Source organism: Achromobacter deleyi (genome assembly GCF_902859705.1).
GTDB lineage: Bacteria > Pseudomonadota > Gammaproteobacteria > Burkholderiales > Burkholderiaceae_B > Achromobacter > Achromobacter deleyi.
This window is the reverse complement of sequence record NZ_CADIJO010000001.1, coordinates 1-56,454: the sequence shown is the minus strand read 5'-3', so window position 1 is coordinate 56,454 and position 56,454 is coordinate 1. Positions and strand designations below refer to the sequence as shown.

The following is a 56,454-nucleotide window of genomic DNA, read 5'->3' as shown; positions in this document are numbered from 1 at the left end:
ATCTGGCTGCCCTTCACGCCGGTGGCCGGCTCGATTTCGTAGCGCGTGATCACCGGGCCGGCCTGCGCCGCCACCACCGTGACGGACACGCCGAAGTCGGCCAGCTTCTTTTCGATCAGGCGCGAGGTGAATTCGATGGTCTCGGCCGACACCGTTTCCTGGTTGGCCAGCGGCGGGTCGAGCAGGCTGATCGCCGGCAGATCGCCTTCGCCGCCCGAGGGCGCGAAGAACAGCGACTGCTGCTTTTCCTTTTCGACGCGTTCGGACTTGGGCACCACGGTGATGGCCGGTTCGATCCGCACCGGCTGCTCGTGGACCAGCTTTTCCTGCTTGGCCACGACCTGCTCGGTACGCACGGCCTTGGCCACTTCGCCGACCTTGCGATCTTCGCGGGCGGCGTAGGAATTGCGCACGCGGCGCACCATGCCTTCCATCCAGGAACCCACGCGCTCGGCCACGGTCAGCCACGAGAACGAGAAGAACAGGCTCAGGCCGATCGCCAGCATGACCAGAAAGGCCAGGGTGCTGCCGGTAAAGCCGATACTGCGGCTGGTCAGTTCGGCCAGGGTGTGGCCGATGACGCCGCCGGCGCCGCTGGCGTTTTCCGAAGCGCCCGGCAAGTGGGTACCGCGGCTGGCCAGGCGCAGGGCTTCCATGCCCAGCGAACCGAACAACAAGAGGAAAAAGCCGATGCCCTCTTCCCAGTGGACGCGCGGCAACACTTCCGGTTGTTTACTATTGGTAACACGAAGGTGGCTGGCCAGGCGGCGGTAGCCCGCCCGCACCCGGTGCAACAGCAGGATGACCCACCACCAGGCGGAAAAACCGAAAAGATAGAGCAGGATGTCCGCCAGGTAGGCGCCCAGCGTTCCACCCTTGTTGTGAATGGCGCCGGCGGGGACGGAATGCGACCAGCCAGGGTCGGCGGCGCTCCAGGTGGCCAGCACCAGCGTGAGCCAGGCCGCCAGGGCGGCGAAGAGAATCCAGCGGGCCTCGCGCAGCAGCGCGGAGATACGCGTCTGCAGGGGCGATGGCCCGTTACGGGTGTTGCGCGAAGCGCGCGGAGAAGCAGTCGAGATACGCGGCATGCGGCTCATTATAATTGGGCGTTAACCTAAAGATACCCGCCCATGTCCACGCCTACGCACGCTAAAGTTTTGATACTCGGTTCCGGCCCTGCCGGTTACACGGCGGCCGTCTATGCGGCACGCGCCAACCTGAGCCCTGTTCTTGTTACAGGTCTGGCCCAAGGCGGCCAGCTCATGACCACCACGGACGTCGACAATTGGCCGGCCGACGCCGATGGCGTGCAGGGCCCCGACCTGATGCAGCGCTTCCAGAAGCACGCCGAACGCTTCAACACCGAAATGCTGTTCGACCATATCGCCAAGGTCGACCTGTCCAAGCGCCCGTTCACCCTCACGGGCGACACCGGCAAGATCTACACCTGCGACGCCCTCATCATCGCCACCGGCGCCTCGGCCAAGTACCTGGGCCTGCCCTCGGAAGAGGCCTTCATGGGCCGCGGCGTGTCCGGCTGCGCAACTTGCGACGGCTTCTTCTACCGCAACCAGGACGTGGTCGTGGTCGGCGGCGGCAATACCGCCGTCGAAGAAGCCCTGTACCTGTCCAACATCTGCCGCAAGGTCACCCTGATCCACCGCCGCGACAAGTTCCGCGCCGAACCGATCCTGGTCGACAAGCTGATGAGCAAGGTCGAAAACGGCAACATGGAACTGAAAGTGTTCCACACGCTGGAAGAAGTGCTGGGCGACGACAGCGGCGTGACCGGCGTGCGAGTGCGACACGTCGATACCGGCGCCACCGAAGACCTGAAGGTCACCGGCGCGTTCATCGCCATCGGCCACCAGCCGAACACCGAGATCTTCCAGGGCCAGCTGGAAATGAAAGACGGCTACATCGTCACCAAGAGCGGCCTGTCCGGCATGGCCACCATGACCTCCGTCCCGGGCGTGTTTGCCGCCGGCGACGTGCAGGACCACGTCTACCGCCAGGCCATCACCAGCGCCGGCACGGGCTGCATGGCCGCCCTGGACGCACAACGGTGGTTGGAGAATGCGGGGCAGTAAGGTCGGCCAGGCCGACCTGAAACGCCTGAAGAAAGATCTTCAGGCCGAGCAAGAGCGCGCCGCCCTCGCCCAGCGGGTGGCGGCGCTGAAAAAGCCCGCGGCCGCCGCGTCGCCGGATGCCGATCCGGCCGACGACCTGGCCGCGTTTCGCCGCACCATGCAGTCGGTCAAGCCGATCAAGCATGCGCCTCGCGTCGAGCACAAGCCCGCGCCTGAACCCGCCCCGGCCCTGCGCCGCGCCAACGCCCTGGGCGAGACGCCGCACCGGGCCGATGCCGGCGTTTCCGACGGCGGCGAGATCACGCATCTGCTGTCAGAAGGTGGCACGGCATTCGTGCGCAGCGACGCCGCCCCCGACACCGCACGCAACCTGCGCCGCGGCCAGTGGCGTGCCGGCGCCGAACTTGATCTGCATGGCCTGCGGGTCGAACAGGCCCGCCATGCCCTGCTGTCGTTCCTGGACGAATGTCAGGAACACGGCATCCGCTGCGTGCGCGTCGTGCATGGCAAGGGCTATGGCTCGGAAGGGCTGGAACCCGTGCTGAAAGACAAGGCGCGCACCTGGCTGGTGCAAAAGAACGAGGTGCTGGCATTTTCCGAAGCCCCCGAACGCGAAGGCGGCGCCGGCGCCCTGCTGGTGCTGCTGCGCCAATCCGAAGGACCGCGCAAATGAAGTGGCTCTACCTGGGCATCGCCATCGTCGCCGAGATCTTCGCCACCAGCGCGCTGAAAAGCTCCGACGGCTTTTCGCGCCTGGCTCCGTCGATCATCACGGTGTTCGGCTACATGATCTCGTTCTATTTCCTGTCGCTGACGCTGCGCGAGGTGCCGGTCGGCATCGCCTACGCCATCTGGTCGGGCGTGGGCATCGTGCTGATCTCCATCGTCGGCGCGCTGTTCTTCAAGCAGCACCTGGACACCCCCGCATTGATCGGCATCGGCCTGATCATCGCTGGCGTGGTGGTCATGAACGTCTTCTCCAAATCCGTCTCGCATTGACCGCCGGCGCCTACCGGCCAGCCTGGCGCGGCTGGCTGGCCGCGTGGACCTGGCTGTGCCTGGGTTTGCTGCTGGCGGGCAATGCGCAGGCACAGGGTTTTGACCGCGCCGCCGAATTGCAGCGCTACCGCGCCTGGATGCAGCACTTCACCCAGGATCTGGACACGCTGGCCGCCACGCGCGCCGCACTGACCGGCCCCCAGCTCGACGCACTGTTCGCCCGCAGCGTGGTCCCGGGATCGCGCGCCTCCGCCTTCATCCGCCAGGCCTTCACCCGCCCGGCGGGGGATCACGCCTACCTGCCCGTCCACGGCGCGCAAAACGTCGTAGTGGCCGTCTTGAACAGCGCGATCCCTGCCGGCGAAGGCGGCCTCTACCCGGAAACAGAACCTGACCTGCAGGGCCAGGACCTGACCGTCTGGTATCTGCACGTGGATGTGGGCAACATGACCAACACCTATCTGGAATCGTCCGGGAACTTCACGCCGTACCGCCTGCCGCCCGCCGGCAAGCTCGAGCGCAACGCCTTTCCTTTCGTGCTGATGGACACCCGCGGCGACACCCTGCGCCTGGGCGGCGTCAGCCGCGAACTGGCGGGCCTGATGGCCTATCTGCAACATGCCGCCGCGTACTGAGTCCCGGCACCGGCCGCTGGCGCTGGCCGCGCTCTTGCTGCTGCCTGCGCTGATTGCCGTGCAAGCCGCCCCCCTGTGCCGCCCATTGGCGCAGGCAGACCGCGAAACCGTCATTGCCGATATCGCGCTGGACGACACCCATACGCTGCTGGGCCTGGACGGCTCGCGCATCAAGACCTGGCGGCCGATGGTGGAAGTGGCCACGGGCCTGCACGCCACGGCGTTGCCGTGGGCCGAACGCGTCGATTGGTCCGTCTACCGCGCTCCCGCTGGCGCGCGTATCGGCAGGACGGTATTGCGCTTTGAACGCAGCGCCGACGGCGTCCGGCACCTGTGCGCCCTCTCCACCTATTCCGCCAACATCGTCGCGCAGGCGCTGGCCGCGCCGGACGACGCGCTGCCCCCGCCCGACACCGAAACCCGGTTCCGCTACGACGACGCGGGCCGGCTGAGCAGCTACGACGTGCAGGCGCGCCCCTGGAATGGCGCGAAGGTGCCGCCGGCGCGCCATTGCCTGCGCTACGACCCGCAAGGCTGGCTGGCCGAGACCTCCACCGGCGCGTGCGACGGCCAGCCGCGGCCGCAGGCCCGTTACGTACATGACGCGGCCGGACGCTTGCTGCGCGTCATTTTCTATCTTGAAAGCAACGCCGCCGGCCAGGACCAGGCCCGTGAAGTCGTGGTCTACGATCAGCAAGGCCAACCCGCGCAGCGTTATCGCCGCCAGGTCATCCCTCTGGCTGACGAATCCACCGTGCTGGGGCCGCCGCATCGCGCCCTCGCCACATCCAACGCCATCCTGGTGCTGGACGGGCCGGCATGGCGCTCCCCTGCCCTGGAGTCGTATCACTACGACTGGGCGATCGTGCAGTCCCAAGACGGCGAAGCCGGCGCGCTGTACCAGGCCAAACGGAACCCGGCTGCGGTGCTGGCCAACGGCAATAGCGGCAACGGCGGTGTTTTCAACATGAGCGCCGCCCAGCGCCAGCGCATCTGGGAAACCGCGCGCCAGCATCCCGGCCATGTTCACTGGTTATGGGCGCCCGGCCAGATATCCACCCTGGTCACAGCAATGACCGCGCAAGCGTGGGCCGCCTGCGCCAACCCTTTGGACCGCCGCGCCGACGCCTGCGCGCCCCGCTAGCTGTTTTCGATCTGCGGCTTGGGCGCGCCCGGATTGCGCAGGTAATCCACCAGCGCCAGCGTGGCACGATCCGGCGGCGGCGTCAGCAGCGACACCACGATGATGGTCAGGAACGCCACCGGCGCGCCGAACACGCCCGCCGCGATCGGCTGGATGCCCCACCACAGATCCACCGGCTGCGTGCGCGAAATGCCCAGCACCCACTCGCGCAGCCACGGGTGCGTGTGCGTCATGTAGGCGAACGTCACCGCCAGCCCGGCCGCCATGCCCAGCGTGGCGCCCCATTTGTTGGCGCGGCGCCAGAACACGCCCATCACCAGCGCCGGAAAGAACGACGAGGCGGCGAACGAGAAAGCCGCCGACACCATGAACAGGATGTCCGCCGGCTTGCGCGCCGCCACCCAGGCCGCGCCAAAGGCCACCACCAGCAAGAGAATCTTGGACACCATCACCCGGCGCGCGGCCGACATGCGCGGGGACACCATCCGGTACCACATGTCGTGCGACAGGGAATTGGACAGCGTCAGCAACAGGCCATCGGCGGTGGACAGCGCAGCGGCCAGGCCGCCGGCCGCCACCAGCGCCGAGATCACATAGGGCAGCCCGCCGATCTCGGGCATGGCCAGCACCACCACGTCCGCGCCGATGCTGATTTCGCTGAGCTGCACCACACCGTCGCGGTTGATGTCGGTCACGTCCAGCAGGTTGCTGTCGACCGCGCTCCAGGCATGGACCCAGTTGGGCAGGCTGAGGAAATTGGAGCCCACCACCTGCGTGTAGACCTCGTACTTGACCAGCAGCGCCAGGGCCGGCGCCATGAAGTACAGCAGCAGGATGAACAGCAGCGACCAGCACACCGATTTGCGCGCCTCGACCACCGAGGACGTGGTGTATGACCGCATCAGGATGTGCGGCATGCCCGCCGTGCCCAGCATCAGACACAGCACCAGCGCCAGGAAGTTGATGCGCATGTTGCGCCGCTCTTCGGGATCCTTGGACGGGAATGGCTCGGCGTGCGGTGTCAATGGCGCGGCGCGCGCCTCGAAGGTCGCCTTGGCCTGGGACCAGGCGATCCGCGCTTCGTCGACATTGGGCGGAAACGCGGCCAGTTCCCGTTCGACCGAACGGATCTCGACCATGGGCGCATCGCCCGCGTTCAGTTGCGCCAGGCGGCTGCGCAGCTTGTCTTTTTCCAGCGTCCAGGATTCGGGCAGGTCGCGCACCCGCTGCGCCATCTCGTCGGCACGTTCCTGCCATAGCCGGCGCACTTCGATCTCGGCCGGATCGTTCTGCAGGTAGACCTCTTTTTCCGTCACCTGCTGCAGCACCGCGCCGGCCGACAGCTGGGGAATCGGCATGTCGGTGTGCTTGATGGACAGCCACACCACCGGCACCAGGTAGGCGATGACCAGGATGATGTACTGCCCCACCTGCGTCCACGTGACGGCGCGCATGCCGCCCAGGAACGAACAGACCAGCATGCCGCCCAGCGCCACGAAGATGCCCAGTTCGAACGAAATGCCCGTCATGCGGGTGGTGATGATGCCCACGCCGTAGATCTGCGCGACCAGGTAGGTGAACGAACAGAGAATGGCGCAGGCCACGCCCGCCAGCCGCGGCAGGTTGCCGCCATAGCGCGCGCCCATGAAATCGGGAATGGTGTATTGGCCGAAGCGCCGCAGGTAGGGCGCCAGCAGCATCGCCACCAGCACGTAGCCGCCGGTCCAGCCCATGATGTAGGCAAGGCCGCCGTAGCCTGTCAGGTAGAGCGTACCCGCCACGCCGATGAACGAGGCCACCGACATCCAGTCGGCCGCGGTTGCCATGCCGTTGTAGATGGCCGGCACCCGCCGCCCCGCCACGTAGTATTCGACCTGGTCCGACGTGCGGCAGACGATGCCGATGCCCGCATACAGGCTGACCGTGACCAAGAGGAATACATAGCCGATCCAGTTGCGCGGCAGCCCCAGGATCTCGGCCAGCGCCATCAGCAGGATCATCAGCGCAAAGCCCGCCGTGTACAGCACGTAGATGCGGCGCAGCCGGATATTGAGTTCCTGTGGGGTATCTCCGCCGAAAGGCATCAGCGGTTCCCCTTGGCCTCTTCAGCGCGGCGATCCTCGCGGTTCATGATCCGGGCGTACACCGCGATGATGACCAGGTAGGCCAGCGGCGCCCCGTAGGCCGCCATCCAGAACGAGAACGGCCAGCCGATGAAGTCGAACGACAGGCGACGAGCGAAATACGACGGGATGAAGGTCAGCGCGGCCCAGACGAGCAGCAACAGCACGATCAGCCAGACGTTGCGGCGCCAATAGCGGGTGGGGACGGGCGTAGGGGAGGAAACGCGGGATTCGGGCATAGCTCTAGCGTAAGCAAGACCTGGCGAATATCGCGAAACGCGGCGCTAGAAAAACCCTGGGCGGATGAAATGCGGGATTTTTATGCGACAACGGCCGGCACTGCCTGGTGCCAGCCGTTGTGCGTTTTGCTTTTTTTGAGTACTGCTACTTTTTTATGTACCGGTGCCGCCGGTAATTGCCCATGCAGGGCTTTGTCTCCTCACCTGCATGGGAAGAGATTCTGCACCAGATGCGGGAATGCCACACTAGGGGAATGCCCTAATTCGGCGCATTCATTTACATATTACCTGCACCACATCAGTGCATTTTTGGCGTCACGTTCCAAATGTTGGGATTTTTTGGCCGAAAACTCGGGTTTTCCGATCCCTGGGCGCCTCCCGGAAACGCCCGATCTTGAGCATGCCTCAAAAAAGAGGCTGCCCCGTGCCCACATCCGGGCCTCCCGCAGGGCGTCGTGGCCGTGTTTCCACCCCGCCATTGTGCCGCGCCGTCTTTACGTTCCGTTTACACCCCCCCACCAAAGCTATACCCCGTTTTTACCCCCTGCTCCGTAACCTGCCGGTGTCCTGATTGGTCACACCGGCCGCGCGGTCCGCATCCCCCTTGCCGCGCCGGGCCGTCGTTCGAAGGGAGCCTGGCTCCCGGGAGGAAAAACGTGGATGCCATCTATATCGCCGTCTTCGCCGTCATGGCCGGGCTGACCTACGCCCTGGTCGCTTTCTGCGACGTCTTGTCTTCGGGAGAGCAACCATGACCTGGCTCTATTGGCTGAGCGGCGTCACGGCCGCGCTGCTGTTCGTGTACCTGCTGGTTGCCCTGTTCAAACCGGAGAAGTTCTGATGACTGCCGAATTCGTCGGACTGCTGGTCGTGTACCTGGTAGTCCTGCTCGCGATCTCGCCCTTCCTGGGGCGCTATATCCGCATCGCCATGGAAAACGGGCAATCCCGGCTGACCGCCTGGGGCCGCCCGCTGGAACGCGGTATCTACCGGCTTGCGGGCATCGACCCGAAGGCCGAAATGGGCTGGAAGCGCTACGCGCTGGCCGTTCTGGCCTTCAACGTGCTGGGCGTGGTGGTGGTGTATGCCCTGCAGCGCGTCCAGGGCATGCTGCCGCTGAACCCGGCCGGCCTGGGCGCCGTGTCGCCCGATTCCTCGCTGAACACCGCCATCAGCTTCGTGGCCAACACCAACTGGCAAGGCTACGGCGGCGAATCGACGATGAGCTACCTGACGCAGATGCTGGCGCTGACGGTGCAGAACTTCGTCTCGGCCGCCACCGGCATCGCCGTGCTGTTCGCGCTGATCCGCGGACTGGCCCGTCATTGCTCGGCCACGCTGGGCAACTTCTGGGCCGACATGGTCCGCTGCACGCTGTATGTGCTGCTGCCCCTGTCGCTGGTGCTGGCGCTGGCGCTGGTCAGCCAGGGCGTGATCCAGAACTTCAGCCCCTACCAGGAAGTACAAACGGTCGAAGCCCTGCATTACGACCAGCCGCGCGTGGACGCCCAGGGGCAACCGGTGCTGGACGCCAAGGGCCAGCCGGTCACCGATCCGGCCGTGACCCAGACGCAGACGCTGGCCATGGGCCCGGTGGCCTCGCAGGAAGCCATCAAGCTGCTGGGCACCAACGGCGGCGGCTTCTTCAACGCCAATTCCGCCCATCCGTTCGAGAACTCGACCGCGCTGTCGAATTTCCTGGAAATGCTGGCGATCCTGGCGATACCCGCGGCGCTGTGCTTCACCTTCGGTGAAATGGTCGGCAACCGGCGCCAGGGCATCGCCATCCTGGCGGCGATGACCGTGCTGTTCGCGGTGTTTGCACTGACCACGGCCTATTTCGAGCAACAGGCCAACCCCATGGCCGCCCAGGCCGGGGCCGACAGCGCCATGACCGCGTTTTCGCCCGGCGGCAACATGGAAGGCAAGGAAACCCGCTTCGGCATCGCCGCCACGTCGTTGTTCGCCACCATCACCACGGCGGCCTCATGCGGTGCGGTCAACGGCATGCATGATTCCCTGACGGCCATGGGCGGCCTGTCGCCGATGCTGCTGATGCAGCTGGGCGAAGTGATCTTCGGCGGAGTCGGATCGGGACTGTATGGCATGTTGGCCTTCGCCATTCTCGGCGTCTTCATCGCCGGGCTGATGATCGGCCGCACGCCGGAATACCTGGGCAAGAAGATCGAAGCCTACGACATGAAGATGGTGTCGATCGTGATTCTGGCCACGCCGCTGCTGGTGCTGGGCGGCACGGCGCTGGCGGTCTCGGTGACCGCGGGCCAGGCGGGGGTGCTCAATCCGGGCATCCACGGCTTCTCGGAAATCCTGTACGCCCTGTCATCGGCCGCCAACAACAACGGCAGTGCCTTCGCCGGCCTGTCCGCCAACACGCCCTTCTACAACGTGCTGCTCGGCATCGCGATGTGGTTCGGCCGCTTCGCCATCATCGTCGCCATCCTGGCGATGGCCGGCTCGCTGGGGGCCAAACGCCGCCTGCCCGCCGGTCCCGGCAGCATGCCCACCACCGGCCCGCTCTTCGTGGTGCTGCTGATCGGCGCGGTGCTGCTGGTGGGCGCCCTGACATATGTGCCCGCGCTGGCCCTGGGCCCGGTCGCGGAACACCTGCAACCCTGAATGCAACAGGCTAGGAAAGAAAATGGCCAAGATTGAAATGCCAACCCAAGGCGCCGGCGGCGGCGCCGCCCGCGCGCCTTCGGCCGCTGTGCAAGAACGCAAGTTCGGCATGTGGTCGGGCGCGCTGGTCGGCCCCGCCCTGCTGGACAGCCTGCGCAAGCTCTCGCCGGCTGCGCAATTGAAGAACCCCGTCATGTTCGTGGTGTACGTGGGCAGCATCCTGACCACGATCCTGTGGGTCATGGCGCTGCGCGGCCAGGCCGAGGCCCCCGCGGGATTCATTCTCGCGATCTCGGTGTGGCTGTGGTTCACCGTGCTGTTCGCCAACTTCGCCGAGGCGCTGGCCGAAGGCCGCGGCAAGCAGCAGGCCGCCACGCTGCGCGGCCTGCGCACCACCATCAACGCACGGCTGCTCAAGGGCTTTCGTGACGAAGACGCCAGCCGCGCCCTGCCGGACCTGTGGCGCAACCAGGCGGTCAGCCAGCCATCCGGCCTGCTGCGCCGCAATGACGTGGTGCTGGTCGAGGCCGGCGAAACCATCCCCGGCGATGGCCAGGTGATTGCGGGCGTGGCGTCGGTGGACGAAAGCGCCATCACCGGCGAATCGGCCCCGGTCATCCGCGAATCGGGTGGCGACTTCTCGTCGGTCACGGGTGGCACCCGCGTGCTGTCCGACTGGATCTTCGTGCGCATCGCCGCCGATCCGGGTGAAAGCTTCCTGGACCGCATGATCGCCATGGTCGAAGGCGCCAAGCGCCAGAAGACGCCCAACGAGCTGGCCCTGACCATTCTGCTGGTGGGCCTGACAGTGGTGTTCCTGTTGGTGGTCGCGACCTTGATGCCGTTTTCGATCTACTCGGTATCGGCTGCGGGCGGCGGCAGCGCCGTCACGGTGACGGTGCTGGTGGCCCTGCTCGTGTGCCTGATCCCCACCACCATCGGCGGCCTGCTGTCGGCCATCGGCGTGGCGGGCATGAGCCGCATGATGGGCGCCAACGTCATCGCCACCTCGGGCCGCGCGGTCGAAGCCGCGGGCGACGTCGACGTGCTGCTGCTGGACAAGACCGGCACCATCACCTTCGGCAACCGCCAGGCGTCCACCTTCCTGCCCGCGCCCGGCGTCTCGCCGCGTGAACTGGCCGATGCCGCCCGACTGGCCTCGCTGGCCGACGAAACGCCCGAAGGCCGCAGCATCGTGTCGTTGGCGGACAAGTCCATCCACGCCCCCGCCAACCGTGCGGCGGACGCCGAGTACGTGCCCTTCACCGCGCAATCGCGCATGAGCGGCGTGAACCTGAAAGACCGCATGATCCGCAAGGGTGCCGTTGACGCCGTGCAGGCCTGGCTGGCCGCGCAGGACGCCGTGGTGCCCGAACAGGTGCTGCGCCTGGCCGAAGACGTGGCGCGCCGCGGCAGCACGCCGCTGATGGTCAGCGACGGCAACCGCGCGCTGGGCGTGGTCGAGCTCAAGGACATCGTCAAGCCGGACATCCAGTCGCGCTTCGCCGAACTGCGCCGCATGGGCATCAAGACCGTGATGATCACCGGCGACAACAAGCTCACCGCCGCGTCCATCGCGGCCGAAGCGGGCGTCGACGACTTCCTGGCCGAAGCCACGCCGGAGGCCAAGCTCAAGCTGATTCGCGCCTACCAGAGCGAAGGCCGCCTGGTGGCGATGACCGGCGACGGCACCAACGACGCGCCGGCGCTGGCCCAGGCCGACGTGGCGGTGGCGATGAACTCGGGCACGCAGGCCGCCAAGGAAGCCGGCAACATGGTGGACCTGGATTCCAATCCCACCAAGCTGATCGAGATCGTCGAGATCGGCAAGCAGATGCTGATGACGCGCGGCGCGCTGACCACCTTCAGCGTCGCCAACGACGTGGCGAAGTACTTCGCCATCATTCCGGCCGCCTTCGCCACCGTGTATCCGCAGTTGAACGTGCTGAACATCATGGGCCTGGCCACGCCGGCCTCGGCCATCCTGTCGGCTGTGATCTTCAACGCGCTCATCATCATCGTGCTGATCCCGCTCGCCTTGAAAGGCGTGCGCTACCGCCCGCTGGGCGCCTCCATCCTGCTGCGCCGCAACCTGCTGATCTACGGACTGGGCGGCCTCCTGGTGCCCTTTGTCGGCATCAAGCTGGTCGACATGGTGCTGGCCGCCCTGGGCTGGGTCTGACCCACGCCCGCCACTGGAAAGGAAACCATCATGAAACAAGCCATATCTCTGCCGCGCCAAGGCGGCATCCTGCGCCCCGCGCTGGTCGTCTTCGCCGCCCTGTCCCTGGTGACGGGCCTGGCCTACCCCTTCCTCACCACCGGCATCGCCGCCGCCGTGTTCCCGCACGAGGCGTCCGGCTCGCTGATCCGCCAGGGCGACAAGGTGGTCGGATCGGAATGGATCGGCCAGTCGTTCAGCGCGCCCCAGTACTTCTGGGGCCGGCCGTCGGCCACCTCGCCCATGCCGTACAACGGCGCCAATTCGGGCGGCTCGAACCTGGGCCCGCGCAACCCCGCGCTGGCCGAGGCCATCCAGGCCCGCATCGCCGCGCTGAAGGCCGCCGATCCCGACAATCCCACGCCGGTGCCGGTGGACCTGATCACGGCTTCGGGCAGCGGCCTGGACCCGCATATCAGCCCGGCAGCCGCGGCCTACCAAGCCGCCCGCGTGGCGCGCGCCCGCAACCTGCCGCGCGACCAGGTCGACGCCCTGATCCAGGCCAACACCACCAAGCCCTGGCTGGGCGTGCTGGGCGACCCCGTGGTCAACGTGCTCATGCTGAACCTGGCGCTGGACAAGCTGGCGCCGGTCAAATGAAGCGCGGGCGTATAGTATTGCCAGCCGTTCCCACCCTTCACTTGCGCGTCCATGGCTGACAATGCTGGCGAGCGTCCCGATCCGGACGCGCTCCTGAAAACCCTAGACGACGCCGCGCGCCAGGCGGTGCGCGGCAAGTTGCGGGTCTACTTCGGGTCCTCGGCTGGCGTGGGCAAGACCTACGCCATGCTGGTCGCGGCACGCGCCCACGCCGCGCAAGGCGCCCGGGTGCTGGCCGGCATCGTCGAAACACACGGCCGGCGCGAAACCGCCGCCCTGCTCGACGGCCTGGCGGTCCTGCCCCTCAAAGACGTTTCATACCGCGGCCACTCGCTCAAGGAATTCGACCTGGACGGCGCGCTGGCTGCGCACCCCGACCTGGTGCTGGTCGACGAATTGGCGCACTCCAACGCGCCCGGTTCGCGCCATGCCAAGCGCTGGCAGGACATCCAGGAACTGCTGGCCGCCGGCATCGACGTCTGGACCACGCTGAACGTACAGCACCTGGACAGCCTGAACGAGGCCGTCGGCAGCATCACCGGCGTGCGGGTCTGGGAAACCGTGCCCGATGAAGTCTTCGACGCGGCCGACGAAGTCATCCTGGTGGACCTGTCGGCCGACGAACTGCTGCGCCGCCTGAAAGAAGGCAAGGTCTACCTGCCCGAACAGGCGCGCCACGCCACCCGCAATTTCTTCCGCAAGGGCAACCTGATCGCGCTGCGCGAACTGGCGCTGCGCCGCACCGCCGACCACGTCGACGACGACGTCCAGGCCTACCGCCGCGACCGCGCCATCGAGCCGGTCTGGCGCACGCGCGAAGCCGTGGTTGCCTGCATCGGTGCAGACGGCGATGCGGAATACGTCATCCGCAGCGCCCACCGCCTGAGCCAGCAGCTGGAATGCGACCTGCACGTCGTCACCATCGACGTGCCGCGCGCAGCGCCCCCGCCGCAAGCGGAGCAGGAACGACTGCAACGCAGCCTGGCCCTGGCCGACTCGCTGGGCGCACGCAGCGAAACCCTGGCCGGCGGCGACATGGTCGATGCCGTGGTGCGCTACGTGCGTCGCCACAACATCACCAAGGCCATCGTCGGGCGCACCCGCGCCAGCGGGTTGCAGCGTTTGAAGCTGTCGCTGTCGGCGCTGCTGAATGCGGCCCTCAGCCCCGGCTGGCTGTGGCGCCGCCACAGTTTCGCCGACATGCTGGCCGCCGGCTGCCCCGAAATCGACATCATCCGGCTGGGCGCGCCGCCCCTGCCGGCCACCAGCGCGCCGGGGCGCGATCCCTTGACGCTCGGCCGCCGCCAACGCCAGGCGGCGGATGAACGTGGCCCCCAAGCCCTGGCCGGCTACGCCTGGGCGCTGTGCTATTGCGCCGCCGCCACCGCGCTGTCGACGCTGGCGTTTCCGGCCCTGCACCAGACCAATATCGTGATGCTGTTCCTGCTGGCCGTGGTGGCCGTCGCACTGCGACACGGCCGCGGTCCGGCAGCGCTGGCATCCGTCGTCAGCGTAGGCCTGTTCGACTTCTTCTTCGTCCAACCCCTGGCGTCTTTCGCCGTGTCGGACGTGCAGTACCTGCTGACCTTCGGCGTGCTGCTGGCCGTGGGCCTCTTGATCGGCCAGCTCACGGCAGGCCTGCGCTTGCAGGCGCAGGCCTCGGTCAAGCGCGAAGCCGACGCCCGCAGCCTGTATGAATTTGCCCGCGAGCTGTCGTCCGCGCTGCTGCCCGAGCAGATCGTCGCGTCCGCGGGCGCCTTCGTCCACGCCACCTTCGGCTCGCGCTGCGCGCTTTACATCCTGGGCCTGGACGACCGCCTCAAACTGGCCTCGCCCGCGGCCGACGACATGCCGCCGCTGGAATCGGCGCTGGCGCAATGGGTCTACGACCACGGCCAGCCCGCCGGCGCCGGCACGGCCACCCTGTCCAACAGCGACCTGCTCTACTTGCCCCTGAAGGCACCGATGCGCACCCGCGGCGTGCTGGCCCTGGCTGCGCCGCGACGCAGCCTGTTCTCGCATCCGGATTCGCGCCGCCAGATCGAGGCCTACGCCACCCTGATCGCCATCGCGCTGGAACGCCTGCACTACGTCGAAGTAGCGCAGCAGGCCCTGGTCAGCATGGAATCCGAAAAGCTGCGCAACTCGCTGCTCGCCGCCGTATCGCACGACCTGCGCACGCCCCTGACCAGCCTGGTCGGCATGACCGACACGCTGATGCGCCGCCAGGCCGCGCTGCCCGACGACATCCAGGACACCGTCCGCGCCATGCGCGACCAGGCCCAGCGCATGCATGCCCTGGTGGCCAACCTGCTCGACATGGCCCGCCTGCAAAGCCGCGACACGCCGCTGCGGCCGGAATGGCAGTCGATCGAAGAACTGGTCGGCGCTTCGCTGGCGGCCATGCGCGAAGCGCTGGCCGCACACCGCGTCTCGGTCGACAGCCTGTCCGGCCTGCCGCTGGTCGAATGCGACGGCGTGCTGATCGAGCGGGTGCTGTGCAACCTGCTGGAGAACGCCGCCAAGTACACCCCGGCGGGCAGCACCATCCGCCTGCACGCCACGGCGCAGGACGGCGAACTGCGCGTCGCCGTCTGCGACAACGGCCCCGGCGTCGCCCCCGGCGCCGAACGCCGCATCTTCGAGAAATTCACCCGCGGCGAACGCGAATCGGCCACCCCAGGCGTCGGCCTGGGCCTGGCCGTGTGCGAAGCCATCGTCACCGCCCACCACGGCCGAATCTGGGTCGAGCACGCCCCCGGCCAGCCGTCCGGCGCACAATTCGTCTTCACGCTGCCCCTGGGCACCCCGCCCCCGATCCAACCCGAAATCGCCTGAGCCCGCCGCATGTTCGACTTTCAGCCTACCGTCCTCATCATCGAAGACGATGCCAATATCCGCCGCTTCGTGCGCCAGGCCCTGGAAAGCGAGGGCTGCGCCGTGTACGAGGCCGACACGGTCAAGCGCGGCCTGATCGAGGCCGGCACGCGCCAACCCGATGCCGTGGTGCTGGACCTGGGCCTGCCGGACGAAGATGGCATGACCCTGATCCGTGAGCTGCGCGGCTGGACCGAAGTGCCCGTTCTGGTGCTGTCCGCCCGCACCGCCGAGGCCGACAAGGTCGCGGCGCTGGACGCGGGCGCCGACGACTACCTGACCAAGCCGTTCGGCGTCAGTGAACTGCTGGCGCGGCTGCGCGTGCTGTTGCGGCGCCATGCCCGCGGCGGGGCCGGCAGCGCCGCCGAGATCAGCTTCGGCGACGTGCGCGTGGACTTCGCCAAGCGCGTGGTCGAACGCGCCGGCCAGCACGTGCACCTGACCGCGATGGAATACCGTTTGCTGGCCGCCCTGCTGGCGCACCGCGGCAAGGTGATGACGCACCGCGAACTGCTGCGCGAGGTCTGGGGGCCGTCGCACGTGGAAAGCAACCACTATCTGCGCATCTACATGGGCCACCTGCGCCAGAAGCTGGAAGCCGACCCCGCGCAACCCGTCTACCTGCTGACCGAGATCGGCGTGGGGTACCGCTTCGCGGGTTGAACCCCGCATTGACGCGCCTTTTACGCGGGGCCCATCAGTCTTGTCTCGCCGTTTATGCCGCTTCTCCTATTGTGGCGATCCCGTCCAACAGAGGAGAAGTCCATGTCCCGCAACACCCTGGCCGCGCTCGCGCTGCTGGCCCTTACGGCCCCCGCCTACGCTACCGATGTCCCCACCGCAGGCGAGCCCACCCCGGAATATTCGCTGACCGCCAACGTCACCCTGGCCAGCCAATACCGCTACCGCGGCCTGATGCAGACCAACAACAAGCCTGCCATCCAGGGCGGCTTCGATTTCACCCACACCAGCGGCCTGTACCTGGGCAACTGGAACTCCAGCATCAGCTGGCTGGGCGACAGCAACCATGACGTGTCCGCCCCCGTGGAAATGGATTTCTACGGCGGCTACAAGGGCAACCTGGCGCAAGACGTCCCGTTCGACCTGGGCGTGCTGCAGTACTACTACCCCGGCGACTACCCGTCGGGCTTCACCAGCCCCGACACCACCGAACTCTACGCCGGCCTGGGCTATGGGCCGGTCATGTTCAAGTATTCCGTCGCCGTGACCAACCTGTTCGGGTTTGCCGACAGCAAGTACAGCCAGTACTTCGACCTGACCGGCAACTTCGACACCGGCCTCTGGGGCCTGACCGTCAACGCCCACGTCGGCCGCCAGACGGTGCGTAACCTCAACGACGGCTCGTACACCGACTGGAAGCTGGGGCTGACCAAGGATTTCGGCCAGGGCCTGGCCGTCTCCGTGGCCTATCTGGACACCAATGCCGACCGCGCCGTCTACACCAACAGCCATGGCCGCTACATGGGCCGCGCCACCGGCCTGCTGTCGCTGACCAAGACCTTCTGAACCGGCCCGGGCGTTGACGCGCTTTTTACGCGCCGCGCCCGTATTTATCGGCCGGTTTTATGGCCCGCTTTCTATAGTGGAATCGTCATCAACCAACCGGATACGCGGCACGCCGCCCCGGCGGCTCCGCCCCCGCAACGCCATGATCCCCCGACAAGAACGCAGCAGGTCCGCATCCTTTGACCATCCGGCCCCGTCCCAGGCGCCGCACGCCCCCGAGATGGTCTCGCTGACCGTCAGGATCGACACGCTGGACGCCTTGAAGGTGCGGCTGGCCCTGCACCGCGAACTGGGCGAACGCATCGGCGTCTATGTGCTGTCGGTGGACCATGCGCATGGCCAGAGCGTGCTGCAGCTGCACTGCGCCCAGGACCAGGTCGATGCGTTGATGCACGCCGTGATGTGCGGCCTGCCCCAGGCGGAGTTCGGCCCGTTGCGCCGCGCCGCTGCCGTCACGGTGCAATAAGCCATGGACGCTCCCCTGCAAACCGCCTCTTTCGAAGGCCTCTGGCTGCCGATGGTCACGCCCATGCGCGGCGGCTACGTGGATTGCGAGGCCGCCCAGGCGCTGGCGCGCTACTACCGCAACGCCGGCGTCGCGGGCCTGGTGCTGTTCGGCTCGACCGGCGAAGGCAATCTGTTGGCCATTCCTGAAAAGATCGACATGATCGAGGCCATCCGCCAGGATCCGCACGCCCTGCCGCTGGTGTTCGGCGCTGGCGGCGTCGACACGCGCGGGGTGGCCGCCGCCATCCGCCGCCTGGACAAATACGCCCCCGCCGGCTACCTGGTGCCGCCGCCCTATTATCTGGGCCCTTCGCAGCAAGGCATCCTGTGGCATTACCGGCAGATCGCCTGGGCCACCGAGCGCCCCATCATCCTGTACAACATCCCCAAGCGCGCGGGTGTCACCATGACGGTCGAAACCATGGAAACGCTGGCCCTGCTGCCCAATTTCAGCGCCGTCAAGGAATGCAACCCGCCCGTGTTGATGGCGCTGAACGCCCGTGGCCAGCTCAATGCGCTGTGCGGCGAAGACCAGGCCCTGCTGGATCATTTCCTGGCGGGCGGACGCGGCGCGATTCCCGCGGCGGCGCACCTGTTCCCCGAGCGCTTCGTCGAAGTCATGCAACTGGCCCGCGACGGCCACGCCGAAGCCGCGCGTGAACTGTTCGAGCCTTTGCGCGGCCTGATCCGGCTACTGTTCGCCGAACCCAATCCGGCACCCATCAAGCGCGCGCTGGCCTTGCAAGGGCTTATCGCCGACGAGCTGCGCCTGCCCATGACCAGCGCCAGCCGCGAACTCACGCCCCGCCTGCAACGCGCCATGAGCGTGGTACAGGGCTCGCCTAGTAGGCTGCAGACAGCTTGAACACCGCCACCGCACGCGCCAGGTCATCGGCCTGATCGTGCAAGGTGGCGGCCGATGCCGCGAACTCCTCGACCAGGGCCGCGTTCTGCTGCGTCACGCTGTCCAGGTGCGTCACCGCCTGGTTGATCTGCTCGATGCCCACGCTCTGCTCGGCCGATGCGGTGGCGATCTCGCCCATCAGCGGCGCGCTGGTGGCGGCCGACTCCAGCACGCTGCTCATCGTGGCGCTGGCCTGCTCGACCCGCAGGCTGCCGCGCGACACCGAGTTGGACGAGGCCTCGATCAGCGTCTTGATTTCCTTGGCCGCGGTCGCCGAGCGCTGCGCCAGCGCCCGCACCTCACCCGCCACCACGGCAAAGCCGCGGCCCTGCTCACCGGCGCGGGCCGCTTCCACGGCCGCGTTCAGCGCCAGGATATTGGTCTGGAAGGCAATCTCGTCGATCAGGCGGATGATTTCGTCGATACGCTGGGAACTCTGCGAAATCTCGCGCATGGCGTCGATGGCGTGCTGGGTTTCCTCGCTGCCCTGGCGCGCCAATTGCGCGGATTCTCCCGCCAATGCGCTGACTTCGCGCACGTGGTCGGCGCTTTGCTTGGACGTTGCCGTGATCTGCTCGACACTGGCCGCGGTCTGCTCCAGCGCGGCGGCTTGCTTCTCGGTGCGGTCATGCAGGTCCATGCTGCCCGCCGCGATCTGCCGCGACGCCGCCGCGATCGAACCGGTCGAATGGACGATGCTGCGCACGGCCACGTCCAGGCGCTCCTGCATCAGCGCCATGGCGTCGAACAGCCGGCCGATTTCGCCACGATGGTGCCGTGAAATGATGCTGGACAGATCGCCGTGCGCCACCCGTTCACAGACCGCCACGGCATCGTCCAGCGGACGAATGATGTGCGACCGGAAGAACCGCAGGGCCGCTGCCAGCAGCAACGCCAGCAGCACCAGCGTCACCGCGCCCTGGCGCCACAAGGTCTTGAAGAAAGCCGCGTCGACGTCATCCACGTACAGGCCGGTGAACATCAGCCAGCCCCATTCCTTGTCATAGGCCGCGTAGCTGACCTTGGGCAGCGCCTCGTCGGCGCCCGGCCGGGGAAAACGGTATTCCACGTAGCCGCCGCCGTCCTTGCCCTGGGCGTAGAGATTTTCGAATATCGGGGCGCCGTCACTGTCCTTGACGGCTCGCACGTTGGTGCCCGTGAGCTTCGCGTCGGGGTGCACCAGAAGCGTATAGCCATCGTCGAACACGCCGACATACCCATCCGCGCCATAACGCAACTGGGCCAGCCGCTGCGCGACGTTGCGCTTGGCCTGCGCTGCGGACAGGCCTTCGTCGACCGCGCGCTGCTTGCCGTTCTGCACGATGCTCGTGGCCAGGTCCAGTACGTGCCGCAGCTCCGTCTTGCGTTCGGCCAGCATTTCGGCGCGCCGCTCCCAGGCATCCCACGCGCCCAACGCCAGCACGGCGGCGCCGATGGCAAACACGAACCACAGCAGCTCACGACGCAAGCTTGAATTATTCATAGCCCCTCTTCTCCATGCCCCAACGCGCCTAATAACTAAAGGCAGCGAAATGTGACGGTTTATATGTTGCGTACCGTCAGAATACGAGGGCGCGGCAGGGTTTTCACCTACCGCTGGGGGGCTGCTTGATCTACATCAAGCAAGGCTGGTATTTGGAGACGTTCAGGATTTTTCCGACGCCAGGCGCTGTTGCGCCAAGCCGGTGCGGGCCGAGGTCAGGGCGTACAGCACCACCACCGTGACCGCGTAGATCGGCACGCTGCGCATGTTGCGGAACATCATTTCCGACAGGCTGAAAGCAAAGTAGCCCAGGCAGAACAGCAAGCCTATTTGTGACCCCACATGCACGACCGGATCGTTGCTGCGCGAGCGCCGCCAGAACACCACTGCGGGGATCAGGTACAGCGCCAGCATGCTCAGCAGGCCCAACGCCCCGTAGCCGGCCAGGGCCCCGAGCATGTCGTTATGCGGCTCGCCGTAATCCGTCGAGACCAGCTTGGTGACGATGCCCTTTTCTTCCATCTTGGCGAGTTCGGACCGGAAACTGGCCCCGCCCACCCCAACGATCGGACTCTCTTTGAACATCAGCCAGGAGGCGTTCCAGAGCTGGATACGGATGCCCACCGACGTATCGCGATCATCTTTGGCATAGCTGGTCACGTCAGTCACGACGCCCCGCCAGCGGCTTTCCGTCGAATTCCAGGAAACCACCGCCACCACGGCCAGCAAGGCAATCATCGCGGCTATGAAAGACGCCTTGACCCGCAGCGACCATTGACGCTTGGTCACCAGATACACGAATCCGAAAACCAGCAGAAGCACCCAGCTGCTGCGCGTCTGCGACAACCAGACCCCGTAGACCGTCAACGGCACGGCCAGGATCTTCAAGGCCGCTTCCACCCTGGGCCAGGGTGACAGCTTCCAGGGCAACATCAGACAGGACGCCAGCCCGAAGAACATCGTCAGGTCGGCGAAGGCGACAGCGTTGTAGCGGCCGCCGAAGTCCGACACGGCACCCCGCCCCAATTCGGGCGTCAACATGATCACCAGCAACATGATGCCGCCGGCATAGGCCCCGAACAGCACGCTCCATTGAACCTGCTGCAGCCAATGGCGCGGCGCACGCAGAAGCACCCAGCACACCGGTACCGCCAGCGCAAAGCGCAGCAGCTTCTCGATCTCGGAGGAGCTCCAGATGCCCAGGTAGACACTGCTGATCAGCATCGCGATCGCTGGCGCGGTCAAGGCGATGGCCATTGCCCTCATTTCGCGAAACTCAAACGGTTCGCGACGCCGGACGGCGTTATAGCCCAATGCGAACAGCGCAATGACGGCCGTCAGGTAGATGATGGCCGGTCCGCCGACGGCGCTGGTCAGGGCCAGCGCAGGCACCAGCAATGCCAGGACGACGATAATACGTAGACAGAAAGAAGGCATAGGTAGCAAGGGTTCGCCCAGTCGGGACATCCGCCGGGATTTCAATTCAAGAGGGGTCAGGCCGCAGCAGCGTCATGCTGCGCGCAAGGGGAATCTGCCCGCAGGTCATCGACTGCGGTACGGCACGATTCGGCAAGGATCAAAATCGGACCCGCTTCAACGGCGTCATCGATTTCTTGTAGTCCCGCGTCAGGCCCTCGAAAGCCGCCATGACGCTGCCCGGCCGCAGCCACTCTCGCCATAGACGATCCCGCCAGCGCCCACCCGGGATATAGACAGGATAGGCAATGCGCGACATCGACCAACCGGGCCGCCATGCTTTCGTGCGGGTGGGCCGCCCCGTCAGGGTCAACGTCGGCACGCCGACGCTGGAGGCCAGGTGTCCGATGCCGGACTCGTTGCCGATGAACCAGCCACATTCATGGATGAATGCCGCCACGTCCGCCAGCGATGGCGATTGCTGGATCGCCAGACCCGCATCGGTCAGGCAGGTCCATTCGGCCCGCTCGTGGGGCGCCAGGATGAATACCGGGTCGTAGCCCTGGCGCTTCAACCTCAACCCCAGCTCGACGAAATGCCGGGGAGCCCAGCATCGCTGCGCCCCGGTCGACGAGGGATGCACCGCCACCCGGGTTTCATAATGGCGGTGCCGGCCAGCCAGCGGCGGCCGCAGGCCGATGTCCGTACCGGACAACGGCAAACGCAACACGTCGCGGCAAAAATCGCTGATCTGGTTGAGTTTCACGAAGCCCTTGCCGGTAATGACCACATGGGCGTCGTAATAGAAATAAGACTTCGCGTAAGCATGCAAGGCATAAGGCCAGCCCACGTGCATCTGGGCGGCACAGTCGTAGTCCGCCAATACCGACGCGGCGTCCTGCTCCAGCATGGACGGACGGATATCCAAACCCGGGAACCAGCTGCGCAAGCCGTAGGCAAAATCGCCGAATATGGTGACCTCGCGCCCATGCGCAACCAGGTTATGGGCCATGGTCATCATCAACAGCGTGTCACCCAGCCTGGGCGCCATCAATAGCGCAATCCGCTTGGCCTCGCGCAGGCCGCGGACACATGCCGGAGCATCGTAAGGCGGCATATCGGAAGCAGGTTGTGCCATGTCTAGGAAAAATCAGCGGGACTGAAAAATGGCCGCAAGGGGGCGACGAATTATACTGCTCTGAAACTAACAACCTGATTCAATTTGACGTATATATACGCATAAGCCTATACACATCATTGTGGTTTTCCATAATGGCGAAGGCGCTTCCTGACGCGAAAAAACCCGCAGGCCTTGTGCAGGCTTGCGGGCTTTGCATCAACCATGGTCGGACCGGTCCCGATCACATGTTTTCGATCATGACCTGCCCGAACCCCGAGCAGGACACCTGGGTGGCCCCTTCCAGCAGGCGGGCAAAGTCGTAAGTGACCTTCTTGGACAGGATGGATTTTTCCATGCTGGAGATGATCAGGTCCGCCGCCTCGGTCCAGCCCATGTGGCGCAGCATCATTTCGGCCGACAGAATCTCGGAACCCGGGTTGACGTAGTCTTTGCCGGCGTACTTGGGCGCCGTGCCGTGGGTGGCTTCGAACATGGCCACCGAGTCGGACAGGTTGGCGCCCGGCGCGATGCCGATGCCGCCCACCTGCGCGGCCAGCGCGTCGGAGATGTAGTCGCCGTTCAGGTTCAGCGTGGCAATGACGTCGTATTCGGCCGGACGCAGCAGGATCTGCTGCAAGAACGCGTCAGCAATGACGTCCTTGACGATGATCTCGCGGCCCGTCTTGGGATTCTTGAACTTGCACCACGGGCCGCCGTCGATCAGTTGCGCGCCGAACTCCTTCTGCAGCAGTTCATAGCCCCAATCGCGGAAGCCCCCTTCGGTGAACTTCATGATGTTGCCCTTGTGCACCAGGGTCAGCGACGTACGATCGTTGTCGATGACGTACTGGGCGGCCTTGCGCACCAGGCGCTCGGTGCCTTCGCGCGACACCGGCTTGATGCCGATGGACGAGGTGTTGGGGAAACGGATTTTCTTGACGCCGAGCTTGGTCTGCAGGAACTGGATCAGTTCCTTGGCCTGCTCGCTTTCGGCCATGTATTCGATGCCCGCGTAGATGTCTTCCGAGTTCTCGCGGAAAATGACCATGTTGGTCTTTTCCGGCTCACGCACCGGCGAGGGCACGCCCTTGAAATACGCCACGGGGCGCAGGCAGACGTACAGGTCCAGCTGTTGGCGCAGCGCCACGTTCAGCGAACGGATGCCGCCCCCCACCGGCGTGGTCAACGGGCCCTTGATCGACACCACGTAGTCTTTGACGACTTCCAGGGTTTCGTCGGGCAGCCAGACGTCCGGACCGTAGACCTTGGTGGCCTTTTCGCCGGCATAGACTTCCATCCAGTGGATCTTGCGCTTGCCGCCGTAGGCCTTTTGCACCGCCGCGTCGACAACCTTGATCATCACGGGGGTGATATCCGCACCGGTGCCGTCGCCCTCGATATAGGGGACGATGGGCTGTTCAGGCACATTCAGCGAGAAATCAGCGTTGACCGTGATCTTCTGGCCCCCAGCGGGCACCTTGATATGTTGGTAGGACATGAATGCTCCATTTGCTCCGGGTGGTTTTTCTGCACGCGCGCGCCGCATCGGCTGGCGTGCGGTCCGCGGGCCGCGCGGCCTGGCGAAACGCGCACTGGATGGCGGATAGCAACCAATTCTATATCGCATTGGCGGCTTCGGGCGGCCGCCACGGCGGCGGGCGGTAAAATAAAGCCCTCTCTAGCCCGTATGGCGTCCCCCCAGATGTTCAACCCCTCCCGCGACCAAGTCCGCGAATTCTTCATCGAAACCTGGCGCAAGCATCGTGCCAACGAGGTCCTGACCCCGCTGGAAGCGATGGCCCTGGACTGGATCATCGAGCATCCCGAATACCACGGCGACCTCGAAAGCCCCGAAGCCATGACGGCGGAATACGCCGTCGAAAAGGGGCGTACCAATCCATTCCTGCACCTGTCGATGCACCTGGCCATCGCCGAACAGTTGTCGATCGACCATCCGCCGGGCATCCGCGCCGCCTACCAGCGCCTGGTGGCCCGCAGCGACGCGCACCAGGCCGCGCACGAAATCATGGAATGCCTGGGCCGTGTGGTCTGGGAAGCCCAGCGCCTGGGCACGCCGCTGGACAGCGATACCTACATCGACCTGATCCGCCAGCGCGCCGAACGCTGAAAGCCCCCGCGCGCGGGTGGCCACCCAAGAAAAAACCCTCGGCTGACCGAGGGTTTTTCGTTGGCGCGGCCAAGACGCACGCTATTTGCGCACACCCAGATCGCTGGGCAAAGACGCCAGCCACGCTGACACGTTGGTGATGTCCTCGTCGGACAGTTGGCCAGCCAGGGCGCCCATGGTGGGGTTCTTGCGCACGTTGGCCGTGGCCGCGCTGCCCGAGGCGCCGCGGCGATAGGCCTTGAGCGCATGGACCAGGTAATCGGCATGCTGCCCGGCCAGTATCGGGTAGGCCGGGTCAGTCACCGTCTTGCCGTCGGCACCGTGGCAGGAAATGCAGGCGGCCTTCTCGAAAACAGCCTTGCCAGCCGCCAGGTCCTGAGCCTGGACGGCGGCGCCCGAAATGGTCAGCGTTGCGCCCGCGAGGGCAAGCATGATGCGGTTCATGTGGTTGCCCCCTTATTTCAGATTCGAGTAGTACGCGGCGAGATCGGCGATGTCCTGGTCGGACAGGCTGCCGGCAATGGCGTCCATCGTGGGATGGCTGCGCGCGCCTTTCTTGTACTCGTTGAGGGCGGCCTCGATGTATTTGGCGTTCTGGCCGGCGATCTTCGGAACGTGGTACAGCTCGGGGAACGTCGCTTTGTAGCCTTCGATGCCGTGGCAACCGATGCACATCGAGACCTTGTCGCGGGCGTTCTGGACATTACCGACCGGCGCTGCGTCTGCAGCAATTGCCTGGCCGGCGATCGCACAGGATGCCACTGCGGCCAACACGGAAACCGTGCACTTCAGAGAGAATCGCAACTTCATTGGGATGGCTCTTCTTGGTATGGCTTATGGACTAGGGCCTGCTCACACGAAAAGGCCCCCGGCAAACACGTTGCGGGTCGAACCCAACTGCAAAACCGCCTGATTGTACGATAATTGCTCAGGATTAATACCTTAAGATGGTCTTGATCCCCGTCAACCCCGAGAAGCCCGCCGATCCATGTCCGCAGCCCAGACCGCCCCTTCCGCATCGCCCGTCCGCTTCGATGGCACCGACAGCTACGTCGCCACCGATGACCTGAAACTGGCCGTCAACGCCGCGCTCACGCTGCAGCGTCCGCTGCTGATCAAGGGCGAGCCCGGCACCGGCAAGACCATGCTGGCCGAGGAAGTCGCGCGTGCGCTGGGCCGTCCGCTGCTGCAGTGGCACATCAAGTCCACCACCAAGGCGCATCAGGGCCTGTACGAGTACGACGCGGTCTCGCGCCTGCGTGATTCGCAGCTTGGCGACGAAAAGGTCCGAGATATTCGCAACTACATCGTGCAGGGCACGTTGTGGCAGGCTTTCGATGCCGAGGAACCGGTGGTGCTCCTGATCGACGAAATCGACAAGGCCGACATCGAATTCCCCAACGATCTGCTGCGCGAACTGGACCGCATGGAATTCCATGTGTACGAAACGCGCCAGACCATTTCCGCGCGCCACCGGCCGCTGGTGATCATCACGTCCAACAACGAAAAAGACCTGCCGGACGCCTTCCTGCGACGCTGCTTTTTCCACTACATCCGCTTTCCCGATCGCGAAACCATGCGCGAGATCGTGGGCGTGCACTTCCCCGAGCTCAAGCAGGACGTGCTGCGCGCGGCGCTGGACACCTTCTTCAGCCTGCGCGATGCGCCCGGCCTGAAGAAAAAGCCGTCCACGTCCGAGTTGCTCGACTGGCTGCGCCTGCTGCTCGCCGAAGACGTCAGCGCGGCGCAGATCGATGCGCACACCGCCACCGCGGTACCGCTCATGGCCGGCGCCTTGCTCAAGAACGAACAAGACGTGCACCTGCTGGAGCGCCTGGCCGCCATGACCCGCGGCGCACCGCGCCGCTGACCACGCCGTCTTTCCTGGCCGCGCCCATGCTGATCGATTTCTTCTACCACCTGCGGGCCCACAAGCTGCCCGTCTCGGTGCAGGAATACCTGACGCTCGTCGATGCGCTGCGCCAGGACCTGATGACGCCCACGCTGGACGACTTCTATTTCCTTGCCCGCGCCACGCTGGTCAAGGACGAATCGCTCTACGACCGCTACGACAAGGCCTTCGGCGCCTACTACAAGGGCATCGAGGCCGCCCTGCCGGCCGGAAAAGACATTCCGCTGGACTGGCTCATCAAGCAGTTCGAGAAAAGCCTGTCGCCCGAAGAAAAGGCCGCCATCGAAAAGCACGGCTGGGACAAGCTCATGGAGCTCTTCAAAGAGCGCATGGAAGAACAGAAAGAACGCCACGCAGGCGGCAGCAAATGGATCGGCACGGGCGGCACCTCGCCGTTCGGCAACGGAGGCTACCACCCCGAGGGCATCCGCGTGGGCGGCCAATCGGCCGGCAACCGCAGCGCGGTCAAGGTCTGGGACATGCGCCAGTTCAAGGACTACGACGACCAGGTCGAACTGGGCACGCGCAATTTCAAGGTCGCACTACGGCGGCTGCGGCGCTTCGCGCGGCAAGGCGCCGAACTCGAACTTGATCTGGACGACACCATCGCCAGCACGGCCCGCAATGCCGGCCACCTGGACCTGCGCATGGTGCCCGAGCGCCACAACACCGTGAAGGTGCTGATGCTGCTGGACGTCGGCGGCAGCATGGACGACCACATCGGCCGCGTTGAAGAACTGTTCTCGGCCGCGCGCAGCGAATTTCGCAATCTCGAGGTCTACTACTTCCACAACTGCCCCTACGAAAGCCTGTGGCAGAGCAACCGGCGACGCCAGAACGAGCGCTTCGACACCTGGGACGTGCTGCGCAAGTACAACCCGGACTGGCGTCTGATCATCGTCGGCGACGCCACCATGAGCCCCTACGAAATCCTGCAGCCCGGCGGTTCGGTCGAACACTACAACAAAGAACCCGGCGCGCAATGGATGCGCCGCCTGCTCGATGCCTGGCCCAAGTCCGTCTGGCTCAACCCCGAGCCCACGGCCTCCTGGCAGTACCGCCAGTCCATCGCGCTGATGCGCGACATCATGCAGGACCGCATGTATCCCGTCACGGTGGCCGGCCTGGAACAGGCGATGCGGGTGCTCTCGAAGTAGCTCAGCCGCAGCCGTTCAGCCGGCCTCGCTCAGCCATCGACCGGCTGCGTGGGCGTGTCGAGCGTCAGCTGGTAGAACGCCAGGTCCAGCCAGCGGCCGAACTTGAATCCGGCCTCGCGGATCGTGCCCGAATGCGTGAAACCCAGTTTCTCGTGCAGCCGGATGCTGCCCTGGTTGGCGGCATCGATGCCGCCGATCATCAGGTGCACCTGGTTGGCGCGGGCCCGTTCGATCAGCACGCGCATCATCGCCTCGCCCAGGCCCTGCCCGCGAAAGCGGCCGTCGACGTAGACGGAATGCTCGACCGAATACTTGTAGGCCGGCCAGGCGCGGAAGGTGCCGTAGCTGGCAAAGGCCATCAGCTCACCCGCTGCGTTCTCGAACCCCACCACCGGAAAACCGCCGTTGGCCTTGGCCTGGAACCAGCCCAGCATCGCCTCGCGCGGCCGCGGCTTGTAGTCGTACAGCGCGGTCGACGTGGCGATGGCGTCGTTGAAGATGGCAAGGATCTGGTCCGCGTGCCGCTCGTGCGTGCAATCGACCAGGGTGGCGCCTTCCGGGGCGCCGAAGTCTGCGTGCGTAGTCATGGCGCAAATTGTAGCGAGCCGTACGCATGGCACCATAAAAAAAACCGGCGATATCGCCGGTTCAGTGAGGGTACTGCCGCTTCTGGCCACTCTCAGGCGGCGCGGCTCTCCACAGATCGGTTGGCGGCATCGGCCATGCCGCGTACGCCCGGACACTGGCGCCACGACAGTTCATCCGCGTCCATGTCCAGGTCGAACAGGTCGTTGGCGGCGGGCCAGGGATGCTGGCGCGCCGCGGCGCCCTCCATCTCGAGCACATGCCCCGCAAAGCCCCTGGGCGAACCGCCGCACTCGGCGAAATAGCGCTGCGTGCTCAGGTCCACCACGTAAGTGGTCATGTCATGGGTCAGTATGGCCACGAATTGGCCGTCATCACTGGCATAGGCGTACTGAAACTGTCCTTTGATGCGGTCGCCGCTCATGGGGCTGCCGGTCAATTGGGACAAGGCACGCGTGACGATCTCGGTCAGCATGGGTCGTTCCTCCGAAAGATGCGCCGGCAGGATGCCGGCGGCGAAGGCGCGAACGACAAGCACCGTCGTCGCCTGCGGAGCAAGGGCAGCGGCCGGAGAACAACCGGCCCCACAGCCCGCCGAGGCGGCGGCTGGTGTTGGACGGGAAGCCTGTAGACGGCTGTCGCGCATCCCGTCGGCAACAGCAACTACGTTCTGGAAAGCTTACACCCGCGACCGCTCGAACCTCAAATTTGCCCCGCCACGCCAGGACGTTGCAGCGCAACATTGCACATTGGCGCGGCTTTGCGCCGTTTATGCCGCGGCAACCGGCGCGCCGCCTGCATCCGCGTCACCATTTTTCTGGGCACGCCAGGCGTCTCGGTCCAACCGGTACAGCACGTGGGTCTTTAAAGGATGTCCGTCGGGCACGGCCGGATGCTCGAAGCGTTGCGGCACTTCCCGCATGCCCAAGCGGTGCATCACTGCGCGCGAGCGTTCGTTTTCCAGCGCCGTGAACGAGACGATCTCGGACAGGCCGACCTGCTCGAATCCCACACGCAGCGCGGCTTGCGCGGCTTCACTGGCGTAGCCCCTGCCCCAGCAGGAGCGCGCCAGGCGCCAGCCGATTTCCACGCCGGGCGCGAACGGCAGCGACGGCGGCAATGCCTTGATGCCGACAAACCCGATGAAGGGCGCCACCCCGGGGGCCTCGACCGCCCAGAAGCCCCAACCATATTCATCGATGCCTGCGGCCAGCCGGTCGGCCAGGGCATCGCTGTCCTGCGCCGTCATGGGCAGCAGGTAGCGAGTGACCTGCGCATCCGTGTTCATGGCGGCGAACGGCTTGCGGTCGGCGGCCCGCCATTGGCGCAGCACCAGGCGGGGTGTTTCGATTTCCAGTGATAAAGACATGCGCGATTTCCAGGTCAGGGCCGTGGACCAGCCCGATACCACGGCGGGCGGCGCGGCCGGGCGCGCCCTGAACCATTCCCACCGTATACACTCCAACGGATTCTGCCATGCCAAAGGAATAGTCCGCCATGCGCCTGTCCATATCGAAGCTGCCGCGCCCATTGGGTGCGCTGCTGTTCTCATCCTTCCTGGCCTTCCAGGCCGGAGCCGCCAGCCTGCCGGCCGGCGTCACGGAGGCCGCCTCGATTGAAGGCATTACCGAATACCGGCTGAGCAACGGCTTGCGGGTATTGCTGGTTCCCGACGAATCCAAGCCTTCGACCACGGTCAACATGACCTACCTGGTCGGCTCGCGCAACGAAAACTATGGCCAGACGGGCATGGCCCACCTGCTCGAACACATGCTGTTCAAGGGCACGTCCACCACCCGCAACGCCATGGGCGAGTTCTCGCGCCGCGGCCTGCAGGCCAACGGCTCGACGTCCAGCGACCGCACCAACTACTTCGCCAGCTTCGCGTCCAACCCCGACACCCTCAAGTGGTACCTGGGCTGGCAGGCGGACGCCATGGTCAATTCCCTGATCGCCAAGGAAGACCTGGATTCCGAAATGACGGTCGTGCGCAACGAGATGGAAAGCGGCGAAAACAGCCCGTTCCGCATTCTCATGCAGAAGATGCAGTCCGCCGCCTACCAGTGGCACAGCTACGGCAAGAACACCATCGGCGCGCGCTCCGACGTCGAGAACGTCGACGTCGGCCAACTGCGCGCCTTCTATCACGAGTACTACCAGCCCGATAACGCGGTGCTGATCGTGGCCGGCAAGTTCGACCCGCAGGCCACGCTGGCCGACATCGAGGAAACGCTGGGCAAGCTGCCCAAGCCGGAACGCAAGCTGCCGCCCGAGTACACCGTCGAGCCCACGCAGGACGGCGAACGCGCCGTGACCCTGCGCCGCACCGGCGGCACGCCGCTGGTCGCCGCGATGTACCACATCCCCGCCGCGGGCAGTCCCGACTTCGTGCCGCTGGACCTGGCCGCCACCATCCTGGCCGACACGCCCTCGGGCCGCCTGTACCACGCACTGGTGCCCACCAAGCTGGCCTCTGGCGTGTTCGGCTTCACCATGGAAAACCTGGATCCCGGCCTGGCCATGTTCGCGGCGCAATTGACGCCGGGCAAGAGCCTGGACGCCGCCATGAAGGCCCTGACGGGCACGCTGGAAACGCTGGGCAAGAAGCCCTTCACCCAGCAGGAACTGGACCGCGCGCGCAGCAAGTGGCTGACCTCGTGGGAACAGACCTACAGCGACCCTGAACAGGTCGGCGTCGCGCTGTCCGAAGCCATCGCCGCCGGCGACTGGCGCCTGTTCTTCCTGCAGCGCGACCGCGCCCGCAAGGCCACGCTGGCCGAGGTGCAGCAGGCCGCCACGACCTACCTGGTACAGAGCAACCGCGTCGAAGGCCGCTATATCCCGACCGAAAAGCCTGAACGTGCGCCGCAGACGCAACGCGTCGACCTGACCGCGGTATTCAAGGACTACAAGGGCGACCCGGACTTCAAGGCCGCTTCCGCCTTTGATCCCACGCCGCAGAACATCGATCGCCTGACCCAGCGCAAGAAGCTGGACCTGCCCAACGGCCCCGTCCAACTGGCGCTCCTGCCCAAGGCCACCCGCGGCAACCGCGTGCAGGCCCAGATGCTGATCCAGTTCGGCAACGAGAAAGACCTGCTTGGCCAGCGCGTCAATTCCGGCGCCGTCGCCGATCTGCTGACTCGCGGCACCGCCAAGCTGTCGCGCCAGGACATCCAGGACCGCCTGGACAAGCTGCAGGCTGAACTGGGCTTCAGCGGCGCGGGCACCACGCTCAAGATCGCCATGTCGACCAAGCGCGAAAACCTGCCCGAGCTGACCCGCCTGGCGCTGGACATCGTGCGCAACGCCAACTTCCCGAAGGATCAGCTCGAGGAATACCAGCGCCAGCTCGAAACATCGATCCAGAACGCCATGACCGAGCCCCAGGCCCTGGCCGGACGTGCCCTGGCCCGCCAGGACAATCCGTGGCCCACTGACGACCTGCGCTATGTCCCGACGTTTGAAGAATCGCTGGCCGGCGTGCGTGCGCTGAACCGCGACGCGCTCGTCAAGTTCCACGCCAAGTTCTATGGCGCGGGCAAGATCGAATATTCGGCCGTGGGCGATTTCGAGCCCGAAGCCGTCGAAAAAGCCATCAAGGATGGCCTGGCCGGCTGGAAGCGCGCCCCCGCCTACACCCGCGTGGGCAACCCGTACCGCGACATCCCGGCCAAGCAGTTCGACATCGACACGCCCGACAAGGCCAACGCGTTCTACGTGTCGCGCATGCCCCTGAAGCTGCAGGATACCGATGCCGACTACCCGGCGCTGTATCTGGCCAACTACCTGTTTGGCGCCTCTGAAACCTCGCGCCTGTGGAATCGCGTGCGCGAAACCGAAGGCCTGTCCTACAACGTGCGCAGCTCGCTGTCGGTCTCGTCCTTCGAACCCAGCGCCAGCTGGACCATGTACGCCATCTACGCGCCGCAGAACCGCGAACGCCTGGAAAAGGCCATCGGCGAAGAACTCGCCCGCGTCCTGAAAGACGGCTTCACGGACAAGGAAATCTCGGACGGCATCACTGCATTGCTGAACTACCGCAACCTGGCCCGCGCCCAGGACGACGTCCTGGCCGGCACCTGGCTGGACTACCTGCAACGTGGCCGCACGTTCGAATGGTCCGCCGAGATGGACAAGAAGATCACCGCGCTCACGCCCGACGCGGTCAACGCCGCCTTGCGCAAGTACCTGCGTCCGGACGGCTTCAGCACCGCAGTGGCTGGCGACTTCAAGAAAAAGGCGCCCTGACGCCCTCTGCCGTTCCCGGTAGCCTCCAAGCCCCTGCCTCGGCAGGGGCTTTTTCATGGGCCAATGGGTTGTCGCCTACCTCTTCTTAAGGGGTTCCATGGCAGAGACCATGCCATTTACGGGGAAATATTTTCATAATCCGGTGATTACACGGTTATTTGGAAAGATGTTTTCAAGATATACGGGTTTATCCCAGGTGGGATGACGCGCACAATTCAGTCATCGGGAACAAACAACGAACCACGACGGAGGGCCGCCGGATTCGGCCCCGTTTACAACGAATTGGAGGTCATTATGAAAACCCTGACAACTACCCTGCTGATTTCCCTAGCCCTGGTGGGCGCTGGCGCCCAAGCGGCCGGCGTCGAGCAAGCCAAGTCGAGCGCCCAGGTCGCCACCGAACTGCAACAAGCCAAGGTCAGCGGCCAGTACACCTTCGGTGAACTGGACTACCCGCCCGCCCTGCCCCAGGCCACCAGCCTGAGCTCGCAGGAAGTGCAAGCCCAGCTGCAACAAGCCAAGACCAGCGGCGAATACACCTTCGGTGAACTGCAATACCCGCCCGTCAAGGCAACCCCGGCCGCCGCCAAGTCGCGCGCCGAAGTCCAGCAGGAACTCGCCCAGGCCAAGGCCAGCGGCCAATACACGTTCGGCGAACTCGAATACCCGCCGATCACCCGGTGAGCTGCTTGCTGTAGCCCGGCCGGCCTCAGGCGGCATCATGGCCTGGGGTCGGTTTTTTCCGGCCACAGCGGCGGATCTTCAGCAGTAGAAGTAGCAGTACCTGTAGTAAGCAGTACCTGTAGTCGCAGTATGAAGTCGTAGTTGCGGTACGTAGTCGCTGTAGCAGTAATTGATAGCCGTACGAAGTAGCAGTACGAAGTAGCAGTTGATGGAAGCAGTAGCGGTACCAGCAGTACGAACCGCGGCGCAAGCCGCGGTTTTTTTATGGCCGGAAACAAAACAGCCCAAGCCCGGAATCATCCGGTCCTGGGCTGTGGCGCACCGGCAGGCGGCGCGATCAGGTCAAGCCACTCAGCTGAAGAATTCCTTCACGCGGTCGGTCCAGGACTTGCTTTGCGGCGAGTGGCGATCGCCCCCGTCGTTCAGCGAGGCCTCGAACTGGCGCAGGATGTTCTTCTGGTCGTCGCTCAGGCGCACCGGCGTCTCGACCACCACGTGGCAGTACAGGTCGCCCGGATAGCTGCCGCGCACGCCGCGGATGCCCTTGCCGCGCAGGCGGAAGGTCTTGCCCGACTGCGTGCCTTCGGGAATCGAGATCTCGGCCTTGCCGCCCAGCGTCGGCACCTGCAGCTCGCCGCCCAGGGCCGCCGTGGTGAACGGAATGGTCAGCTCGCAGTGCAGATCGTCGCCATCGCGCTGGAAGATCTTGTGCTGCTTGATGTGGATTTCCACATACAGGTCGCCCGGCGGCCCGCCGTTGATGCCCGGTTCGCCATTGCCGCTGGAGCGGATGCGCATGCCGTCATCGATGCCGGCAGGAATCTTGACCTGCAGCGTCTTGTTGCGGCGGATGCGCCCCACGCCATCGCAGGCGGGACACGGATCGGTGATTTCCTTGCCGTTGCCGTGGCAGGTCGGGCAGGTCTGCTGCACGCTGAAAAAGCCCTGCTGCATGCGCACCGCGCCCGAACCGCCGCAGGTGCGGCAGGTCTTGGGCGACGTGCCCGCCTTGGCGCCAGAGCCGTGGCAGGTATCGCAGTTTTCCCAGCTGGGCACGCGGATCTCGGTGTCGAAACCGGCCGCGGCCTGTTCCAGCGTGATTTCCAGTGCGTACTTCAGGTCGGCGCCGCGGTACACCTGCGGGCCGCCGCCACGACGGCCACCGCCGCCGCCACCGAAGATCTCGCCGAAGATGTCGCCGAAGGCATCGGCGAAACCGCCGCCCATGCCCCCGCCCATGCCGGCGGCATTGGGGTCCACGCCGGCATGGCCGTAGCGGTCGTAAGCGGCGCGCTTCTGTTCATCACCCAGGACCTCGTAGGCTTCCTTGGCTTCCTTGAACTTCTCTTCGGCTTCTTTGCTGTCCGGATTGCGGTCCGGATGGTATTTCATGGCCAGCTTTCGATAGGCCTTCTTGAGTTCGTCGTCCGAGGCGTTTTTCGCCACGCCCAGGACTTCGTAATAGTCGCGTTTTGCCATGATCCGTGGGCTCAAAAAAGAGCCTTCTTTTCAGTGCTACAGAATGAGTTCGCCCGGTAGGCGGATTTCTCCGGCTACCGGGCGGCAGAGGCTGGTCAGCGCCCGGCCATTATTGGTCGCGCTTGACTTCCTTGAAGTCGGCGTCGACGACGTTGTCGTCCACCGGCTTCGCGTTGTCGGCCGCTTGCTGCTGGCCGGCGGCTTGCTGCGCCTGCATGTCGGCGTACATCTTTTCGCCCAGCTTCTGCGAGGCGGTCGACAGGGCTTCCACCTTGGCGTCGATCGCGGCCTTGTCGCCGTCCTTCAGCGTGTCTTCCAGGGCCTTGATGGCAGCTTCGATGCTTTCCTTTTCGGACGCCTCGAGCTTGTCGCCGTATTCGGTCAGCGACTTGCGGGTGGCGTGCACCAGCGCATCGGCCTGGTTGCGCGACTGGGCCAGCTCGGCCACGCGGTGATCTTCCTCGGCGTTGGCCTCGGCATCCTTGACCATGCGCTGGATCTCGTCTTCCGACAGACCCGAGTTGGCCTTGATGGTGATCTTGTTTTCCTTGCCCGTGCCCTTGTCCTTGGCGGACACGTGCAGGATGCCGTTGGCGTCGATGTCGAACGTGACTTCGATCTGCGGCATACCGCGCGGCGACGGCGGGATCCCTTCGAGGTTGAACTCGCCCAGGGCCTTGTTGCCCGCGGCGATTTCGCGCTCGCCCTGGAACACCTTGATCGTCACGGCCGGCTGATTGTCGTCAGCGGTCGAGAAGGTCTGCGAGAACCGGGTCGGGATGGTCGTGTTCTTCTGGATCATCTTGGTCATCACGCCGCCCAGGGTTTCGATACCCAGGGACAGGGGGGTGACGTCCAGCAGCAGCACGTCCTTGCGGTCGCCCGACAGCACGGAACCTTGAATGGCGGCGCCAGCGGCGACGGCTTCATCGGGGTTCACGTCCTTGCGCGGATCCTGGCCGAAGAATTCCTTCACCTTTTCCTGGACCTTGGGCATGCGGGTCATGCCGCCGACCAGGATCACGTCGTCGATGTCGGAAACCTTCACGCCGGCGTCCTTGATGGCCACGCGGCAGGGTTCGATCGTGCGTTCGATCAGTTCTTCGACCAGCGCTTCCAGCTTGGCGCGCGTGATCTTCAGGTTCAGGTGCTTCGGACCCGAGGCATCCGCCGTGATGTACGGCAGGTTGATCTCGGTCTGCTGGGCCGAGGACAGCTCGATCTTGGCCTTTTCGGCAGCTTCCTTCAGGCGCTGCAGGGCCAGCACGTCCTTGGACAGATCAACGCCCTGTTCCTTCTTGAACTCGGCAATGATGTAGTCGATGATGCGCTGGTCGAAGTCTTCGCCGCCCAGGAAGGTGTCGCCGTTGGTCGACAGCACTTCGAACTGCTTTTCGCCATCCACGTCGGCGATTTCGATGATGGACACGTCGAACGTGCCGCCACCCAGGTCATAGACGGCGATCTTGCGGTCGCCCTTTTCGGTCTTGTCCAGGCCGAACGCCAACGCGGCCGCGGTGGGCTCGTTGATGATGCGCTTGACTTCCAGGCCGGCGATGCGGCCGGCGTCCTTGGTGGCCTGGCGCTGGCTGTCGTTGAAGTAGGCCGGCACCGTGATGACGGCTTCGGTCACTTCTTCGCCCAGGTAGTCCTCGGCGGTCTTTTTCATCTTGCGCAGCACGTCGGCCGACACTTGGGGAGGCGCCATCTTCTTGCCGCGCACTTCCACCCAGGCGTCGCCGTTGTCGGCGCGGGCGATGGTGTAGGGCATCAGGTTGATGTCCTTCTGCACCGCTTTTTCTTCGAACTTGCGGCCGATCAGGCGCTTCACCGCGTACAGGGTGTTGCGCGGGTTGGTGACTGCCTGGCGCTTGGCGGGCGCGCCCACCAGCGTTTCGCCGTCGTCCATGTAGGCGACGATCGAGGGGGTGGTACGGGCGCCTTCGGCGTTTTCGATGATCTTGACCTGACCGCCGTCCATGACAGCCACGCAGCTGTTGGTCGTGCCCAGGTCGATGCCAATAATTTTGCTCATGGTCGGGTTACCTTGAATAAATCTATGAAAATAGAGAGAAAATTCCTGTCCCCACATAACTGGGGCTACCTGCAGGGTTTTTCAAGACGCCTGGCCCGATTTTTCAGCCGGCGCTTCCTGCAGGCGGTGGATCGCCGCCGTGAACTGGGGCAATCCGGGCCAGCCGGTAATGCGTCCTAGCCGTTTTCCGGCCCGATACAGCACAAAAGTGGGGACGCCATGCAGCGAAAAGCGGCGGCCCAGGGGTTCGTCGGCGTAGACGTCGGCCTCGAACCAGCTCAAACCCAGGCCCAGCAGGGTGTCCTGGTGCAGCAGGGCGGCCTGCTTGAAGAGATTGCAGTTATAGCAATCCTGGCCCCACAGGAATACGCAGCGCAGGTCCGATCCCGGCGCCTGGACCACGGCCGCGTCGAACCCCGCGGTGTCGACATGACGCATGCCGAATACCGCGAAGACCTGGGCCGGATCGAAACGGGGATCGTTCATGGCGCGCTTGCCGCTCAGCCTTGGCCGGCGGACACCACCACCAGGGCCGGACGCAGCGTGCGGTCGGCGATGGCATAGCCCTTTTGCAGCACTTGCACCACCGTATTGGCGGGCTGCGGGGCGGGAATCGACGAAATGGCCTGATGCAGGTGCGGATCGAACTTGTCACCCTGGACCGGCGCGATTTCCTTGAGCAGGTTGCGCTCGAAGGCCGCGGCCAGCTGCTTGAGGGTGACTTCGACGCCTTCGCGCAGGGTTTCCACGGTCTGGTCGGCCTGGGCCAGGGCGGCCTCGAGGCTGTCCTTGACCGGCACCAGGCTTTCGGCGAACGATTCGATGCCGAACTTGCGGGCCTTGGACACTTCTTCCTGGGCGCGGCGGCGGACGTTCTCGGCCTCGGCGTGCACGCGCAGCAGTTGGTCGTGCTGCTCATTGACGGTAGCCTGGGCCGCGTCCAGCTGGGCGCGCAACTCGTTCAGCTCGGCCTGCGCGGCGTCCTGGGCGGCGGGGGCCGCATCGGCGTTTTCGCCGAATCCGGGCGTCTGGTCTACAGGCTCGTTGGGTGCCGACATGGGGAATCCTCCAAAAAGAATGGCTTTCGCAGACATGAATGGGGGCCAATACCCCTATTTCAAGCCCGGGAAAGCAAATATTCCCCCGCCCGCCCGACGATCAGGTCACTTCTTGTGCGGCTGCGCCGGGGCGGCCGCGTCGCTGGCGGGAAAGCTTTCCTTCAGGGCGCGGTCGACCCGGGGGTCGTCATCGGGTTCGGGATTGATGGCAATCGGGTCGCTGGCCGGAAAGGTCTCGGCCAGCGCTTCGTCCAGCTCGTGTTCGACCTGATCTTCGTCGACCGGGGTGCTGACGCGCCCCTTTTTCACAATCTTGCCCGTCTTGGGATCATGGTGCATGCGCCCTCTCCTTCAAGTCCGTGGATGCGTGGGCCACCCCTGCAAGTGCCGTTCCACCAGGCTGGCCAACCCTGCGATCCAGGCCGGATCGTCGTTGATCGCCGGAATGTAACGGAACTGCTTGCCGCCGGCCCCGATAAAGGCGTCGCGGCATTCCAGGCTGATCTCTTCCAGGGTTTCCAGACAGTCTGCCACAAATCCCGGACACACCACATCCACCTCGGTCACGCCCGACGCGGCCAGCGCCTTGAGCGTGGGTTCGGTATAGGGTTCGAGCCAGCGGGCGGTGCCGAAGCGGCTCTGGAAGGTCACTTCGATCTGCTCGCGCGGCAGCGACAGGCGCTGCGACAGCAGCCGGGCGGTTTCCATGCAGTCGCGGTAATACGGGTCGCCCAGCTCGATGGAATAGCGCGGCAGGCCATGAAAGCTCATGACCAGTTTCTGCGGCCGGCCGTGCTCGGCCCAATAGGCCTCGATGCGGGCCGCCAGGGAATCCAGGTAGGCCGGTTCTTCGTGAAAGCGCTTGATGAAGCGCAGTTCCGGCTGGTCGCGCAGGCGCCCGGCATGGCGCGTGACGGCATCGACCACGGTGGCCGTGGTGCTGGCGGCGTATTGCGGATACAGCGGCACGGTCAGGATGCGTTCGCAGCCTTTTGCCCGCAGGCGGGTTATCGCGTCGGGAATCGACGGATTGCCGTAGCGCATGCCCAGTTCCACCACCGCGTCGACGCCGGCCGCCGTCAACGCCGCTTGCACGCCTTCGGCCTGTCGGCGGCTGTAGACCATCAGGGGCGAACCTTCCTTGAGCCAGACGCCGGCATAGCGCGGCTCGAGCTTCTTGGGGCGCATGGTCAGCACCAGCCCATGCAGGATCGGCTTCCAGAGATAGCGCGGGATCTCGATCACGCGCGGGTCCGACAGGAATTCGCCCAGGTACTTGCGGATGTCTTTCTTGCTGGGGGTGTCCGGCGTGCCCAGGTTCACCAGCAGCACGCCGACCTTGCCCGGGCCCCGCGGCGGCGGGTCCTCGTTGAAGGGATCGTCCTGCTCGGTTTCGGGCAGGTAGCGTTCAGGCCAGAGATACTTGAACAGGCGAAGAAACACAAAAACTCCCCTTCCTCCGCAAGGAGGATGTCGGTTCGAATGGAACTACTGGTTGTGGCTGAGGGCGTTGGACAAGAGACGCGCCGTGATGTCCACGATGGGAATGACGCGTTCGTAGGCCATGCGGGTGGGTCCGATCACGCCGAGCGTGCCGACCACCTTGCCGTCCACGCCGTAGGGCGCGGTGATGACCGAGACTTCTTCCATCGGCACCAGCTGGGAATCGCCGCCGATGTAGATCTGCACGCCCTGCGCCCGGCTGGACACGTCCAGCAGTTGCAGCAGGTCGGTTTTCTTTTCGAACAGCGAGAACATCTTGCGCAGGCGGTCCATGTCGGACGCGATGTCAGTCACGTCCAGCAGCTTGCGCTCGCCGGAAATGACCATGGCGTCGCCGTCTTCGGCGGCTTCGGCGCTGGCCTCGACCGCAGCCTGCATCAGGCGCGAGATGTCTTCGCGCAGTTGCGCCAGTTCGGTGGACAGGGTGCGGCGCACCGCGTCGAACGACTTGCCGGCGAAATGGATGTTGAAGAAATTGCCGGCTTCCAGCAATTCGGCTTCGACGTAGTCGCGCTGCACGAACAGGATGCGGTTCTGCACGTCGCCATCGGGGGTGACGATGATGAGCAGGACGCGCTTGTCGGACAGGCGGATGAATTCGATCTGGCGAAACACCTGGGCCCGTTTGGGCGTGAGCACCACACCGGCGAACTGGGTCAGGTTCGACAGCAGCGCCGCCGCGGCATTGACTGCGCGGGTGGGCTCGGCGGCCGACAGCATCTCGCCCATGTTGTGCGGCTGGATCTGGTAGGACTGCACCGCCAGCAGGGAATCGACGAACATGCGGTATCCGCGCGGCGTGGGGACGCGCCCCGCCGACGTATGCGGACTGTGGATCAGTCCCAGCTCTTCCAGATCCGCCATGACATTGCGGATGGTGGCGGGCGACAGATCGAACACTTTCGAAAGCGTCCGCGAACCGACTGGTTGCCCATCGGCGATGTAGCGTTCGATCAACGCCTTCAGTAATGCGCGTGCGCGGTCATCCATAGCGTGTATTTTAGGGAATCTTTTCCAATTAAGGCGATTTTTGTCCCGCCAACCGATATGCGGCCCCATATAATCGGCTAACCGGCCGCTTGTCGGGCCGATTTCGCCTTTGTTGTTGGGTTTTTCAGATTCGCCTTGCCACCATGCACTTTCCTACCGTCGCGCTGATCGGCAGATACCAGGACACCGGCCTGGACGCCCCGCTAAGAGCGCTTGCGCACGCGCTGACGCAAGCGGGCCGGCAGGTGCTGGTCGATGCCGACACTGCCCGCAACACCGGCCTGACCGAATACCCGGTCGCCACGCTTGAACAGATCGGCCAGAGCGCATCGCTCGCGGTCGTGATGGGCGGCGACGGCACCGTGCTGGGCGCCGCACGCCACCTGGCGCCCTACGGCGTGCCGCTGGTCGGCATCAACCACGGCCGCCTGGGTTTCATCACCGACATCCCGCTGCAGGACGCGCACGGCGCGCTGGCGCGCGTGCTGGAAGGCAGCTACCAGATCGAAGCGCGCATGCTGCTCGAAGGCAGCGTCTGGCGCGGCAACCAGAAAATGTATTCCGCCACGGCCCTGAACGACGTGGTCCTGAACCGCGCGGGGCGCGGCGGCATGATCGAAGTCCGCGTCGAACTCGACGGCGCCTTCATGTACACGCAGCGCGCCGACGGCCTGATCATCGCCACGCCCACCGGCTCGACCGCCTACGCGCTGTCGGCCAACGGCCCCATCCTGCACCCCGGCATGAACGCCATGGTGCTGGTGCCGGTGGCGCCCCAGACCTTGTCCAACCGCCCTATCGTCATTCCCGACAGCGGCGTGCTGAACATGACGCTGACGGCCATGGGCCGCGTCGAAGTCGGCGCCAGCGTGCATTTCGACATGCAGACCTGGTCCGACCTGCAACCCGGCGACCGCATCGTCGTGCAACGCGCGCCCTATACCATCCGCTTCGTGCACCCGGAAGGCTACAGCTTCTTTTCCACCCTGCGCCGCAAGCTGCACTGGAACCTGATGCCGCAAGCCACCGACAACGTAGAGTAATTAGCGCCCAGACATGCTGCGCACCCTGCACATCCGCGACTTTGTCATCGTCGAACAGACCGAGATCCATTTCGGTCCTGGCTTTACCGTCTTCTCCGGCGAAACCGGGGCAGGCAAATCCATTCTTATCGATGCCCTGGCGCTGGCGCTGGGCGAACGCGGCGACGTCAGCGTGCTGCGTGAAGGCGCCACGCGCGCCGACATCACCGCCGTGTTCGACACCCCGCGCGCGCTGCACGCGTGGCTGGCCGAACGCGAAATCGACGCCGATGAAGAACTGGCGCTGCGCCGCGTGATCGACGCGCAAGGCCGCAGCCGCGCCTACATCAACGGCACCCCGGCCACCGTGGCGCAGTTGCGCGAACTGGGCGACAGCCTGGTCGACATCCATGGCCAACACGCGCATCAAAGCCTGATGCGCCCCGACGCCCAACGCGACATGCTGGATGCACACGGCGGCCATGGCGACCTGCGCCAGGCCGTGGGCCAGGCCTGGAAGCAATGGCGTGCGCTGGCGCGCCAACTTGAAGCTGCCGAAAAAGACGCCGCCAGCCTCGCCACCGAACGCGAACGGCTGCAATGGCAGGTCGACGAGCTCGACCGCCTGGGCCTGGCGCCCGACGAATGGGATGCGCTGCAATCCGAACACACCCGGCTGGCGCATTCGCAATCGCTGCTCGATGGCGCCACCCAGATCCTGGAAGCCCTGGACGGTGAAGGCGATTCCGCGCATCACCGCCTGACCTCGGCCAACCACCGCATCCAGCAGATGCTGCGCCACGACACCGGCCTGCAAGGCATCTACGACGAACTGGAATCGGCCCGTATCGCCATCAGCGAAGCCGTGTCCGACCTGAACAACTACGTCAGCCGCGTCGACCTCGACCCTCAGCGCCTGGCCGACGTCGAAGCGCGGCTGAGCACGGTCTTCGAAACCGCCCGCAAGTTCCGCACCGAGCCCGACGCCCTGTGCGAACTGCGCGACAGCCTGCACGCCGAACTGGCCGCGCTGCAAGCCGCCACCGATATCGACGCGCTGCGCGCGCAGGCCCAGGCGGCCCAGGCGCAATACGATGCCGCCGCCGCCAAGCTGTCCACGGCGCGCCGCAAAGTCGCCAAGGACCTGGGCAAGCAAGTCACCCAGGCCATGCAGACGCTGGCCATGCAGGGCGGCAAGTTCGAGCCGTCCCTGTCGGCCGCCGCCCCTTCGGCCCACGGCAACGAACAGGTCGAATTCCTGGTGGCCGGCCATGCCGGCACCACGCCGCGCCCCTTGGCCAAGGTGGCTTCGGGCGGCGAATTGTCGCGCATCTCGCTGGCGCTGTCCGTCATTGCCAGCCGTGCGGCCCGCGTACCCACCCTGATCTTCGACGAAGTCGACAGCGGCGTGGGCGGCGCGGTGGCCGAAGCCGTCGGCAAGCTGCTGCGCGAGCTGGGCGAACGCCATCAAGTGCTGTGCGTGACCCACCTGCCCCAGGTGGCCGCCTGCGGCAACAGCCAGTTCCTGGTCAGCAAGACCGAATCGCGCGGCACCACCCGGTCCCGCATCGAAGAACTGGACGACGGCGCCCGGGTCGAGGAAATCGCCCGCATGCTGGGCGGCATCAAGCTCACCGCCACCACCCGCGAACACGCCCGCGAGATGCTGGCCGGTTTCGGGCACACGCCGGCCTGACCCTCACGCCCGGCGCATCGGGCGGCCACCCGCTTTTCATTCCGCCCGCAGGAATAAAAAAAGCCCCTTCTTGGAGAAGGGGCTTTTGCCTTCACTGAACCACGGCGAGCGCGGCCGTGGTCAGTGAGTCCCGCGAGGAAAAGCTCAGCGGCCTTTCAGGCAGCTGCCGCAGATGCCGTACAGCACCATCGCGTGGCTTTCCAGCGCGAAGCCGTTGTCCTTGGCGATCTTTTGCTGGCGCTTTTCGATGTCCGGGTCCGAGAACTCGACCACCTTGCCGCAATTCGTGCAGATCAGGTGATCGTGGTGATCGCCGTCGTTGAGCTCGAACACGGCCTTGCCGCTGTCGAACTGGCTGCGGGCAAGGATGCCGGCCTGTTCGAACTGAGTCAGCACGCGGTAGACGGTGGCCAGGCCGATTTCGACGTTTTCGCCGATGAGGGCCCGGTAGACGTCTTCAGCGCTGAGGTGGCGCTGGTCGGACTTACGGAAGATATCAAGAATTTTCAGGCGGGGAAACGTCGCCTTCAAACCCATGTTTTTCAGTTCGCTTTGGTCGCTCATGGTGTAATCGCTCTCCGTCCGCGTTGGCATGGGCAAGGATACCGGGTAACCGCGAGCCGGCCCCACCAGAATTCCTGCCGCCCCGCAGAACTATCCTTATGAAACCTTTATGATAACGGTTTTGTCTGCTTCCAAATAATAGGGGCGCGTAGTGTCCATGATTGCACGAATTCCTTCCCGCTCGCTCAAGACCGGATTGGCCATCGCCGCCCTGGCCGTCGCCCTCGCGGGTTGCTCGGGAAACAAATGGGGCTTCCCCTATAAGGCGGGCGTCCAGCAAGGCAACTGGATCACCCAGGAGCAGGTCGCCCTGCTGCAGCCCGGCATGACGCGCGAACAGGTGCGCTTCGCCCTGGGCAGCCCCACGCTGACCAGCGTGCTGCACGCCAACCGCTGGGACTACCCCTACTACTTCAAGCCTGGCTACGGCGAGGCCCAAGAGCGCAAGTTCACGGTCTGGTTCGAAAACGACCGCCTGACGCGCTGGGAAGGCGACAAGCAGCCTGACCTGCAACCGTACCAGCTGAACACGCCCAACGCCGTCGCCGACGAAAAAGCCGACAAGCGCCTGAGCGAAGACGAAGCCCGGATCAAGCAGGAAGAAGAACAGAAAAAGCGTGACGCCGCCGCCCCCGTCAGCCCCATGAACCAATACCCCGGCCAGCCCGGCAACTCGCCCGAGCCGCTGCGCTAACCCCCAAGGATTCACCACATGCGTATTGCAATTGCCGGCGCCAGCGGCCGTATGGGCCAGATGCTGATCGACGCCGTCCTGAAGGCCGACGGCCTGCAACTGGCCGTCGCGCTGGACCGCAAGGGCTCAGCCTCCCTGGGCCAGGACGCAGGCGCCCCGCTGGGCCAGACCACCGGCGTCGCCATCACCGACGACCTGAACGCCCTGGCCAACGCCGACTGCCTGATCGACTTCACGCGCCCCGAAGGCACGCTGGAACACCTGCAAGCCTGCGCCAGGCTGGGCGTGAAGGCCGTCATCGGCACCACCGGCTTTGACGACAACGGCCGCGCCGCCATCGAAGTGGCTGCGCAGAAAACCGCCATCGTGTTCGCCCCCAACATGAGCGTCGGCGTCAACGCCACACTCAAGCTGCTGGACATGGCCGCGCGCATCCTGAATTCCGGCTACGACGTCGAAGTCTTCGAAGCGCACCACCGCAACAAGGTCGATGCGCCGTCCGGCACCGCACTCAAGATGGGCGAAACCATCGCGTCCGCCTGGGACGTCGCCCTGCCCGACGTCGCCACCTGGAGCCGCCACGGCGACACCGGCGTGCGCAAGCCCGGCACCATCGGCTTCTCGGTGCTGCGCGGCGGCGACATCGTCGGCGACCACACCGTGTCGTTCTGCGGCATCGGCGAACGCATCGAAATCACCCACAAGTCGGCCAGCCGCGCCACCTACGCCGAAGGCGCGCTGCGCGCTGCGCGCTTCCTGGAAGGCAAGCACAACGGCCTGTACGACATGCAGGCCGTGCTGGGGCTTTGAACCTCGCAACGCCTGAATGGGGCCAGCCATTGCGGCCCCTATGAAAAAAGGACCCTCGGGTCCTTTTTTTCGTCTGTAGGAGTGGTTGTCGCTGCAGCGCCAGATCGGGTTGCCGCGCAACATGCCGCCCCGCTTACACCACCACGGGCTCAGGTTCCAGCATCACGCCGAAACGCGCAACGACGTCTGCCTGGATGGCCTGCGCCAACGCCATGATGTCGGCAGCCGTAGCCCCGCCCCGGTTCACCAGCACCAGCGCCTGGCGATCATGCACGCCGGCCGCGCCCAGGCTGCGGCCCTTCCAGCCGCATTGGTCGATCAACCAGCCGGCCGCCAGCTTGTAGCGCCCGTCCGGCTGCGGATACGACACCAACCCTGGGTGTTCGCCTGCCAACGCGTCGCGCTGCGCGGCCGAGACGATCGGATTCTTGAAGAAGCTGCCCGCATTGCCGGTGACCGCAGGGTCAGGCAGCTTGGCGCGCCGGATTTCGCAGACAGCTTCGAAGATATCGCGCGCCGTCGGCTGGCCCTGGGCCAACCGTGGATGGCGTTGCAAGTCGGGATACCCCAGCACCGGCTGCCACGGACGCGGCAGGCGCAAACGCACCGACACGATCACCCAACTGCCCGGCGGCTGATGCTTGAACACGCTGTCGCGGTAGGCATAGCGGCAATCCGCCGCGCTCATCTCGACATAGCGGCCGGCGCGCACATCCCAGGCGGTCAGGCTGTCGAACCGGTCGGCCAGCTCGACGCCGTAGGCGCCGATGTTCTGCACGGGCGCCGCGCCCACCGTGCCGGGAATCAAGGCCAGGTTTTCCAGGCCGTCCCACCCCTGCCGCACACATTCGGCCACGAAGCCATGCCAGGTCTCGCCGCCCGCGGCCTCGACCAGCCAGGCATCTGGCGTGGCCTGCAACAGGCGCACTCCGCGCAACGCCACCCGCGCCACCAGCCCCGGCACGGCCTGCGGCAACACCAGGTTGCTGCCCCCGCCCAACACCAACAGCGAACCGCTGCGGGCCGCCAGCGCGGAAAGCGCCGGCAATTGGGAGGGGTCGTCCACGGACACGTAAGCCTCGGCCATTGCGGCCAGGCCCAGCGTATTCAGGGCGGAAAGGTCCTGTTGCCGGGGTACCAGCACAGGCGCCGTAGCGGGGGAATTTGACATGGATACTACTGGCTATGCTATATTTTTGGTCTTCGCTCATATTACTTGATTGAGCTTGGCAGCACGGTTCAGCCCGATATTGCCCAGTTCAGCGCGATCCGCCAGCCCCGGCAACCGCCTGCGGCCAGCACGATCGGAAAAAATCATGTAGAATGCGCGCCTTCTGATCGATAACCAAGTTGATCGGGCAACACCGGAAAAGGTACGCGCCAAGGGCAACCGAACCGGGGTTGGCAATAAAAAATGGTTTGCACGCCGCAAGGCAACCAGCGTCAAGCTGGGCACTGCGAACCCATGCGGGAGTAGCTCAGTTGGTAGAGCGCAACCTTGCCAAGGTTGAGGTCGCGAGTTCGAGACTCGTCTCCCGCTCCAATTTATGATCTACAGACTTCCACTGACGTCTGTAAGTCATTGAAAAGAGGAGCTTCGGCTCCTTTTTTCATTCCAGCGAAAGCCACGGAAGTCCACTGACAGCCACCATTTTTGAGGCCAAAAACAAGGCCAAAGAATGCGGGTCGTGCCGGTTCCGGGTTGTTGCTGGGGTTGGATCGGGATGACAAGCAGCATCGGGCCTAAGTCCAAGACTTAGGAGCTTGATGATGACACTCTCTGATCTGACCGTGCGGCAAGCCAAGGCCGCCGAGAAAACCTACAGCATCCCCGACACCGATGGCCTCGGCCTGGTGGTCGCCCGCACCGGCGGCAAGTCGTGGCATTTGCGCTATTACTGGCTCGGCAAGCAAAAGCGCATCTCCCTGGGGAACTACCCCGAGATCGGTTTGCGCGAAGCGCGCACCTTGCGCGACGAAGCCCGGGCGCTTCTGGCAAAGGGCGTCAACCCCCATACCGATCGGAAACAGAAGCGACACGCGGTCAAGCTTGCGGCCGACTACACCTTCAAGGCCGTCTTCGATGCGTGGGTCGAGCATCGCCGCAAGGAAATCAAGGAGGGCAGGAACAGCACGCTGTCGCAAATCCTGCGGATCTTCAACAAGGACGTGCTGCCTAGCCTCAAGCAGATGTCGATCTACGACATTCGCCGGCCCCAACTCCTGGGCGTCCTGGCGAGGATCGAGGAGCGCAAGGCGTTCACCACTGCCGAGAAGGTCCGCACCTGGCTGGGGCAGTTGTTCCGCTATGCCCTCGTCATCGTGGAGGGGCTGGAAGCCAATCCGGCCTCCGACCTGGACGTGGTGGCCGAGCCCAAGCCCCCGGTGAACCACAACCCCTACCTGCATCTTCCGGAGCTTCCCGAGTTCCTGCACAAGCTCAGGCTCTACAACCCTCGTGGTTGGCAGACCCAACTCGGCATCCGGCTGCTGTTCCTGACCGGCGTGCGTACCGGCGAGCTGCGGCTGGCGACCCCGGACCAGTTCGATCTCGACCGTGGCCTGTGGATCATCCCGCCGCAGATCGTCAAGCAACTCCAAGACGAGATGCGCAAGGCCGGCAAGCGCCCGCAGGACGTTCCGCCCTACATCGTGCCGTTGTCCGTGCAGGCCATCGAGATCGTGCGCTACCTGTTGGGTGTGATGAGGCCGGCCCAGGTCCATCTGCTCACGCACCGCAGCGAACTCAAGAAGCGCATCAGCGAGAACACCCTCAACGCGGCCTTGAAACGAATGGGCTACGAGGATCAACTGACCGGTCACGGCATCCGCGGAACCATCTCGACGGCGCTCAACGAGATCGGCTATCCCAAGATTTGGGTGGACGCGCAGCTTTCGCACTCGGACCCGAACAAGGTGAGTTCGGCCTACAACCACGCCAAGTATGTTGAGCCGCGCCGCCGGATGATGCAGGACTGGGCGGATCGTCTCGATCTGCTCGAACAGGGCCAAGTGGAAGCGGCCAGCGCGCACCTCACGATCCATATCGAGGGCGTGCCGGCCATGGCAGAGGAGGACAAGCCCAACACCATCGTCGCTGCTGCTTCTGCGGCATCCGTTCCGCCTGTGGTGGCCGAACCCATCGTCGTGACGCCAAACGACGGGGGAATCACATTCCAGCGACTGTCGCAGGTACCACCGCCCCCGACGCATGCGCCAGAGCCGGAGGTGTCTGTCATCCAGCGCGAGCGCGAGGAAATGCTGGTCATCTACGAATCGCCGAGCAGTCTGCCGGTCCCGCTGTTCGGCAAGTTGGCCGGGAAGTCCAAGGACCAGATCAACCGCGAGCTGAAGGCGGGCAAGCTGCTGTCCATCAGCTTGGGCAACCGCGGGCAACGCGTGCCCGACTGGCAGCTGGTACCCCTCAAGCACAAGCTGGCACAGGTGCTCATGAACCAGTGCCCGCATGCGGATCCGTGGGACCTGTACCGGATGCTGACCCGCCCACATCCGGACCTGGGTGATCGCGCAGCCATCGACATCGTGACACCAGGAAATTTGGGCATGGTCGTGCGGGTCATCGCGGGCACCCAGCAGCAGCCAAACAGGCCCGGACCTGACTCGTCTGTGCAAGGTATTCCAGAGGAGACTCGCCAGCGCATTCAACGGTTGCTAAATGATGCGGCAATGCTCGAAAGTGCCTGACGCTGTTGGCGCGCATCCAGAACTGACCCACTTTCGGCGGTGATGCGCGGGTAAAACTGACCCACCTGAAGCCCACATCCTGAGCATCTTTTGCTCGGGGGATTTCAGGAGTGATCACCATGGTCATGTTGGCCAAGATCCGGCGGATGCATTTCCGCGATGGCCTGCCGCTGCGCGAGATCGCCAAGCGCACGGGCCTATCCCGCAATACCATCCGGCGATGGCTGCGCAGCGGCCAGTCCGAGCCGGTCTATCCCAGGCGAGCCTCGCCCTCCCGGCTCGATCCCTACCGGTCCCAGTTGGAGACGTGGCTGCGTGCCGACAGCCATCGTCCCCGGCGGGAACAACGCACCGCCAAGGTGCTGTTCTCGCAGTTGCAGGCGATCGGCTATCCGGGCACCTACACCCGGGTGACGGCCTTCATCCGCCAGTGGAAGGCGGCCGGCGGCGCCAGCCGCCGCCCGGCCTTCGTGCCGTTGCACTTTCCTCCGGGTGAAGCCTTCCAGTTCGACTGGAGCCGCGAGTACGCCTTCGTCGGCAGCCACGCCAAGATGCCGCTGGATCTCGCCCACGTGAAGCTGGCCTGCAGCCGCGCCTTCTGGTTGGTGGCCTATCCCACCCAGAGCCACGAGATGCTGTTCGATGCTCATACCCAGGCGTTTACCGCCTTCGGTGGCGTGCCGCGCCGCGGCATCTACGACAACATGAAGACGGCGGTGGACGGGATCGGCCAGCACCGGGAACGGCGGGTCAACGCCCGCTTCCACGCCATGACCAGCCACTACCTGTTCGCCGCGGAGTTCTGCAACCGCGCCGCGGGTTGGGAGAAGGGGCGGGTCGAGAAGAACGTGCAGGACCGGCGCCGACAGATCTGGATCGAGGCCGGGGCCCGCCACTGGCCAGATCTGGACACCCTCAACGCCTGGCTCGCCAGCGAGTGCCGCGCCGCTTGGCCGATGCAGGCGCATCCGGATGCCTCCGACATCACCGTGGCCGAAGCTCTGGAGGACGAACAGCCCCACCTGATGCCGATGCCCGCGCCCTTCGACGGCTACATCGAGCGGCCGGTGCGGGTCAGTTCGACCGCGCTGGTCAGCTTCCAGCGCAACCGCTACAGCGTGCCGTGCGAACACGCCCACGCCGTCGCCAGCCTGCGCGTGTATCCCTTCGAACTGGCCGTGGTGGTCGGCGAGGCCGAGGTCGCCCGCCACCGGCGCAGCTTCGAGCGTGATCGGGTCCACTACGACTGGCAGCACTACATCGCCCTGGTCCAGCGCAAGCCGGGGGCACTGCGTGACGGCGCGCCGTTCCTGTCCATGCCCGATCCGCTGCGCAAGCTGCAGCAGGTGTTGCTGCGCCAGCCTCACGGCGACCGCGCCATGGCCCAGGTGCTGGCCGCCGTACCCGTGCACGGGCTCGAAGCGGTACTGGTGGCGGTGGAACTGGCACTCGAGTCCGGCCTGGTGCGCGCCGACCACGTGCTCAACGTGCTGGGGCGATTGCAGCATCCGGACCGCACGATCGAGACGGTCGCCTCGCGAGTGACGCTGCGTCATCCGCCGGTGTCCGATCCGGCCCGCTACGACGCCCTGCGGGAGGCAGATCATGTCGACGCCTGACCTGCCGCTGCGCATGCAGCAGCTCAAGCTGCACGGCATGGCCAGCCAGTGGCCCGAACTGCTGGCCAAGATGCGCCTGCACACCATGGAGCCCGAACACTGGATGGCCGAACTGCTGCAGGCCGAGTCCGCCGAACGGCAGGTTCGTGCCCAGGCCAACCAGATGAAGGCCGCACGTTTCCCCGTCCATCGTGACCTGCTCGGGTTCGACTTCGCGGCCAGTCCCGTTGATCGCGCACTGGTCGAACGACTCCACCAGGGTGACTTCATCCACACCCCCGAGAACGTCGTCCTTGTCGGTGGACCGGGCACCGGCAAGACCCACCTGGCCACCGCCATCGGCATCCAGGCCGTGCGCCAGCATCGCCTGCGCGTGCGCTTCTTCTCCACCATCGAACTGGTCAATGCGCTGGAGAAGGAACAGGCCCAGGGCAAGGCCGGGCAGATCGCCCTGCGCCTGACCTATGCCGACCTGGTCATCCTCGATGAACTGGGCTACCTGCCGTTCACCCCCTCAGGCGGCGCGCTGCTGTTCCACCTGATCAGCAAGCTCTACGAGCGCACCAGCCTCGCCATCACCACCAACTTGGCCTTCTCCGAATGGGGTCAGGTGTTCGGCGACGCCAAGATGACCACCGCGCTGCTGGATCGCATCACCCACCACTGCCACATCCTGGAGACCGGCAACGACTCCTGGCGGCTGCGCAACAGCACCGCCGCCAACAAGACCAAAGCCAGAATCAGGGCAAAGGAGGCCACCACCCAGACCACCAACTGATACCCTCAGCCCCGTACACCGGGTGGGTCAAAGTTCAACGCGCAGCCTGGGTCAGTTTTAAGTGCGCGCCAACAGACGTTGGCAGCGGGGGAGCCGCTGAGGTGGCCGGCGCGCCATTGGGCGACGCCCCATCCAACGGCAATACCGGCAGCAACCAGCGTCAAGCCGGCAAGGATGTTTCTCGAAGAGGTATTCATGGCGAGGGTCTCCACTCAGTCCGCGATCAGGCTGTTCAGTCGGGCGACGAGGCTGTCGCGCTGCGCTCCAAGGTCGATCAGACGCATGCGCGTCTCCAGCACCTGGGCGCGTGCACTGAGCACAGCGCTCAGGTCCCCCTTGGCGGATCGGTAGTTGCTCAATGCAAGCGCCGCTCGGTTCCGTACCAGTTGCAAGCCGGCGGTCTGCAGGCGGTCGATCTGGCTGTTCAACGCTTGGAGTTCGGCGGCGCTGTCGTCCAGCTCCTGCAAATGCCGCCGCGCCACGTCTTCGCGTTCGGCGTCCAGACGTTCCAACTCGTGCCGTTTTGCCTCGATCATGGGCACTTGGCGTCGATCCTTCTGCCAAGGCAGATCGAATGTCACCTGAAATGACACCATGTCGCCCCATCGGCGATCACGCCGGCTATAGGCTATCTCCCAGGCCCAATCGCCGCGGGTCTCTGATTGGGCTTCGCGGGACTCGGCCCGGGCCATGCTTTGCATCGCCGGATAGAGTTCAAGCTCCGCGTGATTCGCCAGTTCTGTGCGCAGTTGCGCGACGGGGCGAGTGAGCGGGCCTGGATCGCCTTGCAGTGCTTCGTCGGCCCTGGAGCCCACCCAGCGCCGCAACGCGGCCCTGGCCTTGGCCCGGTCCCGCTGTAGATCGTCACGGCGGTCCGTGAGTGTCAGCGCCTCCTGTTCCGCGACCAACAGATCGCCAGCCTGGGCGGTGCCGCCGGCGACGCGAGCGGGGAGACTGTCTTGCAGGCGCTGGTTCTCCGCGAGCAGTTCCGTCAGCAGTATCTCCCGTTGCTCCACCGCCTGCGCGGCGATCCACGCCAGGCTGAGTTCCTGGCGGATCTGCAATCGCTGCAAAACCAGCGCCGCGCGTTCTCGATCCACACGCGCCTGCGCGCTGGCGACCTGGGCGTCGCGCTTGGCCCTGTTGGGCACTTCCTGCATGAGCGCCAAGCGCTGCATCGTCATGGATTCGCGCGTCATGCTCCAGCGATCCATGCCGCTGATGGGGTAGTTTTCGATGCCGAGCGAGAGCTTGGGGTCGGGCAGCGAGCCTGCTGCCTTCTGCACGGATTCGGCGACGTTAACCTGCAACTGCTGCGCGCTTATGCGTGGGCTCTGCTGCTCCGCGATAAGGCGTGCCTCAGCAAAATCGAGGGCGTAGGCTACAGGCGAGACAAGCGCACTGCCCGCCAACGCGATGCTGATAGCTTTCAGACGATGCACTCGCATCGAGGCCGGCGTTGTGCCTCGGCCGTACGCCGACGGGCGCCCCTCGGGGGCGCCAAAAAAGGGAGTAAACATGGTTGTCCTCGGAATTGGTATTCACGAAATCACGTGGTCTGCCGCATCGGTGCGCGGCGAGCACGGACACATAAATCAATTCCGCAGGACTTGGAACGTGAGGTAGATCGGCGGAAAGCCCGCGCGGGGATTGGGAGGAATGTAGGTAACGTGCCGCCTGAGAACGTGTTCAAAGTCTCGCCCTCTTGATGTGAGAAGCTCGCTGGGTGAGAAAAGGCTACCCCAGCGACATCAAGCGCGAGCAGTTCGAGGTGATCCGGCCATTGCTGGAGAGTGCGCGCAGAAAGACTGCCCCACGCAAAGTGGAGCTGTACGAGGTGTTCTGCGCCGTGCTGTACCTGCTGCGCACGGGCTGTCAGTGGCGGGCACTGCCCAGCGACTTTCCCAAATGGCGCACCGTGCACTCGTACTTTGCCATCTGGAGCGAGCCACGCGAGGGTGGCAGCCTGCTGGAGCAGGCATTAAAAAAATCAGGTTGGCGCGGCCCGCGAGAAACTGGGGCGCAACGCCTGCAGCACGCTCTTGATCGTGGACGCGCAGAGCGTGAAGAACACGGACACGGCGGGCTTGAAGGGCTATGACGCAGGCAAGAAGGTCTCGGGCATCAAGCGCCACATCGCGGTGGACACCCAGGGATTGCCGCATGCGATAGCGGTGACCACGGCCGAGGTGACGGACCGCAAAGGCGCACTGCAGGCGCTACAGCGCTGCAAGCCCCGGTTGAGCCGGCTACAAAGCCTGCTGTGCGATGCAGGCTACATCGGTCGGCCGTTCGCGCAAGGCGTGCAGCAGATTCTGGGAGGGCATGTGACGGTGCAGATCGCCAAGAGAAGCGAGCTTCACACTTTCAAAGTGATGCCCAAGCGCTGGGTCGTGGAACGCAGCTTTGCCTGGCTGGACAAGAACAGGAGGCTGTGGAAGAACTGCGAGCGATGGCTCAACACCAGCCTGCAGTTCGTCCACTTGGCATTCTTGGTGCTCTTGCTCAAAAGACTTTGAACACGCTCTGAGGGCTACCCGGTCGAGAACCAACCCGGGCAGCGAGTTGGCGAGCCACATCACGTGCGCCGCGAGAAACTGAATGTCCAGCCCCTGCCATGAAAGCGCCGACTCCCGATCGCCACTGCAATGAGCGTGGCACAACTGTGGCGCTTCGCTGTCCATGGAATCAGGCATGCCGGTGCAATCCGACATTGGTGTCAGCGCCGAAGTAATACTGACCCCTGGCGCCGAGGTAAAACTGACCCCCTGGGCGATGATGGCGGCTTTTGGCCGCCAAGATGTTGACCCAGGAGCAATCATTGGAGATTCGAGTACTGGCCCGTCAGGGCCACGGCATCAAGGCGATCGCGCGAGAGTTGGGCGTGTCGCGCAACACAGTCAGGCGATACCTGCGCGGTGAGGCGACGCCTCCCAGCTACGGCCCGAGGGCTGCGCGGCCACGCAAGCTGGACCCGTACACGCAGTACCTGCGAGATCGCATCGAGGCGGCCCATCCGCACTGGATTCCGGCGACGGTTCTTCTGCGCGAGATCCGTGAACACGGTTACACGGGCGGCATTAGTCAGTTGAAGGCGTTTCTGGCGCCGTTGAAGGTTCGTCCCGCCGAGCCTGTGGTGCGGTTCGAGACCCCACCCGGCAAGCAGATGCAGGCCGACTTCACGACGATACGGCGAGGCCGCCATCCGCTGAAGGCCTTCGTCGCCACGCTGGGCTACAGCCGCGCCACCTTCGTGCTATTTTCCGAGAGAGAAGACAGCCCGGCTTGGCTACGCGGCTTACGTGAAGCATTTGTTTATTTCGGCGGCGTGCCCGAAGAGGTTCTTTTCGACAACGCCGGTACGGTCGTCACCGAACGCGATGCATACGGCCAGGGTCAACATCGCTGGCACCCAGCACTTGCCTCGTTGGCCGATGAGTTTGGCTTTCGTCCCAGGCTGTGTCGACCCTATCGAGCCAGAACCAAGGGCAAGGTCGAACGGTTCAACGGCTATCTGAAGAGCAGCTTCGTCACCCCGTTGGCTGCGACGCTGAAGACGGCCGGCCTGCTCCTCGATGTCGATACGGCCAATGCCCATATCGGCCGCTGGTTGGCAGAGGTGGCGCAGCAACGCATCCACGGCACGACGGGTGAGAAGCCCGAAGTGCGCCTTGCTCACGAGCGACATAGTTTGATGAGCCTGCCCAGGGCGTTCGCTACGCCGCCGGCCGTTACCGTAAAAACTGCAGATATGGTGATTCCGCACGAGAGCCTGCAGCACCCGCTGTCGGTGTACGGCGCCTTACTGGAGCATGCCGCATGAACCTGCAGCACGCACGCATCGCCGAGCTCTGCATCCAGCTCAAGCTCGAGCGCATCGCGGCCGACTGGGCCCACCTCGCACAGCAAAGCGCCGACGAGCAAGCAAGTTTCGCCGATTTCCTGGAGAAGATCCTGAGCGGCGAACACCAGGCAAAACTGGAGCGCAGCCGCTCGACCTTACTGAAGATGGCAACGCTGCCAGCAGTCAAGACGCTGGAGCAATACGACTTCGCCTTCGCCAGCGGCGCACCCCGCGCGCAGATCCAGGAACTGGCCAACCTGGCATTCATCGACCGTGCCGAGAACATCGTCTTGCTCGGACCCTCCGGCGTGGGCAAGAGCCACGTGGCAATTGCCCTGGCATATCGCGCCACCATGGCTGGCGTGAAGACCCGCTTCATCAGTGCCGCCGATCTCATCCTGCAGCTGAACGCGGCACATCGGCAAGGACAGCTCAAGCAGTACTTCAATCGAGCCGTGCTTGGCCCACGTCTGCTCGTCATCGACGAGATCGGCTACCTGCCCTTCGGGCGCGATGAAGCAAATCTGTTCTTCCAGGTGGTCGCCAAGCGCTACGAGCGAGGCAGCATCATCTTGACCAGCAACCTGCCCTTCCCTCAATGGGCCAGCGCCTTCGCCGACGACCAGACGCTCACGGCAGCCATGCTCGACCGCCTTCTGCATCACGCTCACATCGTGCAGATCAGTGGCGAAAGCTATCGGCTCAAGGACAAGCGCAAAGCCGGCAACAGCCCGGCTCGGGCTCGGACTGCTGCCCAATAACCCTTCAACCCCAGGGGGTCAAATTTACTTCGGCGCGAGCGCCGACAAAGGGGTCAGTTTTCAACCGGCGTTGACACATTGGCAACTTGTCAGCCTGCTGCATCGAGATCGTGGCACGCATTTGCGTGGTTTCCACAGATGCCCTCGGGTCTGGCTTGGGACAGACGTACATCGCCATCGCAACCTGCGAGAAAAGCAAGGTTACGACTAGGCCGCTGGTAATCCAGCGGCTCCATCTTGCGAGAAGGCGCCTTAAGCCGATCATGCGGACATACTATTGGAAGTTGTAGGGAGTTGAATTGATCAAGGTCAGTTTCCAGGATGAATTGATGCGTCTGGACGGCGCCTTGGCCCGAACCGGCACCCGCTGCAAATCCACCGGCAAGGGCGGGCACCGCACGTGGTTGTCATGCTTTACGCGCCTCGGCAACTCGCAAGGCTCTAAGCTCAAATCGATCAGCTACAAGATTCGTCTGTCCCGAGAGTCGCTGCAGGTGCGTAATGACCTCGTAGGGGCCATCGGCTATTGGGCGCGTGCAGATTCCGTGACCTGCCCCCTTTCTCAGGGCCACTAGCTACTTAGTAGAGTCCAGGTTGGGGAGCATACCGCTCCGGTGGGTCAGGTTTCGATCAGCGGTCGAACCAGTCAAGGCACCT

53 protein-coding genes and 1 tRNA gene (1 of these 54 only partly in view) are annotated in these 56,454 nt (G+C 64.9%); 31 read left to right on the top strand and 23 right to left on the bottom strand.

What is annotated here, in order from left to right:
* Positions 1–1,088, bottom strand: partial view of a DNA translocase FtsK gene (locus tag HV798_RS00270; RefSeq protein WP_025136898.1) — the 5' end (the start) only. Its footprint begins 1,291 nt before the window's first position; the window shows 1,088 of its 2,379 coding nt (coding positions 1–1,088); its start codon is at positions 1,086–1,088; the stop codon falls past the left edge of the window.
* A gap of 42 nt (positions 1,089–1,130) precedes the next feature.
* Here HV798_RS00270 and trxB point away from each other — a divergent pair, with 42 nt between their 5' ends.
* From trxB to HV798_RS00245, 5 genes are read left to right on the top strand one after another with little or no spacing between them, the layout of a single operon-like run.
* Positions 1,131–2,090: a thioredoxin-disulfide reductase gene (gene trxB, locus HV798_RS00265; protein ID WP_025136897.1), complete on the top strand. Its 960-nt coding sequence runs from the start codon at positions 1,131–1,133 to the stop codon at positions 2,088–2,090.
* Positions 2,077–2,763: a Smr/MutS family protein gene (locus HV798_RS00260; protein ID WP_175190870.1), complete on the top strand. Its 687-nt coding sequence runs from the start codon at positions 2,077–2,079 to the stop codon at positions 2,761–2,763. The genes trxB and HV798_RS00260 overlap by 14 nt, the downstream gene beginning before the upstream one ends.
* A complete protein-coding gene (locus HV798_RS00255; RefSeq protein WP_175190869.1) occupies positions 2,760–3,089 on the top strand; it encodes a DMT family transporter in 330 nt (109 codons plus the stop codon). The genes HV798_RS00260 and HV798_RS00255 overlap by 4 nt, the downstream gene beginning before the upstream one ends.
* Complete coding sequence (locus HV798_RS00250; RefSeq protein WP_175190868.1) at positions 3,086–3,724, top strand: hypothetical protein; 639 nt, start codon at positions 3,086–3,088, stop codon at positions 3,722–3,724. Before HV798_RS00255 ends, HV798_RS00250 begins: the two co-directional genes overlap by 4 nt.
* Positions 3,708–4,868 carry a hypothetical protein gene (locus tag HV798_RS00245; RefSeq protein WP_175190867.1) on the top strand — a complete coding sequence of 387 codons (1,161 nt, stop codon included), beginning with the start codon at positions 3,708–3,710 and terminating at the stop codon, positions 4,866–4,868. The genes HV798_RS00250 and HV798_RS00245 overlap by 17 nt, the downstream gene beginning before the upstream one ends.
* Here HV798_RS00245 and HV798_RS00240 read toward each other — a convergent pair.
* Entirely contained in the window at positions 4,865–6,952 is a 2,088-nt protein-coding gene (locus tag HV798_RS00240; RefSeq protein ID WP_175190866.1) for a sodium:solute symporter family protein, read from the bottom strand. The two genes, HV798_RS00245 and HV798_RS00240, sit on opposite strands and share 4 nt — an antisense overlap.
* Positions 6,952–7,230 carry a DUF4212 domain-containing protein gene (locus HV798_RS00235; RefSeq protein WP_175190865.1) on the bottom strand — a complete coding sequence of 93 codons (279 nt, stop codon included), beginning with the start codon at positions 7,228–7,230 and terminating at the stop codon, positions 6,952–6,954. The genes HV798_RS00240 and HV798_RS00235 overlap by 1 nt, the downstream gene beginning before the upstream one ends.
* Before the next feature lie 751 nt (positions 7,231–7,981).
* Here HV798_RS00235 and kdpF point away from each other — a divergent pair.
* From kdpF to dapA, 9 genes are all read left to right on the top strand, one after another.
* Positions 7,982–8,071 carry a K(+)-transporting ATPase subunit F gene (gene kdpF / locus HV798_RS00230; RefSeq protein ID WP_042884659.1) on the top strand — a complete coding sequence of 30 codons (90 nt, stop codon included), beginning with the start codon at positions 7,982–7,984 and terminating at the stop codon, positions 8,069–8,071.
* The gene (kdpA, locus tag HV798_RS00225; RefSeq protein ID WP_175216316.1) at positions 8,071–9,867 is read left to right on the top strand and encodes a potassium-transporting ATPase subunit KdpA; all 1,797 of its coding nucleotides are present in this window, start codon (positions 8,071–8,073) and stop codon (positions 9,865–9,867) included. The genes kdpF and kdpA overlap by 1 nt, the downstream gene beginning before the upstream one ends.
* A gap of 22 nt (positions 9,868–9,889) precedes the next feature.
* A complete protein-coding gene (kdpB, locus tag HV798_RS00220) occupies positions 9,890–12,049 on the top strand; it encodes a potassium-transporting ATPase subunit KdpB (RefSeq protein ID WP_175190863.1) in 2,160 nt (719 codons plus the stop codon).
* A gap of 30 nt (positions 12,050–12,079) precedes the next feature.
* Complete coding sequence (gene kdpC / locus HV798_RS00215; RefSeq protein WP_246288532.1) at positions 12,080–12,688, top strand: potassium-transporting ATPase subunit KdpC; 609 nt, start codon at positions 12,080–12,082, stop codon at positions 12,686–12,688.
* A gap of 51 nt (positions 12,689–12,739) precedes the next feature.
* A complete protein-coding gene (locus HV798_RS00210; RefSeq protein ID WP_175190862.1) occupies positions 12,740–15,526 on the top strand; it encodes a sensor histidine kinase in 2,787 nt (928 codons plus the stop codon).
* Positions 15,527–15,535: 9 nt separating this feature from the next.
* Positions 15,536–16,228 (top strand): two-component system response regulator KdpE, encoded by a 693-nt coding sequence (gene kdpE / locus HV798_RS00205; protein ID WP_175190861.1) that lies wholly within the window; start codon positions 15,536–15,538, stop codon positions 16,226–16,228.
* A gap of 102 nt (positions 16,229–16,330) precedes the next feature.
* Positions 16,331–17,092: a TorF family putative porin gene (locus tag HV798_RS00200; protein ID WP_175190860.1), complete on the top strand. Its 762-nt coding sequence runs from the start codon at positions 16,331–16,333 to the stop codon at positions 17,090–17,092.
* A gap of 142 nt (positions 17,093–17,234) precedes the next feature.
* Positions 17,235–17,558 (top strand): hypothetical protein, encoded by a 324-nt coding sequence (locus tag HV798_RS00195; RefSeq protein ID WP_246288531.1) that lies wholly within the window; start codon positions 17,235–17,237, stop codon positions 17,556–17,558.
* 3 nt (positions 17,559–17,561) lie between these two features.
* Complete coding sequence (gene dapA, locus HV798_RS00190; RefSeq protein ID WP_175190859.1) at positions 17,562–18,464, top strand: 4-hydroxy-tetrahydrodipicolinate synthase; 903 nt, start codon at positions 17,562–17,564, stop codon at positions 18,462–18,464.
* On the opposite strand, the gene HV798_RS00185 is transcribed toward dapA, so the two are convergent.
* The 4 genes from HV798_RS00185 to icd all read right to left on the bottom strand — a co-directional run bounded on the left by HV798_RS00185 (position 18,442) and on the right by icd (position 24,020).
* A complete protein-coding gene (locus HV798_RS00185) occupies positions 18,442–19,986 on the bottom strand; it encodes a methyl-accepting chemotaxis protein (protein ID WP_175190858.1) in 1,545 nt (514 codons plus the stop codon). The two genes, dapA and HV798_RS00185, sit on opposite strands and share 23 nt — an antisense overlap.
* A gap of 162 nt (positions 19,987–20,148) precedes the next feature.
* Entirely contained in the window at positions 20,149–21,423 is a 1,275-nt protein-coding gene (locus tag HV798_RS00180; protein WP_175190857.1) for an O-antigen ligase family protein, read from the bottom strand.
* A 139-nt stretch (positions 21,424–21,562) separates the two neighbouring features.
* On the bottom strand, positions 21,563–22,540 hold the full coding sequence (locus HV798_RS00175) for a glycosyltransferase family 9 protein (protein WP_175190856.1): 978 nt from the start codon (positions 22,538–22,540) through the stop codon (positions 21,563–21,565).
* A 223-nt stretch (positions 22,541–22,763) separates the two neighbouring features.
* Positions 22,764–24,020 (bottom strand): NADP-dependent isocitrate dehydrogenase, encoded by a 1,257-nt coding sequence (gene icd / locus HV798_RS00170; RefSeq protein ID WP_175190855.1) that lies wholly within the window; start codon positions 24,018–24,020, stop codon positions 22,764–22,766.
* A gap of 204 nt (positions 24,021–24,224) precedes the next feature.
* Between icd and HV798_RS00165 the strand changes: the two genes are divergently transcribed.
* Complete coding sequence (locus tag HV798_RS00165; protein ID WP_025136878.1) at positions 24,225–24,650, top strand: DUF1841 family protein; 426 nt, start codon at positions 24,225–24,227, stop codon at positions 24,648–24,650.
* An 81-nt stretch (positions 24,651–24,731) separates the two neighbouring features.
* On the opposite strand, the gene HV798_RS00160 is transcribed toward HV798_RS00165, so the two are convergent.
* The gene (locus tag HV798_RS00160; protein WP_175190854.1) at positions 24,732–25,094 is read right to left on the bottom strand and encodes a c-type cytochrome; all 363 of its coding nucleotides are present in this window, start codon (positions 25,092–25,094) and stop codon (positions 24,732–24,734) included.
* 12 nt (positions 25,095–25,106) lie between these two features.
* Positions 25,107–25,460: a c-type cytochrome gene (locus tag HV798_RS00155; RefSeq protein WP_025136876.1), complete on the bottom strand. Its 354-nt coding sequence runs from the start codon at positions 25,458–25,460 to the stop codon at positions 25,107–25,109.
* Between the two features lie 178 nt (positions 25,461–25,638).
* Here HV798_RS00155 and HV798_RS00150 point away from each other — a divergent pair, with 178 nt between their 5' ends.
* Positions 25,639–26,520: an AAA family ATPase gene (locus HV798_RS00150; RefSeq protein ID WP_175190853.1), complete on the top strand. Its 882-nt coding sequence runs from the start codon at positions 25,639–25,641 to the stop codon at positions 26,518–26,520.
* 26 nt (positions 26,521–26,546) lie between these two features.
* Positions 26,547–27,719 (top strand): vWA domain-containing protein, encoded by a 1,173-nt coding sequence (locus HV798_RS00145; RefSeq protein ID WP_175190852.1) that lies wholly within the window; start codon positions 26,547–26,549, stop codon positions 27,717–27,719.
* A 29-nt stretch (positions 27,720–27,748) separates the two neighbouring features.
* Here HV798_RS00145 and HV798_RS00140 read toward each other — a convergent pair whose 3' ends face one another.
* From HV798_RS00140 to HV798_RS00130, 3 genes are all read right to left on the bottom strand, one after another.
* On the bottom strand, positions 27,749–28,306 hold the full coding sequence (locus HV798_RS00140; RefSeq protein WP_175190851.1) for a GNAT family N-acetyltransferase: 558 nt from the start codon (positions 28,304–28,306) through the stop codon (positions 27,749–27,751).
* Between the two features lie 92 nt (positions 28,307–28,398).
* Positions 28,399–28,779 (bottom strand): hypothetical protein, encoded by a 381-nt coding sequence (locus HV798_RS00135; RefSeq protein WP_025136872.1) that lies wholly within the window; start codon positions 28,777–28,779, stop codon positions 28,399–28,401.
* A 294-nt stretch (positions 28,780–29,073) separates the two neighbouring features.
* The gene (locus tag HV798_RS00130) at positions 29,074–29,673 is read right to left on the bottom strand and encodes a GNAT family N-acetyltransferase (RefSeq protein ID WP_175190850.1); all 600 of its coding nucleotides are present in this window, start codon (positions 29,671–29,673) and stop codon (positions 29,074–29,076) included.
* Between the two features lie 128 nt (positions 29,674–29,801).
* Between HV798_RS00130 and HV798_RS00125 the strand changes: the two genes are divergently transcribed.
* Positions 29,802–32,555, top strand: a complete 2,754-nt coding sequence (locus tag HV798_RS00125; RefSeq protein ID WP_175190849.1) for a M16 family metallopeptidase — start codon at positions 29,802–29,804, stop codon at positions 32,553–32,555.
* A gap of 294 nt (positions 32,556–32,849) precedes the next feature.
* Positions 32,850–33,239 carry a DUF4148 domain-containing protein gene (locus tag HV798_RS00120; protein ID WP_025136869.1) on the top strand — a complete coding sequence of 130 codons (390 nt, stop codon included), beginning with the start codon at positions 32,850–32,852 and terminating at the stop codon, positions 33,237–33,239.
* Positions 33,240–33,590: 351 nt separating this feature from the next.
* Here HV798_RS00120 and dnaJ read toward each other — a convergent pair whose 3' ends face one another.
* The 7 genes from dnaJ to hrcA all read right to left on the bottom strand — a co-directional run bounded on the left by dnaJ (position 33,591) and on the right by hrcA (position 40,304).
* Complete coding sequence (gene dnaJ, locus HV798_RS00115; RefSeq protein ID WP_025136868.1) at positions 33,591–34,718, bottom strand: molecular chaperone DnaJ; 1,128 nt, start codon at positions 34,716–34,718, stop codon at positions 33,591–33,593.
* A 109-nt stretch (positions 34,719–34,827) separates the two neighbouring features.
* Positions 34,828–36,753, bottom strand: a complete 1,926-nt coding sequence (gene dnaK / locus HV798_RS00110) for a molecular chaperone DnaK (protein WP_025136867.1) — start codon at positions 36,751–36,753, stop codon at positions 34,828–34,830.
* Positions 36,754–36,834: 81 nt separating this feature from the next.
* Entirely contained in the window at positions 36,835–37,239 is a 405-nt protein-coding gene (locus HV798_RS00105; RefSeq protein WP_025136866.1) for a thioredoxin family protein, read from the bottom strand.
* 14 nt (positions 37,240–37,253) lie between these two features.
* Positions 37,254–37,811 (bottom strand): nucleotide exchange factor GrpE, encoded by a 558-nt coding sequence (gene grpE / locus HV798_RS00100; protein ID WP_025136865.1) that lies wholly within the window; start codon positions 37,809–37,811, stop codon positions 37,254–37,256.
* Between the two features lie 105 nt (positions 37,812–37,916).
* Positions 37,917–38,150, bottom strand: a complete 234-nt coding sequence (locus HV798_RS00095; RefSeq protein ID WP_175190848.1) for a hypothetical protein — start codon at positions 38,148–38,150, stop codon at positions 37,917–37,919.
* A gap of 12 nt (positions 38,151–38,162) precedes the next feature.
* Positions 38,163–39,254 (bottom strand): ferrochelatase, encoded by a 1,092-nt coding sequence (hemH, locus tag HV798_RS00090; protein WP_175190847.1) that lies wholly within the window; start codon positions 39,252–39,254, stop codon positions 38,163–38,165.
* 45 nt (positions 39,255–39,299) lie between these two features.
* Entirely contained in the window at positions 39,300–40,304 is a 1,005-nt protein-coding gene (gene hrcA / locus HV798_RS00085; RefSeq protein ID WP_025136862.1) for a heat-inducible transcriptional repressor HrcA, read from the bottom strand.
* A gap of 143 nt (positions 40,305–40,447) precedes the next feature.
* Here hrcA and HV798_RS00080 point away from each other — a divergent pair, with 143 nt between their 5' ends.
* Both HV798_RS00080 and recN read left to right on the top strand, forming a co-directional pair.
* The gene (locus tag HV798_RS00080) at positions 40,448–41,347 is read left to right on the top strand and encodes an NAD kinase (RefSeq protein WP_025136861.1); all 900 of its coding nucleotides are present in this window, start codon (positions 40,448–40,450) and stop codon (positions 41,345–41,347) included.
* A gap of 13 nt (positions 41,348–41,360) precedes the next feature.
* Positions 41,361–43,022 (top strand): DNA repair protein RecN, encoded by a 1,662-nt coding sequence (gene recN, locus HV798_RS00075; RefSeq protein ID WP_175190846.1) that lies wholly within the window; start codon positions 41,361–41,363, stop codon positions 43,020–43,022.
* A 144-nt stretch (positions 43,023–43,166) separates the two neighbouring features.
* On the opposite strand, the gene fur is transcribed toward recN, so the two are convergent.
* A complete protein-coding gene (gene fur, locus HV798_RS00070; RefSeq protein ID WP_006223539.1) occupies positions 43,167–43,586 on the bottom strand; it encodes a ferric iron uptake transcriptional regulator in 420 nt (139 codons plus the stop codon).
* A 157-nt stretch (positions 43,587–43,743) separates the two neighbouring features.
* Here fur and HV798_RS00065 point away from each other — a divergent pair, with 157 nt between their 5' ends.
* Both HV798_RS00065 and dapB read left to right on the top strand, forming a co-directional pair.
* Positions 43,744–44,280: an outer membrane protein assembly factor BamE gene (locus HV798_RS00065; RefSeq protein WP_025136859.1), complete on the top strand. Its 537-nt coding sequence runs from the start codon at positions 43,744–43,746 to the stop codon at positions 44,278–44,280.
* An 18-nt stretch (positions 44,281–44,298) separates the two neighbouring features.
* Positions 44,299–45,090, top strand: coding sequence for a 4-hydroxy-tetrahydrodipicolinate reductase (gene dapB / locus HV798_RS00060; RefSeq protein ID WP_175190845.1), 792 nt, complete (start codon positions 44,299–44,301; stop codon positions 45,088–45,090).
* 133 nt (positions 45,091–45,223) lie between these two features.
* On the opposite strand, the gene murB is transcribed toward dapB, so the two are convergent.
* Both murB and HV798_RS00050 read right to left on the bottom strand, forming a co-directional pair.
* A complete protein-coding gene (murB, locus tag HV798_RS00055) occupies positions 45,224–46,261 on the bottom strand; it encodes a UDP-N-acetylmuramate dehydrogenase (RefSeq protein ID WP_175190844.1) in 1,038 nt (345 codons plus the stop codon).
* Positions 46,262–46,297: 36 nt separating this feature from the next.
* Positions 46,298–46,537: a hypothetical protein gene (locus HV798_RS00050; RefSeq protein WP_175190843.1), complete on the bottom strand. Its 240-nt coding sequence runs from the start codon at positions 46,535–46,537 to the stop codon at positions 46,298–46,300.
* Positions 46,538–46,557: 20 nt separating this feature from the next.
* Between HV798_RS00050 and HV798_RS00045 the strand changes: the two genes are divergently transcribed.
* The 4 genes from HV798_RS00045 to istB (HV798_RS00030) all read left to right on the top strand — a co-directional run bounded on the left by HV798_RS00045 (position 46,558) and on the right by istB (HV798_RS00030) (position 51,192).
* Positions 46,558–46,633 (top strand) — tRNA-Gly (locus tag HV798_RS00045).
* A 227-nt stretch (positions 46,634–46,860) separates the two neighbouring features.
* A complete protein-coding gene (locus HV798_RS00040) occupies positions 46,861–48,795 on the top strand; it encodes a tyrosine-type recombinase/integrase (protein WP_003097548.1) in 1,935 nt (644 codons plus the stop codon).
* Positions 48,796–48,914: 119 nt separating this feature from the next.
* On the top strand, positions 48,915–50,414 hold the full coding sequence (istA, locus tag HV798_RS00035) for an IS21-like element ISPa36 family transposase (RefSeq protein WP_003097546.1): 1,500 nt from the start codon (positions 48,915–48,917) through the stop codon (positions 50,412–50,414).
* Entirely contained in the window at positions 50,401–51,192 is a 792-nt protein-coding gene (gene istB / locus HV798_RS00030) for an IS21-like element ISPa36 family helper ATPase IstB (RefSeq protein ID WP_003097544.1), read from the top strand. The genes istA (HV798_RS00035) and istB (HV798_RS00030) overlap by 14 nt, the downstream gene beginning before the upstream one ends.
* A gap of 212 nt (positions 51,193–51,404) precedes the next feature.
* Here istB (HV798_RS00030) and HV798_RS00025 read toward each other — a convergent pair whose 3' ends face one another.
* Complete coding sequence (locus HV798_RS00025; protein ID WP_024099874.1) at positions 51,405–52,640, bottom strand: TolC family protein; 1,236 nt, start codon at positions 52,638–52,640, stop codon at positions 51,405–51,407.
* A gap of 278 nt (positions 52,641–52,918) precedes the next feature.
* On the opposite strand from HV798_RS00025, the gene HV798_RS00020 reads away from it, so the two are divergent.
* From HV798_RS00020 to HV798_RS00005, 4 genes are all read left to right on the top strand, one after another.
* Positions 52,919–53,711 (top strand): IS5-like element ISStma16 family transposase gene (locus tag HV798_RS00020; RefSeq protein WP_086009121.1). Its coding sequence is split into 2 segments (ribosomal slippage): positions 52,919–53,178 and positions 53,177–53,711, totalling 795 coding nucleotides; the frame shifts between segments, so codons are not numbered across the junction.
* Positions 53,712–53,992: 281 nt separating this feature from the next.
* Positions 53,993–55,015, top strand: coding sequence for an IS21 family transposase (gene istA, locus HV798_RS00015; RefSeq protein WP_011875632.1), 1,023 nt, complete (start codon positions 53,993–53,995; stop codon positions 55,013–55,015).
* Positions 55,012–55,797 (top strand): IS21-like element helper ATPase IstB, encoded by a 786-nt coding sequence (gene istB, locus HV798_RS00010; RefSeq protein ID WP_006397377.1) that lies wholly within the window; start codon positions 55,012–55,014, stop codon positions 55,795–55,797. Before istA (HV798_RS00015) ends, istB (HV798_RS00010) begins: the two co-directional genes overlap by 4 nt.
* A 299-nt stretch (positions 55,798–56,096) precedes the next feature.
* Entirely contained in the window at positions 56,097–56,372 is a 276-nt protein-coding gene (locus HV798_RS00005) for a hypothetical protein (protein WP_003116793.1), read from the top strand.
* Positions 56,373–56,454 lie beyond the last annotated feature (82 nt).

What these genes read in the sequence shown, in the direction of transcription:
- fur (WP_006223539.1), bottom strand. Translation starts at nt 43,586, where the DNA reads ATGAGCGACCAAAGCGAACTGAAAAACATGGGTTTGAAGGCGACGTTT.
- HV798_RS00040 (WP_003097548.1), top strand. Translation starts at nt 46,861, where the DNA reads ATGACACTCTCTGATCTGACCGTGCGGCAAGCCAAGGCCGCCGAGAAA.
- HV798_RS00180 (WP_175190857.1), bottom strand. Translation starts at nt 21,423, where the DNA reads ATGCCTTCTTTCTGTCTACGTATTATCGTCGTCCTGGCATTGCTGGTG.
- trxB (WP_025136897.1), top strand. Translation starts at nt 1,131, where the DNA reads ATGTCCACGCCTACGCACGCTAAAGTTTTGATACTCGGTTCCGGCCCT.
- hrcA (WP_025136862.1), bottom strand. Translation starts at nt 40,304, where the DNA reads ATGGATGACCGCGCACGCGCATTACTGAAGGCGTTGATCGAACGCTAC.
- HV798_RS00155 (WP_025136876.1), bottom strand. Translation starts at nt 25,460, where the DNA reads ATGAAGTTGCGATTCTCTCTGAAGTGCACGGTTTCCGTGTTGGCCGCA.
- HV798_RS00160 (WP_175190854.1), bottom strand. Translation starts at nt 25,094, where the DNA reads ATGAACCGCATCATGCTTGCCCTCGCGGGCGCAACGCTGACCATTTCG.
- HV798_RS00025 (WP_024099874.1), bottom strand. Translation starts at nt 52,640, where the DNA reads ATGCGAGTGCATCGTCTGAAAGCTATCAGCATCGCGTTGGCGGGCAGT.
- HV798_RS00150 (WP_175190853.1), top strand. Translation starts at nt 25,639, where the DNA reads ATGTCCGCAGCCCAGACCGCCCCTTCCGCATCGCCCGTCCGCTTCGAT.
- istB (WP_006397377.1), top strand. Translation starts at nt 55,012, where the DNA reads ATGAACCTGCAGCACGCACGCATCGCCGAGCTCTGCATCCAGCTCAAG.
- dnaK (WP_025136867.1), bottom strand. Translation starts at nt 36,753, where the DNA reads ATGAGCAAAATTATTGGCATCGACCTGGGCACGACCAACAGCTGCGTG.
- HV798_RS00210 (WP_175190862.1), top strand. Translation starts at nt 12,740, where the DNA reads ATGGCTGACAATGCTGGCGAGCGTCCCGATCCGGACGCGCTCCTGAAA.
- HV798_RS00165 (WP_025136878.1), top strand. Translation starts at nt 24,225, where the DNA reads ATGTTCAACCCCTCCCGCGACCAAGTCCGCGAATTCTTCATCGAAACC.
- HV798_RS00125 (WP_175190849.1), top strand. Translation starts at nt 29,802, where the DNA reads ATGCGCCTGTCCATATCGAAGCTGCCGCGCCCATTGGGTGCGCTGCTG.
- kdpF (WP_042884659.1), top strand. Translation starts at nt 7,982, where the DNA reads ATGACCTGGCTCTATTGGCTGAGCGGCGTCACGGCCGCGCTGCTGTTC.
- HV798_RS00185 (WP_175190858.1), bottom strand. Translation starts at nt 19,986, where the DNA reads ATGAATAATTCAAGCTTGCGTCGTGAGCTGCTGTGGTTCGTGTTTGCC.
- dapB (WP_175190845.1), top strand. Translation starts at nt 44,299, where the DNA reads ATGCGTATTGCAATTGCCGGCGCCAGCGGCCGTATGGGCCAGATGCTG.
- HV798_RS00135 (WP_025136872.1), bottom strand. Translation starts at nt 28,779, where the DNA reads ATGCTGACCGAGATCGTCACGCGTGCCTTGTCCCAATTGACCGGCAGC.
- HV798_RS00095 (WP_175190848.1), bottom strand. Translation starts at nt 38,150, where the DNA reads ATGCACCATGATCCCAAGACGGGCAAGATTGTGAAAAAGGGGCGCGTC.
- HV798_RS00140 (WP_175190851.1), bottom strand. Translation starts at nt 28,306, where the DNA reads ATGACTACGCACGCAGACTTCGGCGCCCCGGAAGGCGCCACCCTGGTC.
- kdpC (WP_246288532.1), top strand. Translation starts at nt 12,080, where the DNA reads ATGAAACAAGCCATATCTCTGCCGCGCCAAGGCGGCATCCTGCGCCCC.
- murB (WP_175190844.1), bottom strand. Translation starts at nt 46,261, where the DNA reads ATGTCAAATTCCCCCGCTACGGCGCCTGTGCTGGTACCCCGGCAACAG.
- HV798_RS00065 (WP_025136859.1), top strand. Translation starts at nt 43,744, where the DNA reads ATGATTGCACGAATTCCTTCCCGCTCGCTCAAGACCGGATTGGCCATC.
- dnaJ (WP_025136868.1), bottom strand. Translation starts at nt 34,718, where the DNA reads ATGGCAAAACGCGACTATTACGAAGTCCTGGGCGTGGCGAAAAACGCC.
- dapA (WP_175190859.1), top strand. Translation starts at nt 17,562, where the DNA reads ATGGACGCTCCCCTGCAAACCGCCTCTTTCGAAGGCCTCTGGCTGCCG.
- HV798_RS00200 (WP_175190860.1), top strand. Translation starts at nt 16,331, where the DNA reads ATGTCCCGCAACACCCTGGCCGCGCTCGCGCTGCTGGCCCTTACGGCC.
- HV798_RS00245 (WP_175190867.1), top strand. Translation starts at nt 3,708, where the DNA reads ATGCCGCCGCGTACTGAGTCCCGGCACCGGCCGCTGGCGCTGGCCGCG.
- HV798_RS00255 (WP_175190869.1), top strand. Translation starts at nt 2,760, where the DNA reads ATGAAGTGGCTCTACCTGGGCATCGCCATCGTCGCCGAGATCTTCGCC.
- grpE (WP_025136865.1), bottom strand. Translation starts at nt 37,811, where the DNA reads ATGTCGGCACCCAACGAGCCTGTAGACCAGACGCCCGGATTCGGCGAA.
- HV798_RS00120 (WP_025136869.1), top strand. Translation starts at nt 32,850, where the DNA reads ATGAAAACCCTGACAACTACCCTGCTGATTTCCCTAGCCCTGGTGGGC.
- HV798_RS00260 (WP_175190870.1), top strand. Translation starts at nt 2,077, where the DNA reads ATGCGGGGCAGTAAGGTCGGCCAGGCCGACCTGAAACGCCTGAAGAAA.
- HV798_RS00195 (WP_246288531.1), top strand. Translation starts at nt 17,235, where the DNA reads ATGATCCCCCGACAAGAACGCAGCAGGTCCGCATCCTTTGACCATCCG.
- kdpB (WP_175190863.1), top strand. Translation starts at nt 9,890, where the DNA reads ATGGCCAAGATTGAAATGCCAACCCAAGGCGCCGGCGGCGGCGCCGCC.
- istB (WP_003097544.1), top strand. Translation starts at nt 50,401, where the DNA reads ATGTCGACGCCTGACCTGCCGCTGCGCATGCAGCAGCTCAAGCTGCAC.
- HV798_RS00235 (WP_175190865.1), bottom strand. Translation starts at nt 7,230, where the DNA reads ATGCCCGAATCCCGCGTTTCCTCCCCTACGCCCGTCCCCACCCGCTAT.
- HV798_RS00240 (WP_175190866.1), bottom strand. Translation starts at nt 6,952, where the DNA reads ATGCCTTTCGGCGGAGATACCCCACAGGAACTCAATATCCGGCTGCGC.
- HV798_RS00175 (WP_175190856.1), bottom strand. Translation starts at nt 22,540, where the DNA reads ATGGCACAACCTGCTTCCGATATGCCGCCTTACGATGCTCCGGCATGT.
- icd (WP_175190855.1), bottom strand. Translation starts at nt 24,020, where the DNA reads ATGTCCTACCAACATATCAAGGTGCCCGCTGGGGGCCAGAAGATCACG.
- recN (WP_175190846.1), top strand. Translation starts at nt 41,361, where the DNA reads ATGCTGCGCACCCTGCACATCCGCGACTTTGTCATCGTCGAACAGACC.
- HV798_RS00105 (WP_025136866.1), bottom strand. Translation starts at nt 37,239, where the DNA reads ATGAACGATCCCCGTTTCGATCCGGCCCAGGTCTTCGCGGTATTCGGC.
- HV798_RS00080 (WP_025136861.1), top strand. Translation starts at nt 40,448, where the DNA reads ATGCACTTTCCTACCGTCGCGCTGATCGGCAGATACCAGGACACCGGC.
- istA (WP_003097546.1), top strand. Translation starts at nt 48,915, where the DNA reads ATGGTCATGTTGGCCAAGATCCGGCGGATGCATTTCCGCGATGGCCTG.
- HV798_RS00130 (WP_175190850.1), bottom strand. Translation starts at nt 29,673, where the DNA reads ATGTCTTTATCACTGGAAATCGAAACACCCCGCCTGGTGCTGCGCCAA.
- HV798_RS00145 (WP_175190852.1), top strand. Translation starts at nt 26,547, where the DNA reads ATGCTGATCGATTTCTTCTACCACCTGCGGGCCCACAAGCTGCCCGTC.
- kdpE (WP_175190861.1), top strand. Translation starts at nt 15,536, where the DNA reads ATGTTCGACTTTCAGCCTACCGTCCTCATCATCGAAGACGATGCCAAT.
- istA (WP_011875632.1), top strand. Translation starts at nt 53,993, where the DNA reads ATGTTGACCCAGGAGCAATCATTGGAGATTCGAGTACTGGCCCGTCAG.
- kdpA (WP_175216316.1), top strand. Translation starts at nt 8,071, where the DNA reads ATGACTGCCGAATTCGTCGGACTGCTGGTCGTGTACCTGGTAGTCCTG.